Source organism: Pseudomonas sp. PDM20 (genome assembly GCF_014852575.3).
Taxonomy (GTDB): Bacteria; Pseudomonadota; Gammaproteobacteria; order Pseudomonadales; family Pseudomonadaceae; genus Pseudomonas.
In genome coordinates this window covers 559,197-615,312 of record NZ_CM181224.1, presented here as the reverse complement: position 1 = coordinate 615,312, position 56,116 = coordinate 559,197, and the positions used below count along the sequence as shown (strand labels likewise).

Sequence of the window (56,116 nt, the reverse complement as noted above, 5' to 3'; positions counted from 1 at the left end):
TGCAGGGCCGGCCAGGCGAAGCGCAGGCGCACGGCGGACAGCTGGGTGTTGGTCACCGAGCGCACCCACGGGGTGTCGCTGCGCAGCTCCACGTTCACCGTGGTCTCGTTCTCCACCGAGGGGATGCCGGGGATGTAGTCCTGATCGACGCTGCCGTTGCGCCATTCCCATTTCACGTTGGGGAAGTTGACGTTGCCGCTGGCGTCCACAAGCGGGGTGTTGTCCAGGTAAATGTCCTGATCGCTCGGCCCCTCGGCGAACTCGCCCTCGCCCACTGCCAGCAGCAGCTTGGCGGTGGCCAACGACTGCAGGCTGTCGCGCGCGATCGACGGCTGCTTAGGCTTGCTGCTGCCGCCCTTCCGGCCGGCGAGGTAATGCTGAATCTCGGCGCCCATGCATTTCTCCAGGCATAAAAAAACCACCTCACGGCGGCTGTTCTCGAATGGTCGGATCAGGTCTTGTCTTCGGCGTAAATCGAGGCGCTTATGATCGCCCCGCCCCACCGACGTTTCCCACAGCAGTAAGGCACGGGGTTGCCGCTGGCGGTGGTGTTCTTGGCGCTGCCGAAGGCGTAGCTGGGCAAGTTCTCAGGGGCTGCTGACTGGCTCAGGCCCTTAGCCTGCGGGCTGATCATTTGAACGACCCCGCCAAGTGTCAGTGCCAGACCCGCCTGAAAAGTAGCCGGTCCAGTCCGGATGCTCGCAACCATCAGCGCCACTCCAACTACGGTCTGTAGAAGCCCAGCCCGCTTGCTCCCTGCGATTAAAGGAACAACTCTTACCTCACGCACTCCGCCCGAACTGAAGTCGCGCTCTCCAACATTCCTTCGGTTTCGGAAAATGGCAAAGCGCATCCCAAGACGCTCAAGACGGGCAATCGCTTCTCGAAATCCTGGCAGGGTGTTGCGCAGAGCACTGAAAGCCTCCTGAACAGTCCCAGTGTCGAGATAACGCCGGTGCTCGCGGCCGAATTCACGAATCAGAGGGCCTGACAACTTGATGACTGTTGCCACTGAACTGGTCAATTTCGTGTGCTCCAGAAAAGAAAAGGCCACCCGGAGGTGGCCTTGGTTAATCAGAATGACGTTGGAGCCAGCTGGAAGCCACCCCCATCGCCAGAGATTCTGAATCGCTTATTTTCGCCCGGTTTCAGGTTGGCAGGCACCTCTCGCATCGCCACCCCATCGATCGCGCACAGTCCCTTGCCGTCAGGATCGCTGCCCATGCCGATTAGGTTCTCGCCTGATGAAACCGAGAGTTTGGCTGTTTCGCCGCTACCAATTCGAGCAGCCAGCTTCCCATTCCAGAAAACTCCCATATAGCACCCTTCCCCCAAGAAACCGCTATCGCGAGTAATCTGCACGCTGGCATCACCCGCTCCACGATATAAGACGCGCGCACCCGGAACCGGGTCTGCGGAGTCGGCCGACGTCTGACTAGTGGAGCAGCCCGCTAGTACAACCAAGGCAGCCGCGATGATGATCAGTTTCTTCATGGTTCCCTCCCTTCGGGTGGCCGGAGGGTAGCACAGCCTATTCCCTGGCTTGCCGGTGCCGAAGCACCAGCCGCGCACGCTCGCTCCAGTTGCCGCCGAAGACGATGACCTCGCTGGGTTTCCCGTAGAGGTGGTGAAGCAGAAATGGGCCCGCACCGAATACCCGGCTGTTCTCTGCAGGCAGCGTCGCATCGGTGCCGAGGTAGATGCCGGCATGGTTCGGATGGAGCGTCCGGCCGATCTCGAAGACGATCATATCGCCGCGCCGGGGCGTGCCGACCGGCTGGAAGCCAGCCGCCTCGAAGTACTGCTCATAGAGGCTCGGGCCGCCTGCGTGCTCCCACCAACCGTCCTGGCGCTCGAAGCGCTCGAACTCCAGCCCCCACTCGCGCTGGTACCAGTCGGCGCAGACCTGCCAGCAATCCCAGGCGCCGTGGACAAATGGCCGGCCCAGCAGCGGGATGTGCCCCGCCGGCGTGATCGTCCGCAGGTCGCCCTCCGGCCAACTGAGGATGTGCCACGGCAGGCCAGACGCTTCGCACATGGCCAGGTCGTACGATGACGGCCGGCTGGTCGCGTCGGGATGGCTGTGGACGATGGCAACCACCTCGCCCAGGTCTTCCGCCGCGGCGTAGTCCTCCGGGTGCAGGCGGAACTCCTCCTGCGGCTGGCTGGCCGTGTTCCGGCAACGGATGTATCGCTGCGCCTTGCCGGCGCCGACGATCAGGCCGCAGGCCTCCCGCGGGTACTCCTCAGCGGCGTGCGCCTGAATGGCGCTCAGGGTCTGCTTATGCATGGTCAACTCCGGGCGATCAGGGACACGGCCGGGAAGCCGCCGAAGGGCAACTGATTACCCTGCCCCCAACGCTTATTGCAGGACCTATAGAGGCCGGCACATTGGTCCTTTGCCGGGTCATCGGTCGGGTTGTCGTCGATGTCGAAATACGGGCCGGTATAGCCGCAGTCGGGGCTGCGATAGCCGCCTGTCATGCACCAGTGGCACAGCGTGGTCATCTGCCGGCCGATAGCCTCGTTGCCAACGTCACCGGGGCTGGCCAGCTCCCACTCGATCACCTGGTTGTCCTCGCCGATCTTCTGGTCGAAGTACCAGATGGTGACCGACTCCTGGGTCGGGTCTGCTTCCGGGTTGCCGGCCGGGAAGTTCTCCGCATCCAGGAATTCGGCCAGGGTCTCGCGGATGGTCAGCTGGAAGTTGGCCAAGTCATTGAAGGCGAGGCAGAGCGCCGTCAGGCGCCCGCTGACGTTGCCGCCAGAGAACTTCGGGCGCACCGCCGTGCCGTCGCCGTTCGCCTCGATGCCGCTGATCTGCACGGGCCAAGCGGCGTACTCCTCGCCCTTCCACCAGATCGACTTCGCCGACAGTTGATCCGCGTCGGCGCCGGCGGCAGCCAGCTCCTGCGGAGTGTGCGGGATGGCGTGGCCGTGGAAACGCAGCACGTCGGCACCGAACTCGCTGCCGTCCAGTTCGAACAGCATGATTTCGGCGCCGGGCTCCAGCTTCTGGAGTTGCAGGATGAGGCTCATGGGTGGAACGCCTGATCAAAGGTTATCGACAGGAACTCGATCGCGCCGGGGCGCCTCTGCTTGCGGTAGGCCTTGCACTTGTACATACCCAGCTCACTCCCGTCGCGACCCATTCCAGATAGCGATCACTGAAAACTTGAATCTTGTCCCCTGCACACAGAGCCACCGTACTGGTCAGGCGCTTGGCGCTGGGGCCACTGATGGTTTCGCGGGTGACGATCGACGCCGTCGCCCCCGACTGCTTGCGCAAGCGGATCGAAAGCTGTGCCTCACCCAATCCGCTGACCGATGCGAGCAGAGTGCGCACCTCTGCCGGCCCACTGATCAGGTCCGACCAGTTGGAGTCCCTGGAAACTCCCGCTGCAGACGTGTAGGCCAGATCCGGCGTGTAACTGGCAATCCATTCCACCGGCGCCGAACTCATGCACTGCAGCTTGTCGCCAGCACTCAGCGAGAGGCCACCTGGTGCAGGCCGATGCGGCTGGTTGGCACCCAATAGGTTGCCGGGCAGGATGTACGACGTAGCGCCGCCCTTGAGCACCAGCCGCAGCACTACTCGCGCGTCGGTACCCAGGGCATTGATCAGGATGCTGCTGATGGTGGCCGTACCCACGGCGAGATCAGTCCAGGTATCGCCGGTAGTGTTGGTGACCCAGGTTTTCAAAGCGATAGACATATCGACCTCGTCAAGGATGGAAGACCTGCTCGAATGTCGCAGCGATGCGATAGACCGTGCCGCCGATGTTCGTGGGTTTATAGGCGTTGCAGCTGTACAGGCCGGGGCTGCCCAGAGGCGGAGTCCAGAGAAAGGCTCGGCTACCGGCGTGGCGGTCGAAGAAGGCCAGCACCTGTTGCGCGGCGTCCTTGTTCACGACCAGGATGACCGGCCACTGCTGCGAACGGTTGTTCAACCCGTCCCCCAGCGTCTGTCGGTAGCCGTCGCCGAACTGTGCCGAGCGCAACCTGAACGTCACCTCGCCCTCGCCGCCGGCTTCGATAGGCCACTTGAAGGTTTCCACAGCCATCAGCCCCTCCCCCGCGCGTTGCGGTAGCTCATTCCACCAGGACGCCAGGACTCCGCCACGGCGCGCTCGGCAGCCAGTTGCAGTTGCCGCTGCAAGTTGCTCGACAGGGCTTGCTGATCGATTTGCGAACCATCACTGCCATTGCCGCCAATCGCTATGCTGACCGGCGCGTGAAGCTGGACAGTCGTGCCACCACCACCCAAGGTGCGCACGCCAAGCGAGCCATCGGATGCTCGTGCCAGCGGCATGATCGCCTCCGGCCCTGCCTCGCCCATCACGCCCAGTCGGCCACCCGTGGCGCCAAAAAAGGTGGGCGCACTGACCACTCCATGGCGGAACGCTCCGCCTTTTGCGTACATCTGCACGCCCTGGTTCCACGCGCCCCCGTCGGCCTGGAAGAACGACAGGATGGCCTGGCCCCAGCCACTGGAGGCGAACATCTGCGAGCCCATGGAGAACAGCTGGCCGATGCCGGATGTGGCCAGTTGCATACCGATGCGACCGAGGTTGCCAATCACCGAGTCCGCCAGGGAGCGGAACGAGAAGTCACCTTCGGCCAGCGCCTTGATCAGGAAGTTCTGGGTATTGCCCAGAGCGTCGCTGAACAGCGTCTCGACCTTTTCGGCCATGCTGCTCGACTCCGTGAAGTACTCGTCCCAGGCGGCCTTGGCCCCGGCAATCCAGATCGACGGCTCGGCCGGTTGGCTGACGGCTTTCTCGGTGATTCCAGCCACGCTTTCGGATGTCGGCAAGCCTATTCCCAACGCCGCATCGGCCGTGATGCTGGCAGGTACCCAGGTAGCCGCCGCCGTGTCGGGCGAGAACCGGCTCATCAGCGACTTCCAGCCATCGGAACTGGCAATGAGTCCCGAGACCCCGATGATCGCCTCGCGAACCATCACCCCCCGCAGCTCATCCAGCACCGGATCGGCGAACTCGCGAAAGTTCGTCTGCGACTTGCCGTTGCTCCAGACTGAGCTCAGGTACTTTTGCGAATTTTCCAGGGCATGGCCGACCACACCCTGGACGCCCTTGGTGCGACTGTCAGGGTCGGTATAGGCCTTCCAGGCTGCCTGCTGGCCGGCCTTCCAGTCGTCGATGAAGGTCGACAACGTCTGGCCTAACACCGCTTTCAGACGCTCCAGCGTCGATAGCAGTGCCACGGGGCTCTGCTCGATCGCCTTGACGTTGGCCAGGCTCGCCTGGGCAAGCTGCCAATTGCTTTTGCTGACTTTTTCCAGCGCGGGGATCAGCGCCCTGGTCGCACTCGTCTGCTGGTTGAGTGCGGCGATGCTGAACGGTGAAGCGGTCGAACTCATGTTCTTCTCCCGTCATCATTGATCACTTTCAGCGCCTCCTGCTCCATGTGGCGCAGGTCCTCGAAGAGGACTGCGCGCGAACGCCTGCCGATGCCCAGCCACTGCATGACCTGTGGCAGGACCGCGTAATCCAGTCCGATCGCGCCGCCCCCACCCACCCGCCACTGCGTGCCCATGGCATCCAGCACGCGCAATGCGGGCGCGACGCAGGGCCACAGGGCATAGCCGGTTTCGAAATCGCCAGGAGCAAGGCCGAAGGCCTCCAGTTGTTCCGCAGAGGCCTTCGACTGGAACAGGGAGCGGGCGGCGCCGATCAGTTTCCCTGGCGCGCCTGGGCGTACGCCTGGGTGTAGGCCGAGAGAATCCGCTCCGGTGCGGAGACCGAAGACTCCACCAGCCGGCGGATGTTTTCCGCGGTGCAGGGCTCGGCGAATTCCCAGTCGGCGATGATCGCCTCCAGCTGCTCGACCTGCAGGGCGAGCATCGACTCGGTCACCGCGACCAGGTCATCGGTGTCCAGGTGCTCCGCCAACGCCTGCTGCCGCTTCGCCCACCCCGAATAGAGCTGGGCCAGGCTGGCGCGGTCGCGGTACTTGAAGGTGAACGCCACCGTAATGCCTTGCGCCCCCACGCGGGGAATCTCCACGCTTCCGACGAAGGTGGGGTTCTGCTCGATAGTGAACCGGGTCATCCCTCACCTCAGGCGTTGTAGCGGGTGGCACGGCCCAGCAGGGCAATGGTCACCGTGCGGGTCATGATCTCGTTGACGCTCAGCTTGGGCGTATCGGAGACCGTAACGTAGCCGTTGTAATAGATCTCCGAGCCGTTACGCAGGCTCAGCCGGATGGCTCGTGGCTTGCGGTCGAGGTCTGCCGCTTCGATCACCGCCCACTGCGCCAGGGAAGGATCGTCGGCCACCTCGATGCTCAGGGTCTGGGCATTGCGGAAGGTTGGAATCTGGCGTTGATCGTCATCCTCGAGGAACTGGTAAGTCGCAAATTGCTGTTCGCCACCGGAAGCCGTCGGGGTGACAACCTGCTGGATCGGCATCCAGGTGGTCACGGAGCGAACCGAGCCTGCCGAACTGCCTGGGACAAATCGGCTGGTATCGACCGTGTTGACGTTACCTAGGGTCAAGGTGGCGGTATCGGCATCGGTCACACGAGCGACCCGGCCGCTTACTCCCGCCCACCCCGAGGTGATCTCGACCACGGCACCGGCTGAGAGTCCGTGCCCTGCGACACTGGCGACTGCGTTGGCAGCATTGGAAAGTGCTGTGACCGGCTTTGCTACCGCATAGATCGAAGCAATGCTCAGAGTACTGCCATTGGGAAGTTGAACGCTCATGGGTCTTTTTCCTCTCGTTAAAAAATTAGAACGCGCTGTTGGCGGGTTTTGAACTGGCGCTTGCGGCCGACTAGTTGTCTGCTGATAAACCGTGTGCTGTCCCTGCGGTAACGATCCTTTCTCAGGGTTCGCCTCCGCCCACTGGTGGCCCCTCGATCCCCAGGCGTTTCGCCGCCCAGCGTTCATAAAGACCGACGGCTATCTCCGCGCCGGCCGCCGCGGTCAGGCTGCCGATCGCGGCAGCCAGCGTCAGCGAGGCGCCGCAGGCCATGGCCAGAAACATCACCGCCATGCCGCAGACAATGGAGGCGCCTGAGCGCAGCGCCAGCCGCCGCAGCAACCGCCAGCCGCCCAGGCCCGCCTTGTCGGCGCGCCACATTTCACCGCTGATGCCGCCCGCGACGGCGAGCAGGATCAGCCCCCACAAAGGCACGTCGGCCAGGGTCTGAGGTTCGTTGCCCATTGGCTCACCTTGGATAAAGACGCCCGTGAACGGGCGAAACCGGCGGCTATCAGCCAGCCGGGGATGACTGCCAGCGTCCTCGCCGGCCACCCGCCGCAACGACGGATCAGAAAAACGCGGGCATGAAAAAGCCCGGCTCACTGGCCGGGCTTTTCGGGGTTTCGCGTTGTGCTCCCTGGGGACGCACCTTTACAAGAATGACTACTTTTTACCCCCCGATTCCCGCCGGAACAAGGCTTCTTGGGGAATACGCTGCAATACGCAGATGACACACCGCAATGTGCTGTCGAAACGCCGAAATCCGGCGTCGGAAATTTCAGAGAGCCTTGCTCATCAGCACAGTGGTGAAGCCGCTGTGCCACTCCTCGTCCGGGTAGTAGTCGATCTCCGCATAGCCGTGCTTGCCGTAGAAAGCGCGCGCCTGCTGGTTGAAGGTGTCGGTCTCCAGGCGAACACATGCACTGCCGTTACGGCTGATGGCAGCCTCTGCGTGATTCAGCAGCGCCGCACCGATTCCCAGACGCTGATGACGGGGAGAGACATGCAGGGCATCGATGAAGTCATCGCGCCAATCGAGCAGGCCGACTACCTCGCCAGCCATGCAAGCGACCGCGAAATGCGCCAGGCGCTCGCGAACATAAGTAGAGGTGTGCGCGGAGGACTCGAAGCGCGCGATGGCTTCCGCGCTCAGCGCCGGCTTCCAGGTGGCTTGGTAGGTTTCACCGAGAATGCGCAGGATGGCCTCGGTGTCGGCGGCCTCGGCACAGCGAATCAGGAGTGGTGTCGTCATGGGCCGCGAGCATAGCTCCGGGCACACGCGAAAAGCACGAAGCCCGGCGCAGGGCCGGGCTTGGGATGAAGAAGGGAAAGGATCAGGCGACGCGGCGCATCAACCGCGACTGGATGCTCTGGTGCGCCACGTGCAGGCGCAGGTAGAAGGTGTTGCGGCTGCAGCGGCAGTGCCGGTACTTCTGCGAAGCCTCGCTGTCGCGATTGAGGTAGTGCTCGGTGACCACGTCCTTCTGCTCGTCGGGCAGGTGGTTGATGATCAGGTCCAGTTCGGCAACGCGGTCGAGGATCACCTTGCTGCCCCGCGTGCCGCGAATCATCTCGCCCTTGTTGGCCATCATCATCGCCAGCAGGTTGCCGCCGGCATAACCGCCACCGGCGCTGCCCGGGTTGTGCATCTCTTCGGCCCAGAGCTTGAGCATTTCATCGATGGGTTTGATCACGGCGTTTCTCCCGCGCGGCTCAGTGCCGCCGCTCCAGTTCATCCAGGGCCTGGCAGTCGATGCAGCGGGTGCAGCCCGGCGCCGCCAGGCGGCGCGCCGGCGGGATGTCGTCGCCGCAATCCTCGCAATACTCGGCGGAGCTGATCGCCGCCGAGGAGCGACGGCTGTGCAGCATGTCCTCGATGCGCTCCAGCATCAGGTCGTTGGCGTAGTCGGCGAGATCAGCCACGGCGCACCTCCGCATCGGCGGGGGATTCGGGCTGCATCGTGCAGTTCGGGTGTTGGTTCATGAAGGTCCTCCTGGCGACATGCCCTCCGTGGTCGCCGTGCTTCGGCCGCCTGGGGTGGTCAGTCGCGATCTGTTCGTCACGGACGCCGACTCGTCGGGCGGCATCCCTTGCAGGTACGCGGGCGGCGCCTCCCAGGCCCACCCGCGTCCTCCAGCCTGCCCCGCTAGTGACGGTCTGCAGGCAACCCACGGCCTCCTTGCCGCAGTGAGGGGGAAGCCGTTCGCCTCCCTTCAGCCAAACCGTGTTTTGTCTCCCCGGTGGGCTGCTGACCTTTATGATTACAACTATGGCTATATTTAGTCAACACCAAGGCTATTTACACGCTACAACCCAGGAGGTAGAGTGCCGCCATGGACAAGACTCCCTCATCAACGCTGGCCGACCGCCTGAAACAGGCGATGGCCTCGCGCAACCTCAAGCAGGAAACCCTGGCCGAAGCTGCAGGGGTTTCGCAGAACACCATCCACAAGCTGACCTCGGGCAAGGCGCAGAGCACGCGCAAGCTGATCGAGATCGCCAGCGCGCTGGGGGTCTCGCCGACCTGGCTGGCCACCGGCGAAGGCACGCCGGCGCCGGGCACCAGCGCACCCGCGCCACGCCCGGCCGATGGCAGCCCGCTGCGACTGGAACCGCTGCACCCATGGGATAGCGACACTCCGCTGGACGAGGACGAAGTGGAACTACGCCTGTACAAGGAAGTGGAACTGGCGGCCGGCGCTGGCCGCACCGCAGTGCGCGAGATAGAGGGGCGCAAGCTGCGTTTCTCATACGCAACGTTGCGCGCCGCAGGGGTCGACCCGGCGGCGGCGATCTGCGCCCAGCTCACCGGCAACAGCATGGAGCCGCTGATCATGGATGGCTCCACCATCGGCATCGACACGGCCACGACGCACATCACCGACGGCGAGATCTACGCCCTGGAACACGAGGGCATGCTGCGGGTGAAGTTCGTCTACCGCCTGCCCGGCGGCGGCATCCGCCTGCGCAGCTTCAACCGCGACGAATACCCCGACGAGGAGTACCCGGCGGAGCAGTTCGACAGCGGGCAGATCCGTCTGATCGGCTGGGTCTTCTGGTGGTCCACGGTGCGCCATCGCCGCGCCCCGACCCTGGTTCGCTGAGCCCGTTTCACGATGAAAAAGCCCCGCTTCGGCGGGGTTTTTCCTGGGTGTCGATTGAAGAGAAATACAACCTTTGCTATATTTACTCCTATCACCACCACCATCGGAACAGGAGAGTCCCATGCAGTCGACCGCAGATGTCCGCCCCGCCCCGCGCCCGGAGACGGTGAGCCTGGTCTATCAGATCTTCGGGGATGTCCTGGTGCCGCTGGAGCAGGTGCGCGAGCGCTGGTTCCGCAACCTGAACCGGGAGAATTTCAGCAAGGCGCTGTCCTGCGGGCGCATCGCCCTGCCGGTGACCACGCTGGACGACAGCCACAAGGCGATGCAGTACGTCGCGGTGGATCACCTGGCGGCCTATGTGGAGGAGCGCTCGCAGCAGGCCGATGCCGCGCTGGCCCGGCGCAAGGCGAGCCTGCAGGTGGTATCCCTGTAGGAGCGAGCTTGCTCGCGAACCCGCTCGGCGACGGAGAAACCGGCTAAATCTTCGCGAGCAAGCTCGCTCCTACGAAGGGCCGACGCTGCTGATATCCCTGCGCAGGGCTTCTCCACTCACCCCAGCCGACAACTTTGAGCCCAATAAAAAAGCCCCGCCGAAGCGGGGCTTTTCATCGAACCGACAACTCAGTCGCGGCCATGCACCTTGGCGGTGTGCTCGGCCAGCGCCACGGCGCGGAACATTGCACGGCGCTTGTTGATGGTTTCTTCCCACTCCGCCGCCGGTACCGAGTCGGCGACGATGCCGCCGCCAGCTTGCACATGCAGTTCGCCGTTCTTGATCACCGCGGTGCGGATGGCGATGGCGGTGTCCATGTTGCCGTTCCACGCGAGGTAACCCACGGCGCCACCGTAGACACCGCGCTTGACCGGCTCCAGTTCATCGATGATTTCCATCGCGCGAATCTTCGGCGCGCCGGACAGGGTGCCGGCCGGCAGGATGGCGCGCAGGGCGTCCATCGCGCTGAGCTTCTCGTTCAGCTGGCCGTTCACGTTGGAGACGATGTGCATCACGTTGGAGTAGCGCTCGATGACCATCTGCTCGGTGACCTTCACGCTGCCGGTCTGCGACACGCGGCCGACGTCGTTGCGGCCCAGGTCGATGAGCATCAGGTGCTCGGCGATTTCCTTGGCGTCGGAAAGCAGGTCCTCTTCCAGCGCCCGGTCGGCCTCTTCGGTCGCGCCACGCGGGCGGGTGCCGGCGATGGGGCGCACGGTGACTTCGCCATCCTCGACGCGCACCAGCACTTCCGGCGAGCTGCCGACGACGTGGAAGTCGCCGAAGTTGAAGAAGTACATGTAGGGCGTCGGGTTGAAGCAGCGCAGTGCACGGTACAGGTCGATCGGCGCTGCGCTGAAGTCGATGGACATGCGCTGCGACGGCACGACCTGCATGCAGTCGCCAGCCAGGATGTATTCCTTGATGGTGCCGACGGCGCGCTCGTAGTCCTCGCGGGTGAAGCTGGCGCGGAACTGCGGTTCCGGGGCGTTCACGGCACCGAAATCCAGGCCGCGGCGCGGGGTGATCGGCTGGCGCAGGCGCTCCAGCAGTTCTTCCAGCCGGGCCAGGCCCTGGTCGTAGGAGTCGGCCTGCGCCGGGTCGGCGAGGACGATCGCGTGCATCTTGCCGGCGAGGTTGTCGAACACGACGACCGCGTCGGAAACCATCAGCAGGATGTCGGGATTGTTCAGCGGATCCGGATTCGGGCACTGCGCCAGACGCTGCTCGACGTAGCGCACGCAGTCATAGCCGAAGTAACCGACCAGGCCGCCGTTGAAGCGCGGCAGACCGGCGATGGTCGGCACGCGGTAGCGGTCCTTGAACTCCTCGACGAAGGCCAGCGGGTCGGCGCATTCGAAGCTCTCGGTCTCGATGCCGTCGACCTTGATGCTCGCCTGGTGGCCGTAGACACGCAGCACGGTGCGACTGGGCAGGCCGATGATCGAGTAGCGGCCCCACTTTTCGCCGCCCTGCACGGATTCGAGCAGGTAGGTGTTGGGGCCGTCGGCCAGCTTCAGGTAGATCGACAGCGGGGTGTCGAAGTCGGCAAGGGTTTCGCAGGTCAGCGGAATGCGGTTGTAGCCTTCGGCGGCCAGGCGCTGGAATTCTTCGCGGGTCATGATCAGCCTCGTGGAATGAGGAAGTAACGGACTTGGGTGCACACACACGCCGGGCGTACCGGCCAAAGGATGTCAGGCGCGCCAGCGCCAGCGGGCCAGGGCCTTGATGACCTTCATCCAGAGTGTGTGGGAAGCCGTTTCCACGGTGCTGTCTCGCTGAGCGGGAGTTGAGGCGGAGTCGGGCAACACTATCGCTTTGCCCGAGTCGAAGCAAGGCAGCAGATGGCGCAGGTCGTCGAGCACCAGTGTCGGGGTTTCCTCGGCGATGGGACGCCCGTGGTTGTAGCCGTAGCTCAGGCCTACGCTGCGCACGCCGGCGGCCTTGGCGGCGAGGATGTCGTTGCGCGAATCGCCGACGAACAGGGCCTGTTCCGCCGACACGCCGGCCATCTTCATCACGAACAGCAGCGCAGCCGGATCGGGTTTCTGCTGCGGCAGGGTGTCGCCGCCGATGATCCAGCGGAAGAACTTGCCCAGCTTCATCTCATCCAGCAGCGGGCCGACGAAGCGCTCGGGCTTGTTGGTGATCAGCGCCAGCTCGACGTCGCGCTTCTTCAGCCACTTCAGGGTCTCGATCACGCCGGGGTAGACCACGGTCAGCGCATGGCTGTCGGCGTAGGCATCCATGAACAGTTCGAGGGCGCGCTCGGTGTCTTCCTCGCTGACGCCATCGTGTTCGATGTCATTGGCCAGGGCGCGGCGCACCAGCACCCGCGCGCCGTTGCCGACCCAGTGACGCACCGCCTCCAGGCCAGCCGGCTGGCGCCCGAGCGCCAGCAGCATCTTGTCCACCGCCGCGGCGAGGTCGGGGACGGAATCCACCAGGGTGCCGTCCAGGTCGAACATCACCAGACGCGGCAGCCCGGCGAACGGCAGTTGTGCAGCACTCATCACTTGCGCGCCTGCGCCAGCTCAGCGTGCATGGCGCGGATGACCTCGGCGTAATCCGGTGCGTTGAAGATGGCAGAGCCGGCGACGAAGGTGTCGGCGCCCGCGGCGGCGATCTCGCGGATGTTCTTCACGTTCACCCCGCCGTCGATCTCCAGGCGGATGTCGCGGCCGGAAGCGTCGATCAGCGCGCGGGCTTCGCGCAGCTTGTCGAGGGTGCCGGGAATGAACTTCTGCCCGCCGAAGCCGGGGTTCACGCTCATCAGCAGGACCATGTCGATCTTGTCCATCACGTACTTGAGCGCGTCCAGCGAGGTGGCCGGGTTGAACACCAGGCCGGCCTTGCAGCCGCCGTCCTTGATCAGTTGCAGGGAACGGTCGATGTGCTGCGAGGCTTCCGGGTGGAAGGTGATGTAGGTGGCGCCGGCTTCGATGAAGTCGCCAATGATGCGGTCCACCGGGGAAACCATCAGGTGCACGTCGATGGGCGCGGTGACGCCGTACTTGCGCAGGGCCGTGCAGACCATCGGGCCGATGGTCAGGTTCGGCACGTAGTGGTTGTCCATCACATCGAAGTGAACGATGTCGGCGCCGGCAGCGAGCACCTTGTCCACATCCTCGCCCAGGCGGGCGAAGTCGGCGGAAAGGATCGACGGAGCGATGGCGTAGGGTTGCATGGCGCACCTCTGTGGGCGGAAATCACGGATGGCGCGCATTGTAGCCGCTCGGACGGCTCGAAGGGGATCGGGCCGATAGTCGAAGCGAAAAGGACGGTTTCAGGCGGGAAAGCGGGCAAAAAAAATCGCGGATCGATCCCGCCCCTGTGGGTGAGCACAGGGACGCAACCGTCCGCGAAACACTGTGAATCAGGAAGTCGGCGCGGTACGCAGTTTCTCGCTGCGGCCGCGCAGCCACTCGAGGGTGAGCAGGAGCACGACGGAGAAGCCGATCAGCAGGGTCGCCGCAGCGGCGATGGTCGGGCTGAGGTTCTCGCGGATGCCACTGAACATCTGGCGCGGCAGGGTGGCCTGCTCGGGGCCGGCGAGGAACAGGGTCACCACCACTTCATCGAAGGAGGTAGCGAAGGCGAACAGCGCGCCGGAAATCACCCCCGGAGCGATCAGCGGCAGGGTGACCTTGAAGAAGGTCAGCACTGGCGGCGCGCCCAGGCTGGCGGCGGCGCGCACCAGGTTGTAGTTGAAGCCCTGCAGGGTCGCCGACACGGTGATGATGACGAACGGCACACCCAGTACCGCGTGGACGATGATCAGCGAGATGTAGCTGTTGCCCAGGCCCAGCGGCGCGAAGAACAGGTAGCTCGCCACGCCGATGATCACCACCGGCACCACCATCGGCGAAATCACCAGACTCATGACCAGCGCCTTGCCGCGGAACTCGCCGCGGGTCAGGCCGATCGACGCCAGGGTGCCGAAGACCATCGCCAGCACGGTGGCCGCCGGGGCGACGATGATGCTGTTGGTCAGCGCACGCATCCACTCGGCGGAGTTGAAGAAGTCGGCGTACCAGCGCAGGGAGAAGCCCTGCAGCGGGTAGACCAGGAAGGTGCCGGAGTTGAACGACAGCGGCACGATGACCAGTACCGGCAGCACCAGGAACAGCAGGATCAGGCCGCAGAGGATGCGCAGGGTGTAGAACCACACGCGCTCGACCGGGGACATGTAGGGGCTCAGCATCTTCTTGTTCTCCTCATCAGCCCAGGCGCAGGCGGCTCGCGCCCACCAGCCAGCCATAGATCACGTAGAGCACCAGGGTGGCGAACAGCAGCAGGCCGCCCAGGGCCGTGGCCATGCCCCAGTTGATGGTGGTGTTGGTGTAGAAGGCGACGAAGTAGCTGACCATCTGGTCGTTCGGGCTGCCCAGCAGGGCCGGGGTGATGTAGTAGCCGATCGACAGGATGAACACCAGCAGGCAACCGGCGCCGACACCGGCCACGGTCTGCGGGAAGTAGACCTTCCAGAAGCTGGAGAACGGATGGCAGCCCAGCGAAATTGCGGCGCGCATGTAGCTGGGGGAAATGCCCTTCATCACGCTGTAGATCGGCAGGATCATGAACGGCAGCATGATGTGGACCATGGAGATGTACACGCCGGTGCGGTTGAACACCAGCTGCAATGGCTCGTCGATCAGGCCCATCTTCAATAGCGCGCCGTTGATCAGGCCGCCCGACTGCAACAGCACGATCCACGCGGCGACGCGCACCAGGATCGAGGTCCAGAACGGCAGCAGCACCATGATCATCAGCAGGTTGGACTTGCGGGTCGGCAGGATCGCCAGCAGGTAGGCCAGCGGGTAGGCCAGCGCCAGGCAGATCAGGGTGATCACCGCGCCCATCCAGAAGGTGCGGGCGAAGATGTCCAGGTAGATCGACTGGTCCGGCGTTGCGCGGGCGATTTCGCCCAGGTCATCGATACGGTGATCGAGCGCCGCCAGCAGGTAATAGGGCGTGACGGAGCTGGCGTTGCGACGGATCGCCTGCCAGTAGGCCGGGTCGCCCCAGCGCTCGTCGAGTGCTTCCATTGCGTCCTTGTACGACGCCGGCTGCTCCTTGAACGGCAGCGCGCGAGCGGTCTTGGACAGCAGGCTGCGGTAGCCGGCCAGTTCCATGTTCAGGCGCTTGGACAGGTCACCGATGGTCTGGTTCTTGCGCGCGGCGACCAGGTCGTCGCTCAGCGCCTTGTACACCGCATCCGAAGGCAGCGACTTGCCGTCCCACTCGGAAATGGCGTTGACGGTCAGCGGCAGCGCACCGACGACCTCGGGGTTGTTCACGCTCTTGTAGAGCAGTGCCGCGATGGGCACGAGGAAGGTCAGCAGGAGGAAGACCAGCAGGGGCAGGACCAGCGCCTGCGACTTCAAGCGGTTCATCCGCTCCGCGCGCGCCAGGCGCTGCTTGAGGGTGGGGCCGGCGACCTCGTTCATCGACACAGCGGTGGCCATAGCGAACTCCGGTAAAACGGGCCGCCCGGGAGCGGCCAAGGTGTGGTGTCAGGAGGAGCCGCCGCGAGAGGGGGTGCGACGGTTCCGGTCCGCCACGGTCCGGGCCGACCGTGGCGGTAAGGGCTTGCTTACTTGGCGGCCCAGGCGTTGAAGCGCTGCTCCAACTGCTCGCCATAGTCAGCCCAGAAGGTCACGTCCATGCCCACCTGGCCCTGCATGTTTTCCGGGGTGGTCGGCATGTCCTTCAGCAGCTCCTTGCTCAGCAGCGGTACGGCGTTCTTGTTGACCGGGCCGTAGGCGATGTTCTCGGAGTAGGTCTTCTGCTGCTCGGGTTGAACCGAGAAGGCGATGAACTTCAGGCTCTCGTCGACCTTCTTGGCGCCCTTCGGGATTGCCCAGGCGTCGAAGTCGTAAATGCCGCCGTTCCAGACGATCTTCAGGTTGCTCTCTTTCTGCACGGCGGCGATGCGGCCGTTGTAGGCGGAGCTCATGACCACGTCACCCGAAGCGAGGTACTGCGGCGGCTGGGCGCCGGCTTCCCACCACTGGATGTTCGGCTTGATCTGGTCGAGTTTCTTGAAGGCGCGGTCCTGGCCTTCCTTGGTGGCCAGCACCTTGTAGACGTCCTTGGGCGCGACACCGTCGGCCATCAGGGCGAATTCCAGGGTGTACTTGGCGCCCTTGCGCAGGCCGCGCTTGCCCGGGAATTTGCTGGTGTCCCAGAAGTCGGCCCAGCTGGTCGGTGCGGTCTTCAGCTTGTCGGCGTTGTAGGCCAGCACGGTGGACCAGACGAAGAAGCCCACGCCGCAGTTGCTGACGGCGCCCGGTACGTAGTCTTCGGCCTTGCCGAGGATGGCCGGGTCGATGGTTTCGAACAGGCCTTCGTCACAGCCGCGGGCCAGTTCCGGCGACTCGACTTCCACCAGGTCCCAGGAGACGCTGTTGGTGTCGACCATGGCCTTCACCTTGGCCATCTCGCCGTTGTACTCGCCGGCGACGATCTTGTTGCCGGTGCTCTTCTCGTAGGGACCGTAGAACGCCTTCACCTGGGCGTTCTTGTTGGCGCCGCCGAAGGACACCACGGTCAGGTCGGTAGCGGCCATGGACTGGGCCGCGAAGGCCACGCCCAGGGTCAGCGCTGCGAGTTTGAGCCCCGATGCTTTCAAGGACTTCGACATTATTGTTGTCTCCACAGTGTGCAGGTTTGTTTTTCTTGGATGCGTCCGGGAGTGGCCGGGCCGCGCTGTTACGCCGCGGACAGTGGGTCGAGCGCGCGGACGTGCTCGACTTCCCAGCCCAGCGGAACCACGTCGCCAACACTGAGCGCGGGATCGAGCTCGGCGATCGGCTGTTTGACGAAGAAATCGGTACGGCCGCAGACCTCCAGGCGAATGCGCACGTGGTCACCCAGGTAGATGAACTCGGCGACGCGGCCGGAGAAGCGGTTCGCGCAGTTTTCGCTGTGGCCGTTCAGGCGCACGCGCTCGGGGCGGATCGACAGGCTGACGGTGTCGCCGACGTTGCCGACGTTGACCGCCAGTGCCTCGACCTTCTCGCCACGGGCCAGGCCCACGGTGCAGCGCTCGCCATCGCGGGCCTGGAGCTGGCCGGCGATGCGGTTGTTCTCGCCGATGAAGTTGGCGACGAAGGAGTTGCGCGGGTGTTCGTAGAGTTCGGCCGGCGGGGCGATCTGCTGGATCTCGCCCTGGTGGAACACGGCCACGCGGTCGGACATGGTCAGGGCTTCGCCCTGGTCGTGGGTCACGTAGACCACGGTCACGCCCAGGCGCTGGTGGATGTGCTTGATCTCCATCTGCATGTGCTCGCGCAGCTGCTTGTCGAGCGCACCCAGGGGTTCGTCCATCAGCACCAGTTGCGGCTCGAAGACCAGCGCACGGGCCAGGGCCACGCGCTGCTGCTGACCACCGGAGAGCTGGCCGGGATAGCGGCCGGCGAAGGTGTCGAGCTGGACCATGGACAGCGCACGCTTCACGCGCTCGCTCACATCGGTCTTGCTCATGCCGCGAACGGAGAGCGGGAATGCCAGGTTCTCGGCCACCGTCATGTGCGGGAACAGGGCATAGTTCTGGAACACCATGCCGATGTCGCGCTTGTGCGGAGGGACGTTGTTGATGGCGCGGCCGGCGAGCTGGATTTCACCGGCGGTAGGAGTTTCGAAACCGGCCAGCATCATCAGGCTGGTGGTCTTGCCGGAACCGGAAGGCCCCAGCAGTGTCAGGAATTCGCCTTTGCGAATGTCCAGATTGAGGTCCTTCACGATGAGGGATTCGCCGTCGTAGCTCTTCTGCACGCCACGGAAACTCACCAGCACATCGTTTGCCTGATTCTCGGCCATCACCGCACCTTTGTATTTTTGTAAATGCCGTTGATCTCAAGACTAGAGAAGCAGAACCGGCGCGCAAATCGGGCGGTATGAGAGATTGCTATAAGGCTTAGAGAGGATGCTTTGTAGGGCTCGCCCTACAAAAAATGGCGAAACAGACTGCCGACCAGCTTGTGGTCGGCAGCCCGGCGATCAGCGCTTGGCCCAGGCCTGGAAACGCTGCTCCAGCGCGTCGCCGTGCTCGGCCCAGAACGCCACGTTCATGCCCACGGCATTGGCGATGTTCTGCGGCGCGGTGGGCAGGTTGGCGGCCACGTCCGGCGCCAGCAGTTCCACGGCCTTGCGGTTGGTCGGGCCGTAGGAGATGTTCTCGGCGAAAGCCTTCTGCTGCTGCGGCTGGCCGGCGAAGTTGACGAACTGTTCGGCCAGCTCCTTCTTGAACACGCCCGAGGGCAGCGCCCAGAAGTCGAAGTCGTAGATGCCGCCGGCCCAGACCATGCGGAAGCCCTTCTGCTCGGCCTGCGCGGCGGCGATCCGGCCGTTGTAGGCGGAGCTCATCACCACGGTGCCATCGGCGAGGTCGCGCACCGGGTCCTGGCCGGACTTCCACCAGTTGATGCTCGGCTTGAGTTCGTCGAGCTTGCGGAAGGCCCGGTCGACGCCATCGTTGGTGGCGAGCACCTTGTAGACGTCCTTCGGCGCCACGCCATCGGCCATCAGGGCGAATTCCAGGCTGTACTTGGCGCCCCAGCGCAGGCCGCGCTTGCCGGGGAATTTCTTCGTGTCCCAGAAATCCGCCCAACTGCTGGGCGTGCCCTGCAGCTTGCTCTGGTTGTAAGCCAGCAGCGTGGTCCAGACGAAGATGCCGACGCCGCACGGCTGCACTGCGCCGGGAACGAAGTCGGCGGTGTTGCCCAGGGACTTGGGATCGAGCTTCATGAACAGCCCTTCCTCGCAACCGCGTGCGAGCTCGGGGGCCTCGACTTCCACCACGTCCCAGGACACATGGCTGATCTCCACCATGCGCTTGAGCTTGGCCAGATCGCCGTTGTAGGAACCGTGTACGACGGCGTTGCCGGTCACTTCCTTGAACGGCTTGTAGAAGGCCGCTTCCTGCGCCTGCTTGTTGGCGCCACCAAAGGAAATCACGGTGACGTAGTCCGCCAGCGCCGGCATCGCAGCGCTCCCCAGCAGGCCGAACAGCAGCCTTCCCCTTACCGCTCGCAACATCTTCTTCTCCTTGTTATCACGACGTACTGCATGAAGCCGGCAATCATTCCCTGCCTCACGCCCGCTAGATAGACGGTGTGTTACAGAAATCGGACACGTCGCACAGAGTGGAGGGAAAATTCAGCGAGCGATCTGCCGCAGGTCAAGCCAGCGTCGCAGATGGTTCAGACGAGCTTGTGCTCCATGGCGTAACGCACCAGGTCAGCCACCGAGTTGGCATTGAGTTTCTGCATCAGCCGCGCCTTGTGGGTGCTGATGGTCTTGCTGCTGACCGCCAGCTGCTGGGCGATTTCGTTGACGCCCTCGCCCTGTACCAGGCGCTCGAATACCGAGAACTCGCGCTCCGACAGCAGCGCATGGGGCGGGCGCGAATCAGTCAGGCCGACCTCGAAGACCATGCGGTCGGCGAGATCGGGATCGATGTAGCGGCCGCCGCTGGCGACCTTGCGGATCGCCGTGAGCAGCAGCGCCGGGTCGCTGTCCTTGGTGGCGTAGCCGGCGGCGCCGACCTTCAGCGCGCGGGCGACCATCTGCACTTCGTCGTGCATCGACAGCATCAGGATCGCCGGCGGGTTGTTCAGCGCGCGGATGCGCGGGATGGCCTCCAGGCCGTTGACGCCCGGCATGGAGATGTCCAGCAGGACCACTTCGCAGGGCGTCTGGCGCAGGGTGTCGAGCAACTGCTCGCCGTTGGTGGCCTCGCCGACCACTTGCAGGTCCTTGGCCATGCCGATCAGCTGCTTGATGCCCTCGCGCACGATCGTATGGTCTTCCGCCACCAGCACTCGAATCACCGCCTTTCCTCCCGTTCCACGCTTGTCATTGTCGTTATGGTTTTCGCCCGTTCACGCACTTCTGGAGCGCAACGGCACGCGGATCCACAGCGTGGTGCCCTCCCCGGGCTGGCTGTCGATCTGCAGGGTGCCGCCGAACATCAGCACCCGCTCGCGCATGCCCACCAGGCCGAAGGAAACGCCCTGGCGCGTGGCGTTCGGATCGAAGCCCACGCCGTCGTCGGCGATGCGCAGGCACAACTCGCGCCCTTCGACGCTCAGCTGCAATTCCACAGTATGCGCCTGGGCATGGCGCATGACATTGGTCAGCGCCTCCTGGAGGATGCGGAACAGCCCGATGGCCTTGGCGTCGGACAGCTCCGGCGGATTCTCCGGCACCTGCACCAGGCAGGGAATCTGCGTGCGCGATTCGAAGCGGCGCGCCTGCCATTCCACCGCCGAGCCGATGCCGGCATCGAGGATCGGCGGGCGTAGCGCGGTGGCCACGTCGCGGACCAGTTGGAACAGCTGGGCGATCAGCCGCTTCATGTTGTCCAGGCGCTCGCGCAGGCCGCTGTCCAGCTCGGCGTAGGCCAGTTCGCACATGGAGGTTTCCAGCTTGAGCACGGTGAGCACCTGGCCCAGTTCATCGTGCACTTCGCGGGCGATGCGCGCCTTCTCCTCCTCCCGCACGCTCTCCAGGTGCGCCGACAGCTCGCGCAGTTGCGCGCGGGAATCCTGCAGTTCCAGCTCGATCTGCTTGTGTTCGGTGATGTCCCAGACCACGCCGTCCCAGGCCGGGCGACCGTCATCCAGGGTCCGCACCGTAGCCTTGATGTCGACCCAGCGCGGCTCGTGGCTGCGGGTGAGGATACGGCCCTGCCACAGCCAGTTGCGATGGCCTTCCACCGCGTCCAGCTGGCTGGCCAGGTAGCTCTCGCGCTCGGACGGATGCACCAGGCCCATGATGCCCAGGCCGCTCTCGCGCAGGTAGCCGGGCGAGTAGCCCAGCGAGGTTTCGCTGCCGCCGGTGATGAAGCTGATATAGGCGAAATCGGAGTCATCGTCCGGCGCGTTGGGCTCCAGGCGGAACACCAACCCCGGCACGTTGGCGGCGATGCCCTGCAGGCGCGCCTCACTCTCTTCCAGCGCGGCGCGGGCGCGGCGGCGTTCGGTAACGTCAGTGAGGAACACCAGCAGGTACTCCGAATCGCCGAAACGCAGGAAGCTCAGCGAAACGTCCGCCGGCAGCCACTGGCCGTCGGCGCGCAGGCAGCGGGTCTCGAAGCTCAGCGGCGCCTCGTCGGCATTGCGCGCGCGGCGCCAGAGGTTGAGCCAGCGGTCCATGTTCAGCGTCGGCTCGAAGTCCGACAGCGGCCGATCCACCACCGCTCCCGGCAAGTAGCCGAGCATCTCTTCGGCCGCGCGGTTGGCGTAGCGCACGTGGCTGTCCCAGTTGACCCAGAGGATGCCGACGGTGCTGCTGTCGATGGCGAACTGGGTCAGGCGCAGGGCCTGTTCCGCCGCCTGGCGCAACTCGATATCGCGGCGCGCGGCGAGCAGGCGCGACTCCAGCGCGCGGTGCTGGCGCCGCAACCAGAGCAGCGCGGCAACCGCCAATAGAAGCAGCAGGCCGAGCAGGATGCAGAGGTTCTGCCAGAAGCCGGGGGAGGAGCCCAGGCGCGGGTAGGTCGGTTGCAGCCAGCGTTCGTGGAGCTGGTCGAGGTCCTTGGCGGGTACCGCGCGCAGAGCCGCGTCGATGATCCCCGCCAGCTCCGGCAGGCCGCGCCGGGTCGCCACGCGCAGCAGCTGCGGATAGCCGATGTCGGCCACCACCAGCAGGCCGGTGAATTCGGTTTCGCGGGTCAGGCGCGCCAGCTGCGCCTCGTCGATCACCGCGTAATTGGCCTCGCGACCGAGCACCTTGCGCAGCACTTCGCGGTCGCTGTCGACGACCTGCAGGGTCAGACCCGAGTAGGTGCCACGCAGGTAGTCCACCACCGGGCCGGGACCGCGCACGGAAACGGACTCGCCCTCGCCGAGGGTATCCAGCTCCACCGAGGTGCCGCTGCGTCGGTCTCCCACAACGAGACGCGGAACGCGCAGGTAGGGATCGGAGAACAGCCAGTCGCGCAAGGTCGAAGGTGTCTGGCTGACGCCGGGCGCAAGATCGATTTCGCCAGCGCGCACCGCTTTCTCCAGCGCGGCCTGGTCGGGAAAGGTGCGCCACTCCAGGCTGACGTGCAGGGACTTGGCCAGCCACTCCAGCAGTTCGACGTTGGCCCCGGAGAGCTGCTGCAAGCGGCGATCCTGCTGCACATAAGGTGCCTCGAGCACCGCGCCGACACGCAGCTGCGGATGCTCGGCAAGCCACGCGAGTTGCGCCTGATCCAGGGTCAACGGTGGCGCGGCAGTTTCCGCCACGGCCAGCAACGGCAGGCAGCAGAGCCAGGCCAGGCAGGCTTTCCAGAACAGACGTCTCATGCCGACAGCACCATGGATTTCACTCGGGTCAAAGCAAATGGCCGGCATACCTTACAGCAACCCCGGTTGAACCCGGCACGCCTGCGCCTGACAAAGCTAATACAAGCCGCTAGGCTGGCCGCTCTCGCGCCCGCCGCTTGCTGCCGCCAGACAGGGATATCTTTGATGCCGCATTTGCCTCGCCCGACGTTTCTCGCCCTCAGCCTGTGCCTCGGCCTCGCGCCGCTGGGGGCCAGTTGGGCCGAAGACGCCAAGCCCGCCGCTGAAAAACCGGCTGCCACACCAGTCGTGCGTCCGGCAGTGAGCGAGCGCAGCCAGGACGAAGCCAGCGGCCTGGGACGCCAGTTGCCCGAAAGCGAGCGCCAGGAACTCAAGGCCGGCGACGAAACCTTCCTGGCTCTCTGGCTGCCGGCCAATGCTGCCGACGCATCGGGGGCGGTGATCCTGATACCCGGCGATGGCGAGAGCGCCGACTGGCCGGTAGCGATCGGCCCGCTGCGACGCAAACTGCCCGATGCCGGCTGGCAGACCCTCGCCGTGACCCTGCCCGACCCGCAAAGCACCGCGCCGGTCCCGCGGCCGAAGGAATCGCCGGACAAGGCCAGCGCCGATACCGACGCCACGGTCGCCGACAGCGCCAGCAAACCCGAAGTGAAGGGCAGCGAAGGCAGCGCGATCCCGACACCGGAAAGCACCGGCGAAGCCGGCAGCGCGGAGCCGGCCCAGGCCAGCGCCGAAGCTCCGCCGCCGCCCACCGACCCGGTGGAGCTGCGCAAGGCCCACGCCGAGCGTGTGCTGGCACGCATCCAGGCGGCCGTCGAACTGGCCCAGCAGCACAACCCGAAAACCATCGTCCTGCTCGGCCATGGCACCGGCGCCTACTGGGCGACCCGCTACCTGGGCGAACGCACGCCAGCCGAAATCAGGAACCTGCTGCTGGTGGCGCCCCAGATGCCGCGCGACTTCAAGCCGTCGCTGGACGAAACCGTGCCACTGCTGAACCTCGCCACCGGCGACTTCTATTACAAGGACAAGGCGCCTGACGTGGCCGCCGCGAAACTGCGCCTGCAGGCGAGCAAGCGGCAGAAGGCACCGAACTACGTGCAGATCGGCATGAATGCCCTGCCTGCCGACCTGGGCACCGAGCAGGACCAGCTCTACCGGCGCATCCGCGGCTGGCTGTCGATGCACCTGGAGCCGATCGAGCAGCCCTGAGGGCCGCCCGACTCAGCGAAAGCCGCGACGCTGGCGCACCAGCAGGTAGGCATCCTGGATCTCGCGGGTCCGGCTGGTCGCCGCGGCAATCCGCTCCGGGCTCGCACCCAAGCCTTCGAGCTTGTCCGGGTGGTTCTGGCTGATCAGCTTGCGGTAGGCGCGCTTGATCTCTTCCGGTTCGCTCTCCAGCGTCACGCCCAATAGTCGCAGCGCCGCGGTGTAGGACTCGCGCGGCCTGGCGGGCGGCTTGGGCGGTTCGGCGCCCGCCGACAGCGCGAGAACCCTGGACCGGGAAAGCCCCAGCGAATCGCCCCACTGCAGCAGCAGGTTCTTCTGCGCAGCGTTCGGTGCGCCGCCGGCCCAGGCCATACGCCAACAGGCCTGGATCAGGCCTTCGGCCGTAGCCTCCTGGCCGTGGCGCTGGTGCAAGCCGGCGTCCAGCAACTCACCACCGAGCTTGCCGCGACCGAAGGCATCGATGGCCTGGCGACGAGCCTTGTCATCCAGTTGCAGACGCTGCATTTCCGCCCGCGCCTGCTGGATGTGAGCATCGATCACACGCCCACGGCTCTTGGCCAGCCGGCCAAGCAGCAGGAAGAGCAACTCCTGGTCGCCAACCCTCGGCCCGCCGCGCAACTGATCGAACAGCCCCGCCCAGGTGCGCTGCTTCAGGCGCCGGTCGAGCACCTGTCCCAGCAGAGCACCGAGCATGGCGCCCGGAATGCTTGCCAATGCCCAGCCGGCGATGACGCCTACCAAGGTGCCCGGCCAGAACACCTCAGCCCTCCGCCAGCTGGCGTTCGACTTCCGCCAGGCGCTCGTGGGTGCCCACATCGATCCAGCGACCCCGATGATGGACGCCGCTCACCCGGCCGGCTTCCATGGCCTGGCGCAGCAGCGGTGCCAGCTTGAAGGCACCAGGCTCGCAGCCCTCGAACAGCTCGGGGCGGAGGATGGCGATTCCACTGTAGGTCAGGCTCGGCTGGCCTTCGCAGTAATCGCTGACGCGGCCTTCGCTCAGGCAGAAATCACCGCGGGTGTGGTGACCGGGGTTGTCCACCAGCACCAGGTGCACCAGATCGTCCTCGGCCAGCGCGCCGAGCAGGCTCGCGTAATCGAAGTCGGTCCAGATGTCGCCGTTGGCAATGACGAAGGCCTCGTCACCCAGCAGCGGCAGCGCCTTGAAGATGCCGCCACCGGTTTCCAGCGGTTCGCCCTCGGGCGAGTAGCAGATGCTCACGCCGAAAGCCGAACCGTCGCCCAGGTGATCCACGATCTGCTGGCCGAGCCAGGCGTGATTGATCACCAATTGATCGAATCCGGCCCGGCGCAGTGCCTGCAGCTGGTACTCGATCAGCGGCACGCCACCGGCGCGTACCAATGGCTTGGGCGTATGCAGGGTCAGCGGACGCAAGCGTTCGCCCTTGCCCGCAGCGAGAATCATGGCCTTCATGCGGGATGCGTCTCGTCTTTGGGCAGATCGGCCAGCAGCGCCGCGAGGTCAGCGAGTTCCGGCCGGCGCACGATGACACTCTCCAGGTAGCGGAAGAACCGCGGCACGTCGCCCAGGTAGCGCGGCTTGCCGTCGCGGTGGCAAATGCGGGCAAAGATACCGATGACCTTGAGGTGACGCTGGGCGCCCATCAGGTCGCTGGCACGGAAGAAGGTCTCGAAGCTGTCCGGCAGCGGGATACCGGCGGCCTGGGCCTTGCGCCAGTAGCGCGACAGGCCGTCGTGCACGCGCGGCTCCGGCCAGCTGAGGAAGGCGTCCTTATAGAGGCAGGTCACGTCGTAGGTCACCGGGCCATGGACCGCGTCCTGGAAATCCAGGATGCCGGGGTTCGGCTCGCTGAGCATCAGGTTGCGCGGCATGTAGTCGCGGTGCACGAAGACGCGCGGCTGCTCCAGGGCGCTTTGTACCAGCAGGTCACAGGTACGCTCCCAGCGGGCGAGCTGCTCGCCTTCCAGCGTCACGCCCAGGTGGCGTTGCAAGTACCAGTCGGGGAACAGCTGCAGCTCGCGGCGCAGCAAGGCCTCGTCGTAGGCCGGCAGACGCACGGCGACGTCCACCTGCTGGAAGGCCACCAGGGCGTCGAGGGCATCCTCGAACAGTTCCTCGGCGTTCTGCGCGGTCAGTACATCCAGGTAGGTCTGGCGGCCCAGGTCATCGAGCAGCAGGAAACCCTGCTCGACTTCTTCGGCCAGAATCTTCGGGACGTGAACGCCGGCCTCGGCCAGCAGACCGGCGACCTTGATGAAGGGCCGGACGTTCTCCTGGGGCGGCGGCGCGTCCATCACGATCAGGCTGCGACCTTCACCCTGCCAGCGGAAATACCGGCGGAAACTGGCGTCGCTGCTGGCTGCGGTGAGGCTGGCCTCGGGCACCGGGCCCCAGCCCTGCGCGTTGAACACTGCGGGCAAACTCAAGTCCAACCAGCCGATCATCTGCTGGTAGCGGGCATCCTGTGACATCTTTATGGGTTCTCCACGGCCCTAGCCGTTGCGCGGGTCATGCTTTATTATCCAGCATCTTTTTGAGCCCATCGAGAGGCGTGCGGTCCGCTTTGGGCCGATGGCTCGCAGGAAGCCCGGATTAACAAGATGGCAGTGAATTTCCCCGTGTTCCGTAGAAAATTCCCCTTACTGGTGACCGGTGGCCTGCTGGCTATCCAGCCGCTCGCCTCTGTGACCGCGGCACCCGGTGAGCAGTTCGCCTGCCAGCCCTCCGCGTCCGGCGCCTGGGACTGTTCCTCGCAGAACAGCGCCAGCAGCGTACCGCGCCCACAGCACGGCGCCAGCTCGGTCAGCGCCGGCGGCACCGCCGCCGCCAGCAGCTCGAAGTCCTCGGGCAGCTCGAGCAGCAGTGCCGGCGAAGAGCCGAAACAGCTGGTCACCGAGTCCGGCGGCCGCGGCCTGAAGTCGCGCAGCAACGACTACAGCCACCTCGACTGGATCCCGCGCGACAAGCTCACCGCCGCCCAACAGGCGGAAATGGGCCCGTACTGCAGCGGCGCCTATGTCGAGCCGACCCGCCCGGGCATGAACGACAAGACGCCGAACGACGAGGCCCCGACCTACGTTTCGGCGAAAGTGTCCCGCTACGAGCAGGAAAAGCAGGTCGCCACCCTCGCGGGTAACGTGGTCCTGCGCCAGGGCAGCATGCAGGTGGAGGCCGACGAGGCCAACCTGCACCAGGCCGAGAACCGCGGCGAACTGGTCGGCAACGTCAAGCTGCGCGACAACGGCGCGCTGATCGTCGGCGACCACGCCGAACTGCAACTGGACAACGGCGCGGCGAAGATCGACAACGCCGAATACGTCATGCACCAGGCGCAGATCCGCGGCAGCGCGCTGTACGCCAAGCGCCAGGAAGACGCGATCATCCAGCTCAAGGACGGCACCTATACCCGTTGCGAACCCAGCAGCAACGCCTGGGTCCTCAAGGGCAACAACATCAAGCTGAACCCGGCCACCGGTTTCGGCACCGCGACCAACGCGACCCTGCGGGTGAAGGACATTCCGGTCTTCTACACCCCGTACATCTATTTCCCGATCGACAACCGTCGTCAGTCCGGCTTCCTGGCGCCTTCCTTTGCCAGCTCGACCGACACCGGTTTCACGCTGACCACCCCGTACTACTTCAACCTGGCGCCCAACTACGACGCCACGTTGTACCCGCACTACATGGTCAAGCGCGGCCTGCTGATGGAAGGCGAGTTCCGCTACCTGACCCACAGCAGCGAAGGCCAGGTCACCGCGGCCTACCTGAACGACAAGAACGACGATCGCGAGGACTTCCCGCAGTACACCGACACCCGTTGGCTGTATGGCTGGAAAAACGTCAGCGGCCTGGATTCGCGCCTGATGGCGCAGGTCGACTACACCCGGATCAGCGACCCGTACTACTTCCAGGACCTGGATACCTCGCTGGGCATCGGCTCGCCGACCTACGTCAACCAGCAGGGCGTCCTGACCTATCGTGGCGACAGCTATACCGCCAGACTGAACGCGCAGTCCTACCAGCTGGCGACCGTCACTGACGTCACCCCGTACGATCGCCTGCCGCAGCTCACCCTGGACGGCAAGCTGCCGTTCAACCCGGGCGGTCTGAACTTCACCTACAGCACCGAGGCCGTGCGTTTTGACCGCGATCTGGATGAGGGCTATTACCGCATCGATGTCGATAACCCGACACTCTATCCGCGCCCGGATACATCCCTGACCGGTCTCGCCCGTGCGAATGGCGATCGCTTCCACGCCGAGCCGGGCATCAGCCTGCCGATGAACCGCAGTTGGGGCTTCATGACCCCGACCGTCAAGGCGTTGTACACCAAGTACGACCTGGACCTGGACGGCAAGGGCAAGGCCACACTGCCGTCGTACATCGACTACGAAAACAGCCCGGATCGCTCGCTCGGCCTGGCCAAGCTGGATTCCGGACTGTACTTCGACCGCGATACCACCTTCGGTGGCACCAAGTTCCGTCAGACCCTGGAACCGCGCGCGATGTACCTGTACGTCCCGTACAAGAACCAGGACAACCTGCCGACCTTCGACACCGGCGAGTTCACTTTCAGCTACGACTCGCTGTGGCGTGAAAACCGCTTCACCGGCCGTGACCGCATCGGCGACGCCAACCAGCTGTCCCTGGGCCTGGGTTCGCGCTTCATCGAAGACGATGGCTTCGAGCGCGCCTACATTGCCGCCGGCCAGATCTACTACTTCAGCGACCGTCGCGTGCAACTGCCCGGCCTGACCGAGAACGATCTGGCCGCCAGCGGCGCGAAGAATCCGGACGCCGACACCTGGCGCTCGCCCTACGCGCTCACCGGCATCTACCGCTTCGACCATGACTGGTACGCCAGCTCCGACTTCAACTGGAACCCGAACACGCACCACACCGACAACGGCAACCTGATGTTCCACTATCAGCCCGAAGCCGATCCTCGCAAGGTGCTGAACGCTGGCTACCGCTACCGCGCGGACAGCAAGCGATTCAACCCGAACACCGGGCAGTTCGAATACGGCAGCGACGAGTACAAGATCGAACAGCACGATTTCTCGTTCATTTGGCCAGTCCTGCCGCAGTGGGCCGCCATCGGCCGCTGGCAGTTCGACTACAACCAGAGCCGCACGCTGGAAGCCTTCGGTGGCTTCGAGTACGACAGCTGCTGCTGGAAGCTGCGCCTGATCAATCGCTACTGGGTCGACTACGACGACGAGGAGTTCGTGACCTCCACGTCGAAGGCCGATCGCGGTGTATTCCTTCAAATCATCTTGAAAGGCCTTGGCGGCGTGGTTGGCAACCAGGTGGAAGGCTTCCTCGACCAAGGTATCCAGGGTTATCGTCAACGTGAAGACAATGCTATGTAAGGCCCTGCGCCCGCTGATGCTGGGCGCGCTGTTGGCAAGTTCCGTCGTGCACGCCGAAGTGGTTCCGCTGGACCGTGTGGTCGCCATCGTCGACAACGACGTGGTGATGCAGAGTCAGCTGGACCAGCGCCTGCGCGAAGTCCGTGCAACCATCCAGAAGCGCGGCGCGCCGCTGCCGCCCGAGCACGTGCTGACCCAGCAGGTGCTCGAGCGTCTGATCATCGAGAACATCCAGCTGCAGATCGGTGACCGCTCCGGCGTTCGCATCACCGACGAAGAGCTGAACCAGGCCATGGGCACCATTGCCCAGCGCAACAACATGAGCCTGGACCAGTTCCGCGCCGCCCTGTCCCACGATGGCCTGTCCTATGACGAGGCCCGCGAGCAGGTCCGCCGCGAGATGATCATCAGCCGTGTGCGCCAGCGTCGCGTAGCGGAGCGCATCCAGGTCAGCGAGCAGGAAGTGCAGAACTTCCTGGCTTCCGACCTCGGCAAGATCCAGCTCTCCGAAGAGTACCGCCTGGCCAACATCCTGATCCCGGTCCCCGACAGCGCCTCGCCGGAAACCGTGCAGGCTGCGGCCCGTCAGGCCCAGGAAATGTACGAGCAGCTCAAGCAGGGCGCCGACTTCGGCCAACTGGCGGTGTCCCGCTCGGCCGGCGACAACGCCCTGGAAGGCGGCGAGATCGGCTGGCGCAAGGCTGCCCAGCTGCCCTCCCCGTTCGACAGCATGGTCGGCAGCCTGGCCGTGGGCGACGTGACCGAGCCGGTCCGCACCCCGGGCGGCTTCATCATCATAAAGCTGGAAGAGAAGCGCGGCGGCAGCAAGATGCTGCGTGACGAAGTCCACGTCCGCCACATCCTGCTCAAGCCCAGCGAGATCCGCAGCGAAGAAGAGACCCAGCGTCTGGCCGAGAAGCTCTACGAGCGCATCCAGGCCGGCGAAAGCTTCAGCGATCTGGCGAAGAAGTTCTCCGAAGACCCGGGCTCCAAGCTCAACGGTGGCGACCTCAACTGGGTCGACCCGGAGTCCCTGGTACCGGAGTTCCGCGAGGTGATGAACAACGCACCGCAAGGCCAGGTCACCAAGCCGTTCCGCTCGCCGTTCGGCTGGCACGTGCTGGAAGTCCTCGGTCGTCGCGCCACCGACAGCAGCGACAAGTTCCGCGAGCAACAAGCCGCCCAGACCCTCCGCGCACGCAAGTACGACGAGGAACTGCAGGCCTGGCTGCGCCAGATCCGCGACGAAGCCTACGTCGAGATCAAGCAGTAAGCAGCGCGAGTCGCTCAATAAAGAAACCCGGCCATGGCCGGGTTTCTTTTTGCCTGTCGAAAGCTTCGAAGAACCAGGGCTTCGTCGTAGAGTAGGCCCATCCGCTGCAACTCCCGATTCGAGAGCCCCCTGATGAGCACTTCCCACCTTTTCGCCCTCACCCCCGGCGAGCCCGCCGGCATCGGCCCCGACCTCTGCCTGCTGCTGGCCCGCGAAGCGCAACCACACCCGCTGGTCGCCGTCGCCAGCCGTGAACTGCTGGCCCAGCGCGCCGCCCTGCTGGGGCTGAACATCGACCTGCAGAGCGTCGGTCCGGGCCAGTGGCCCAGCGCCGCCGCCCCGGCCGGCACCCTGTATGTCTGGGATACACCGCTGGCCGCGCCGGTCGAGCCGGGCAAGCTGAACCAGGCCAACGCCGCCTACGTACTGGAGACCCTGACCCGCGCCGGCCAGGGCTGCCTGGACGGGCATTTCGCGGGGATGATCACCGCGCCGGTACACAAGGGTGTGATCAACGAAGCCGGAATCGCCTTCTCCGGCCATACCGAGTTCCTCGCCGACCTCACCCGCACCGCCCAGGTGGTAATGATGCTCGCCACCCGCGGCCTGCGCGTCGCGCTGGTGACCACCCACCTGCCGCTTCGGCAGATCGCCGATGCCATCACTCCGGATCGCCTGGAGCGTGTCACCCGCATCCTGCACGCCGACCTGCGCGACAAGTTCGGCCTGGCCAATCCGCGCATCCTGGTCTGCGGCCTGAACCCCCATGCCGGCGAGGGCGGCCACCTCGGCCATGAAGAAATCGACGTGATCGAACCGACCCTGGAACGCCTGCGCACCGAGGGCATGCAACTGATCGGCCCGCTACCGGCCGACACACTGTTCACCCCCAAGCACCTGGAGCATTGCGATGCCGTGCTGGCGATGTACCACGACCAGGGCCTGCCGGTGCTCAAGTACAAGGGCTTCGGCGCGGCGGTGAACGTGACGCTGGGCCTGCCGATCATCCGCACCTCGGTGGACCACGGCACCGCGCTGGATCTGGCCGGCACCGGTCGGATCGACAGCGGCAGCCTGCAGGTCGCCCTGGAAACCGCCTACCAGATGGCCGAAGCCGGCGCTGGCGCGCGCTGATCGGGGGCATTCCGTTCGGCCAGCGTTTCGTGCTGGCCGCGCCGGACTGGTAAACTGATGGTTTTTCCGCCTCCAGCCGGCCGCCACAGGCGCCCGGCTGCTCTCCGGAGCCTTCGATGTCCGAACTCTTCCAGCACCGCGCCCGTAAACGCTTTGGGCAGAACTTCCTGCATGACGCCGGGGTGATTCACAAGATCCTGCGCGCCATCGCCGCCAAGGAAGGCCAGCACCTGCTGGAAATCGGCCCGGGCCAGGGCGCCCTGACCGAAGGCCTGGTGGACAGCGGCGCGAAGCTCGACGTGATCGAGCTCGACCTGGACCTGATCCCGCAACTGAAATGGCGCTTCGGCCTTAAGCCCAACTTCAGCCTGCACCAGGGCGACGCCATGAAGTTCGACTTCGCAACCCTCATGGCCTCTCCGGAGGACAAGCTGCGCGTGGTCGGCAACCTGCCCTACAACATCTCCACCCCGCTGATCTTCCACCTCCTGGACCATGCCTCGCTGATCCAGGACATGCACTTCATGCTGCAGAAGGAAGTGGTGGAGCGCCTGGCCGCCGAGCCGGGCAACGGCGACTGGGGCCGTCTGTCGATCATGGTGCAGTACTTCTGTCGCGTAGATTACCTGTTCACCGTCGGCCCCGGCGCGTTCAACCCGCCGCCCAAGGTGGAGTCGGCCATCGTCCGCCTGGTGCCCTACGCCGAACCGCCGCATCCGGCCAAGGATCACCGAGTGCTGGAGCGCATCGTCCGCGAAGCCTTCAACCAGCGCCGCAAGACCCTGCGAAATACCCTGCGCACGCTGATGAGCGTCGAGGACATCGAAGCCGCTGGCGTCGACCCGACTCTGCGCCCCGAGCAGCTGAGCGTTGCCGACTTCGTCAGCCTGGCCAACCGCTACAGCGAAACCAACCCGGAAGCCGAGCAAGGACCGAGCGCATGAGCGACCCCCGCTACCAGGTCAGCGTCAGCGTCACCACCCGCCACCTGCCCGAGCAATCCCAGCCGGAACAGCAGCGCTACGTGTTCGCCTACACCGTGACCATCCACAACCACGGCGAACTGGCCGCCAAGCTGCTGACCCGCCACTGGATCATCACAGACGGTGACGGCCATGTGCAGGAAGTGCGCGGCGCCGGGGTAGTTGGCGAGAAGCCGCTGATCGAGCCGGGCGCCAGCCACACCTACACCAGCGGCACCGTGATGGCGACCAAGGTCGGCAGCATGCATGGCAGCTACCAGATGGTCGCCACCGACGGGCACCACTTCGATGCCGAGATCCCGGCGTTCCGCCTCGCCGTACCGGGGGCGCTGCACTGATGGCCACTTACGCCGTCGGCGACTTGCAGGGTTGCCTGGAACCGCTCAAGTGCCTCCTGGAGCAGGTGAAGTTCGACCCGTCCCGGGACAAGCTGTGGCTGGTGGGCGACCTGGTCAACCGCGGCCCGGCGTCGCTGGAAACCCTGCGCTTCCTTTATGGCATGCGCGATTCGCTGGTCTGCGTGCTGGGCAACCATGACCTGCACCTGATCGCCGTCGCCTACAACGCCGAGCGCCTGAAGAAGAACGACACCCTGCGCGAGATCGTCGAGGCGCCGGACTGCGCGCAACTGATCGAATGGCTGCGGCAGATGCCGCTGGTGCACCACGACGCCCAGCGCGACATGACTCTGGTGCACGCGGGCATCCCGCCGCAATGGGACATCGACAAGGCCCTGCAGCGCGCCGCCGAAGTCGAAGCTGCCCTGCGCGACGACGCCCAGCTACCGATGTTCCTCGATGGCATGTACGGCAACGAGCCCGCCAAGTGGGACAAGAAACTCACCGGCATCGCGCGCCTGCGGGTGATCACCAACTACTTCACACGCATGCGTTTCTGCACGCCCGACGGCAAGCTCGACCTGAAATCCAAGGAAGGCCTGGACACCGCGCCCCCCGGCTACGCCCCCTGGTTCAGCTACGCCGAGCGCAAGGCCGCCGGGCGCAAGATCATCTTCGGCCACTGGGCCGCGCTGGAAGGCCAGTGCGACGTCCCCGGCCTGTTCGCACTCGACACCGGCTGCGTGTGGGGCGGCAGCATGACGCTGATGAACATCGATACCCTTGAGCGCATCCACTGCAGCTGCGCCGATAAACCAGAATGAATGATTGCAGCGCAGCCACAGGCTGCGCGCCTTGCGAGGTAACCCCATGAGCGACTTCAAGCGCATCGCCCCCGACCAGGCCCAGCAACTGCGCGAAAGCGGCGCCCAGGTCGTCGACATCCGCGACCCGCAAAGCTACGCGACGGGCCACATCAGCGGCTCGCGGCACATCGACAACTACTCGGTGGCCGACTTCATCCGCGAGGCCGACATGGACGCACCGCTGGTCGTGGTCTGCTACCACGGCAACTCCAGCCAGAGTGCGGCAGCCTATTTCGTCCAGCAGGGCTTCTCCGAGGTCTACAGCCTCGATGGCGGCTTCGAACTGTGGCGCAACGTCTATCCCGCGGATACCAGCGCTGGCGGCTCTGACTGAAAGCCCCTACGAAAGGGGCGGATTAGCCCCTTCAAAAAATCTGTAACTTCTCGCTCTTTCGTCCTTTACACACCGAAGAACGAACTATCCTTTCCCTCAGGCCATCCAAAAAAGGGAGAGCCGGCACACCGGCTTCCGGTTAATCGGCAGTGACCATTGGGGCGGATCAGGGCAGTGGCCAGGTTCCGTTGGAGTTCTGGGGGATTCTCGCCGGTAAGCACTGGCAGCCCGACCGCACCCGCACAGACCGATCCGGCGCCGGCTCCATGCATCGAGCGAGGAGACGTCATGAGCATTTTCAGTCACTTCCAGGAACGCTTCGAAGCGACCCGTCAAGAAGAGTACTCCCTCCAGGAGTACCTGGATCTCTGCAAGCAGGACAAGATCGCCTACGCCACCGCCGCCGAGCGGATACTGATGGCCATCGGCGAGCCTGAACTACTCGACACATCCGTCGATTCCCGCCTGTCGCGAATATTCTCCAACAAGGTGATCCGCCGTTACCCGGCCTTTGCCGACTTCCATGGCATGGAAGAGTGCATCGACCAGATCGTCTCTTTCTTCCGCCACGCCGCCCAAGGCCTGGAAGAGAAGAAACAGATCCTTTACCTCCTGGGCCCGGTCGGTGGCGGTAAATCCTCCCTCGCCGAGAAGCTCAAGCAATTGATGGAGCACGTGCCCTTCTACGCCATCAAGGGCTCACCGGTGTTCGAATCGCCCCTGGGGCTGTTCAACCCGGACGAAGACGGCGCCATCCTCGAGGAAGACTACGGCATCCCGCGCCGCTACCTGCGCTCGGTGATGTCGCCCTGGGCAACCAAGCGCCTCAACGAATTTGGCGGCGACATCAGCCAGTTCCGCGTGGTCAAGCTGCACCCCTCGATCCTCAACCAGATCGCCATCGCCAAGACCGAACCGGGCGATGAGAACAACCAGGACATCTCCGCGCTGGTCGGCAAGGTGGATATCCGCAAGCTGGAAGAATTCCCGCAGAACGACGCCGACGCCTACAGCTACTCGGGCGCGCTGTGCCGGGCCAACCAGGGCCTGATGGAATTCGTCGAGATGTTCAAGGCGCCAATCAAGGTCCTGCACCCCTTGCTCACCGCGACCCAGGAAGGCAACTACAACAGCACCGAAGGCCTCGGTTCCCTGCCCTACAGCGGCATCATCCTCGCCCACTCCAACGAATCGGAATGGCATAGCTTCCGCAACAACAAGAACAACGAGGCCTTCATCGACCGGATCTACATCGTCAAGGTGCCGTACTGCCTGCGCGTCTCCGACGAGATCAAGATCTACGACAAGCTGCTGATCAACAGCTCGCTGGCGCACGCCCACTGCGCGCCGGACACCCTGAAGATGCTCTCGCAGTTCTCCGTGCTGTCGCGTCTGAAGGAGCCGGAAAACTCCAACATCTACTCGAAGATGCGAGTCTACGACGGCGAAAACCTCAAGGACACCGATCCCAAGGCCAAGTCGATCCAGGAATACCGCGACACCGCCGGTGTGGACGAGGGCATGTCCGGGCTTTCCACCCGCTTCGCCTTCAAGATCCTTTCCAAGGTGTTCAACTTCGACCCGCATGAAGTCGCCGCCAACCCGGTGCACCTGCTCTACGTGCTGGAACAGCAGATCGAGCAGGAGCAGTTCCCGCCGGAGACCCGCGAGCGCTACCTGCGCTTCCTGAAGGAATACCTGGCACCGCGCTACGTCGAGTTCATCGGCAAGGAAATCCAGACCGCGTACCTGGAGTCCTACAGCGAGTACGGCCAGAACATCTTCGACCGCTACGTGCTGTACGCCGACTTCTGGATCCAGGACCAGGAATACCGCGACCCGGAGACCGGCGAAATCCTCAACCGCGCCGCCCTCAACGAGGAGCTGGAGAAGATCGAGAAACCGGCTGGCATCAGCAACCCGAAGGATTTCCGCAACGAAATCGTCAACTTCGTGCTGCGCGCCCGCGCCGGCAACAACGGCAAGAACCCCAGCTGGCTGTCGTACGAGAAGCTGCGCGTGGTGATCGAGAAGAAAATGTTCTCCAACACCGAGGACCTGCTGCCGGTCATCAGCTTCAACGCCAAGGCGAGCAAGGAGGATCAGCAGAAGCACAACGACTTCGTCAAACGCATGGTCGAGCGCGGCTACACCGAGAAGCAGGTGCGCCTGCTGTCGGAATGGTATCTGCGGGTTCGCAAGTCGCAGTAGTCTGCCATCGGCGCGGCGGCATTCCCGCCGCGCCGGTCGCCGTCGCATTCGGACCTGTCCGTGGCGGCTCCACGCCGCTGCGCAGCAGGCCCTGAGGAGCATTCATGAGCTACGTCATCGACCGGCGTCTGAACGGCAAGAACAAGAGCACGGTGAATCGCCAGCGCTTCCTGCGGCGTTACCGTGAGCACATCAAGAAGGCCGTCGAAGAGGCCGTCAGCCGCCGCTCCATCACCGACATGGAACACGGCGAGCAGATCAGTATTCCTGGCCGCGATATCGACGAGCCGGTCCTGCATCATGGCCGTGGCGGTCGCCAGACGGTGATCCACCCCGGCAACAAGGAATTCACCACCGGCGAACACATCCCGCGCCCCCAGGGCGGCGGCGGTGGCCGTGGCGCCGGCAAGGCCAGCAACCAGGGTGACGGTATGGACGACTTCGTCTTCCAGATCACCCAGGAAGAATTCCTCGATTTCATGTTCGAGGATCTGGAGCTGCCCAACCTGGTCAAGCGCCACCTCACCGGCAGCGACACCTTCAAGACCGTGCGCGCCGGCATCAGCAACGAGGGCAACCCCTCGCGCATCAACATCGTGCGCACCCTGCGCTCGGCCCACGCACGGCGCATCGCCCTCTCCGGCTCCACCCGCGGCAAGCTGCGCGCAGCGATAGCGGAGCTGGATCGCCTGAAGCGCGAGGAACCGGACAACCTCGGCGATATTCAGGAGCTGGAGCAGAAGATCGCCGGCATGCGCGCGCGCATCGACAAGGTGCCGTTCCTCGATACCTTCGACCTCAAGTACAACCTGCTGGTGAAGCAGCCCAACCCGACCTCCAAGGCCGTGATGTTCTGCCTGATGGACGTCTCCGGCTCCATGACCCAGGCCACCAAGGACATCGCCAAGCGCTTCTTCATCCTTCTCTACCTGTTCCTCAAGCGGAACTACGAGAAGATCGAAGTGGTGTTCATCCGCCACCACACCAGCGCCCGCGAGGTGGACGAGGAGGAGTTCTTCTATTCCCGCGAGACCGGCGGGACCATCGTCTCCAGCGCCCTGAAACTCATGCAGGAGGTGATGGCCGAGCGTTATCCCACCAACGAGTGGAACATCTACGCCGCCCAGGCCTCGGACGGCGACAACTGGAACGACGACTCGCCGGTCTGCCGCGACATCCTGATGAAGCAGATCATGCCCTTCGTCCAGTACTACACCTACGTCGAGATCACCCCGCGCGAGCACCAGGCGCTGTGGTTCGAGTACGAGAAGATCCGCGATACCTTCGAAGACAGCTTCGCCCAGCAGCAGATCGTCTCCGCCTCGGACATCTACCCGGTGTTCCGCGAGCTGTTCCAGAGGAGGCTAGTCGCATGAGCAAGCGCCAGCCGATCGCCACCGGCTCGGAGTGGACCTTCGAGCTGATCCAGCAGTACGACCGCGAAATCAGTCGCCTCGCCGAGCGCTACGCGCTGGACACCTACCCCAACCAGATCGAAGTGATCACCGCCGAGCAGATGATGGATGCCTATGCCTCCGTCGGCATGCCCATCGGTTACAACCACTGGTCCTACGGCAAGCACTTCCTCAGCACGGAAAAGAACTACAAGCGCGGTCAGATGGGCCTGGCCTACGAGATCGTGATCAACTCCGACCCGTGCATCGCCTACCTGATGGAAGAGAACACCCAGTGCATGCAGGCACTGGTGATCGCCCATGCCTGCTACGGGCACAACAGCTTCTTCAAGGGCAACTACCTGTTCCGCACCTGGACCGACGCCACCTCGATCATCGACTACCTGGTGTTCGCCAAGTCCTACATCAACAAGTGCGAGGAACGCTACGGCATCGACGCCGTGGAAGACCTGCTGGACTCCTGCCACGCCCTGATGAACTACGGCGTGGACCGCTACAAGCGGCCCTACCCGATCTCCGCCGAAGAAGAGAAGCAGCGCCAGAAGGAACGCGAGGAACAGATCCAGCGCCAGGTCAACGACCTCTGGCGGACCATTCCCAAGGCCGGCGGCAAGGACAAGGAACAGGGCCTGGCCCGCTACCCCAGCGAGCCGCAGGAAAACATCCTCTACTTCATCGAAAAGAACGCCCCGCTGCTCGAGCCCTGGCAGCGCGAAGTGGTGCGCATCGTGCGCAAGGTGGCGCAGTACTTCTACCCGCAGCGCCAGACCCAGGTCATGAACGAAGGCTGGGCGACCTTCTGGCACTACACCCTGATCAACGACCTCTACGACGAAGGCCTGGTCAGCGACGGCTTCATGATGGAATTCCTCCAGTACCACACCAGCGTCGTCTACCAGCCCGGCTTCGACAGCCCCTACTACAGCGGCATCAACCCCTACGCGCTGGGCTTCGCCATGTACCGCGACATCCGCCGCATCTGCGAGAACCCCACCGAGGAAGACAAGCGCTGGTTCCCGGACATCGCCGGCAGCGACTGGCTGGCCACCATCAAGTTCGCCATGAAGAGCTTCAAGGACGAGAGCTTCGTCCTGCAGTTCCTCTCGCCCAAGGTGATCCGCGAGTTCAAGCTGTTCAGCATCCTCGACGACGACCAGAAGGACGACATGCTGGTCGACGCCATCCACGACGACGACGGCTACCGCAAGATCCGCGAAACCCTGGCTGCGCAGTACAACCTCGGCAACCGCGAGCCGAACATCCAGATCTGGGACGTCGACCGTCGTGGCGACCGCTCGCTGACCCTGCGCCACCAGCAGCACGACCGCAAACCGCTGGGCGAATCCACCGACGACGTGCTCAAGCACCTGCACCGCCTGTGGGGCTTCGACATCCACCTGGAGACCCTGCAGGGCGAGAACATCGTCAACACCTTCCACATGCCCCCAAAGGGTGAACGCGACAGCGAGGAGGGCTACCCGCGTCTCGACCTGATCATCCCACCCATTTGATCGGTTGACCGTGGCAGCAGGCGTGACAAGCATGGCGGCAACCCCGCTGGAGACCGCCATGCGTCTGTTCGCCATTCTCCTGCTTTGCCTTGCTGTCGCGACCTGCAGCAACCCCGTCCCGCACGCCCAGGTCGCGCATCCCGCCGATGCGCGCCTGGCCGGGCTGCGCGACTTCCAGCTGATGCCCCCGGAAAACGCCGTCGACGCCCTGCCCTACCGCAGCCGTTACCCCCTGATCAACGCCCAGGTGCGCCAGGGCCTGATCGAGCGCGGCTACCGCGAAAGCGCCACTCCGCAGCTGCGCGTCTACTACTGGCTGGCGCTGCAGGACGCGCCGCTGGAATTCAAGGTTGACGTACCGCCGCCCGATCCGCTCGGCCCCTATCTCGCCATCCACCGCCTGCGCGATGAGACGGCCACCCTGCGCCTGCGCCTGACCGATGCGCAGGAGCAGACGCTGTGGGAAGGCACCGTCAGCACCGGCCTGAGCCCCGCGCACTCCAGCGCCGCCCTGCTGCAGGACGCCATCGGCGCGTTGCTCCAGCAGGTCCCCGTCGCCGCGCCGTAATTCCAGATGTCGTAGGAGCGGACTCCGTCCGCGATTGGCCCGCATCGCGCCGGAAAGCATCGCGGACGAAGTCCACTCCTGCGCAAATCCCGGCTGCACTTGCAGGAGCGGGCCATGCCCGCGATCGGCGCCGCAGGCGCCCCTTCCCTGCCGAGCTTGCCCCACCCGCCGCAAACCCCGAAGCTATCCCCCAGAACAGGAGACAGCTTCATGCAGATCTACAAGGTGGGCGGCGCCGTGCGCGACCGCCTGCTCGGCATCCCCTTCAGCGACACCGACTGGGTGGTGGTCGGCGCCAGCGCCGACGAGATGCTCACCCAGGGCTACCGCCCGGTGGGCGCCGACTTCCCGGTCTTCCTCCACCCCAAGACCGGCGAGGAATACGCCCTCGCCCGCACCGAGCGCAAAAGCGGGCGCGGCTATGGCGGCTTCACCTTCTACGCCAGCCCCGACGTAACCCTGGAAGAAGACCTGATCCGCCGCGACCTGACCATCAACGCCATGGCCGAGGACAATGACGGCCAGATCGTCGACCCCTACCACGGCCAGAAAGACCTCGAAGCCCGCCTGCTGCGCCACGTCTCCCCGGCCTTCGCCGAAGACCCGTTGCGCGTGCTGCGTGTCGCGCGCTTCGCCGCCCGCTATGCGCCGATGGGCTTCAGCGTGGCGCCGGAAACCCTGGCGCTGATGCGCGAGCTGTCGGAATCCGGCGAACTGGAAGCGCTGACCGCCGAACGCAGCTGGAAGGAAATCTCCCGCGCCCTGATGGAATCGCGCCCAGACGTGTTCATCCAGGTCCTGCGCGACTGTGGCGCCCTGGCCGTGCTGATGCCGGAAGTCGACACGCTGTTCGGCGTACCGCAACCGCCGCAGCACCATCCCGAGGTGGATACCGGCGAGCATGTACTGGCCGTGCTGCGCGAGTGTGCCAGGTACGATCAGCCGCTGAGCGTGCGCTGGGCCTGCCTGGTGCATGACGTAGGCAAGGGCGAGACGCGCGAGGAAGAATGGCCCAAACACCACGCCCACGAACATCTGGGCCTGCCGCTGATCGACGCGATCAACGCACGCTTCAAGGTCCCGCGGGAATGCCAGGAACTGGCGCGACTGGTCGGCGAGTACCACACCCACTGCCACCGCGCGCTGGAGCTGCGGCCGAACACCATCCTCGAGCTGCTGCAATCCTTCGACGTCTACCGCCGGCCGCAGCGCTTCGAAGAGTTTCTCGCCGCCAGCGAGATGGACGCCCGCGGCCGCCATGGACTGGAGGACCGCGAATACCCGCAAGCCGAGTACCTGCGCGGTGCAGCACAGGCTGCCCGCTCGGTCGCGGTGCAGCCATTGCTGGAAAAGGGATACAAGGGTGCCGAGCTGGGCGAAGCGCTCAAGCGTGAGCGGCTGACAGCACTGAAGACCTACAAGGAAAGCCGCACCGCCTGACAACTCTGCGGAGGGATCGCACCTCTAACGACAGGCTCTCACTGTAGGAGCGGGCCATGCCCGCGATCGCGCCCATCGGGCGCTCCTACAGGTGGCGATCAGGCCGCAGCGCTTCCCGAGGCCCGGAGAGAACCGAACACAAATCAGGCCGCCGGATGCGCCTCGATCAGCGCCGCCGGCGTCAGCTCCACACCGCGCCACTGGAAGGACACCGGCCAGAGCTTCTGCGCGATCTGCGCGTCCGCCCACAGTTCGGCAAACGAACGCTGCGCTCCCGGATGCTTCACCTCGGGGGCCAGCAACGCCAGCGGCCAGAGGACGAAGGCATTCTTCAGCACCTCCGCGCGCGGCAGCGTCAGGCCGTCGAACTCCCCGTGCAGGTCGCCATACAGCAGCACGTCGATATCCAGCGGCAGACCCTTGCGCTCCGGCGCATAGCGACCGTTGTCCGCCTCGATGTGCTTGAGCCGCAGGCTCAGCTCCGCCAATGGCAGATCGGTACGTGCGACGATCACGAAGTTGTAGAAGGGGCCGCTGCGGATGCCCACCGGCTCGCTCTCGAACACCGGCGAGCAGTGGATGTCCTCGAGGAAGCCGTCCAGCGCCTCCAATCCGGCGAGCAGATGGCGCTCACGGTCGAAGTTGCTGCCCAACCCGAGGTAGACCGTCGTCAGCGGCATCCGCGTTCGATCTCCACACCCACGCCGATGGCAGCCGCGACGGCGCCGGGCTTGGTGACTTTCAGGCGCAGCCACTGAATGCCGAATTCAGCCATCAGCAGCTCGGCCAGGCGCTCGGCGAAGGTTTCCACCAGCTGGAAATGCGCGTCACGGGCGAAAGCCATGACCCGCTCGGAGAGCACGGCGTAGTCCAGGGCCTTGGCAATATCGTCGTCGGCCGCCGCCGGGCGGTTGTCCCAACCCAGCGTCAGGTCCAGGCGCAGGCACTGCCGGATACCCCTTTCCCAGTCGTAGACGCCGATCACGGTGTCCACTTCCAGCCCCTCGATGAAAACTCTGTCCACTGACTGCATGCTCCAAGGCGACACGACAAGCGGCCGGCGCCCCGTTAGAATCGGAAACGACCTCGTCTCCGGTGGAAACCATGTTCTGGTTCTTGGCGATCCTCGCCTACCTGCTCGGATCACTGTCCTTCGCGGTACTCCTCAGTCGCCTGTTCGGCACCGCCGACCCGCGCGCCAGCGGCTCGGGAAATCCCGGCGCCACCAACATGCTGCGCCTGGCCGGGAAGAAGATCGCCATCCTGACCCTGCTCGGCGATCTCGCCAAGGGGCTGCTGCCGGTACTCATCGCCCGGATGATCGGCCTGTCCGACATGGAGCAGGCCTGGGTCGGGCTGGCAGCAGTGATCGGTCACCTCTACCCGCTGTACTTCAACTTCCGTGGCGGCAAGGGCGTCGCCACCGCCGCCGGCATGCTGCTGGCGCTTTACCCACCGGCCGCCCTGCTCGCGGCAGTGGCCTGGCTGGTGACCTTCAAGCTGTCGCGCACCAGTTCGCTCGCTTCCCTGGTAGCCACGCCGCTGACCCTGCCGCTGCTGGCCTGGCAGGAGCCTTCGGCGCTGCTGCCGGTGACCGTGCTCACCGGTCTGATCGTCTGGCGTCACCGCAGCAACCTGCGCGACCTGATCGCCGGACGCGAGCGCCACTTCTAGAGCCGCGAGCTTCCCGGCCCGCGTACCGCGCTGCAAGCGAAAAAACGGCCCATGCCGCTCAGAGCATGGGCCGCGTCGTTTGCAGCTTCATTATTCAGATCGCTGGCAGCGACTCCATTGGCCAACGCGCCTGGACGCCGATCGACGGGCCGTCCTGCTGCCCGGCCACCAGCCGCTGGCAGCCAGCATAGGCGATCATCGCGCCGTTATCGGTACAGAAGCGCGGGCGGGCGTAGAACACCTGGCCCTTCATCTCGCCGAGCATCTTTTCCAGATGCTGGCGCAAGGCCTGGTTGGCGCTGACGCCACCGGCGATCACCAGGCTCTTCAGGTGAGTCTGCTTGAGCGCGCGCTTGCACTTGATGGTCAGGGTCTCGACCACCGCCGTCTGGAACGCCAGGGCGATGTCGCAGCGGGTCTGCTCGCTGTCGTCACCTTCGGCCACGCAGCGCTGCCAGGTGTTCAGGGCGAAAGTCTTGAGGCCGCTGAAGCTGAAATCCAGGCCCGGACGGTCGGTCATCGGGCGCGGGAAGACGAAGCGACCAGCGGTGCCGCTCTCGGCCAGACGTGCGATCTCCGGACCACCGGGATAGGCCAGGCCAAGCAGTTTGGCAGTCTTGTCGAAGGCTTCGCCGGCCGCGTCGTCCACCGACTCGCCGAGCACCTGGTACTGGCCGATGCCATCCACCCGCACCAGTTGGGTGTGGCCGCCGGACACCAGCAAGGCGACGAACGGGAACTGCGGCGGCTGCTCTTCGAGCATCGGCGCCAGCAGGTGGCCTTCCATATGGTGCACGCCGACAGCCGGTATGCCCCAGGCGAACGCCATGGCCTGGGCGCAGGAAGCACCGACCAGCAGTGCGCCCACCAGGCCGGGGCCAGCGGTGTAGGCGATGGCGTCGATGTCTTCGGCGGTGCGGCCGGAGTCGGCCAGCACCTGGCGAATCAGCGGCAGCATGCGCTTGACGTGATCACGGGAGGCCAGCTCGGGAACCACGCCGCCGTATACGCGGTGCAGGTCGATCTGGCTGAACAGCGCGTCGGCCAGCAGGCCTTTTTCGCTGTCGTACAGGGCGACGCCGGTCTCGTCGCAGGAGGTTTCCAACCCCAGCACTAGCATGGGTTTGAGCCTTTACTCTGGGCAAAATTGAAGCCGCGCATCATAATCGCCGGCTGGGCTTCGGACCAGTGCTTTTCGATCGGAGGCTTTGCATTCCTCCTTCCGAACGTTTAATATCCGCAACCCTTGAAAACCGCCGACTCCGAACAACCGTCAGGAGCGCGATAAATCCTCCGGTAATCATTGAAGGTACGACCTGGATGCCCGCCGTCAAAGTTAAAGAGAACGAACCCTTCGACGTAGCTCTGCGTCGTTTCAAGCGCTCCTGCGAAAAAGCAGGCGTACTGGCCGAAGTCCGTAGCCGTGAGTTCTACGAAAAGCCGACCGCCGAGCGTAAGCGCAAGGCCGCTGCCGCTGTTAAGCGTCACGCCAAGAAAGTGCAGCGCGAACAGCGCCGCCGCGAGCGCCTGTACTGAGTTACAGCGCCTCGTCGCACGCTTTCTGCATCGCCCGGCCCACTCGCCGGGCGAGTGCCTGAAACCAGGCACCCCACTCCGATTCGCATTCGCGGACTTCGGAGTTTTTGCTTTTCCAGCCCCATGCTTAGCCTCAAGCCTCGCTAGCGGCCTCAACGCCCCGCGCTATGCTTGGGTCCACCCTGCGTCCCGATGAGTCTATGGCCGGCCTGATTCCACAATCCTTCATCGATGACCTGCTCAACCGCACCGACATTCTCGATGTGGTGAGTTCGCGCATCCAGCTGAAGAAGACCGGCAAGAACTACAGCGCGTGCTGCCCGTTCCACAAGGAGAAGACACCCTCCTTCACCGTCAGCCCGGACAAGCAGTTCTATTACTGCTTCGGCTGTGGCGCCGGCGGCAACGCGCTCGGCTTCATCATGGACCACGACCAGCTGGACTTCGTCCAGGCGGTCGAGGACCTGGCCAAGCGCGCCGGCATGGACATTCCCCGCGAGGAAGGCCGGCGCGGCAACAAGCCCAGACAGCCGGTCGACTCGCCGCTCTACCCACTGCTGGCTGCGTCCGCCGAGTTCTACCGCCAGGCGCTGAAAGGCCACCCGGCGCGCAAGGCCGCGGTGGAGTACCTCAAGGGCCGCGGCCTCACCGGCGAGATCGCCCGCGACTTCGGCCTGGGCTTCGCCCCGCCGGGCTGGGACAACCTGCTGAAGAACCTGGGCGGCGACAACCTGCAGCTCAAGGCCATGCTCGACGCAGGCCTTTTGGTGGAGAACCCCGACAGCGGCAAGCGCTACGACCGCTTCCGCGACCGGGTGATCTTCCCCATCCGCGACAGCCGCGGCCGGGTGATCGCCTTCGGCGGCCGGGTACTGGGCGACGACAAGCCGAAGTACCTGAACTCGCCGGAAACTCCGGTCTTCCATAAAGGGCAGGAGCTCTACGGCCTGTACGAGGCACGGAAGAACAACCGGGATCTCGACGAGATCATGGTGGTCGAAGGCTACATGGACGTCATCGCGCTGGCCCAGCAAGGCATCCGCAATGCGGTCGCCACGCTGGGCACGGCCACCAGCGAAGAACACATCAAGCGGCTGTTCCGCATCGTGCCGAACATCCTCTTCTGCTTCGACGGCGACCAGGCCGGCCGCAATGCTGCCTGGCGCGCACTGGAGTCGGCGCTGAGCAACCTGCAGGACGGGCGCAAGGTGCGCTTCCTGTTCCTGCCCGAGGGCGAGGACCCGGACAGCCTGGTACGCGCCGAAGGCCCGGACGCGTTCCGCGCACGCCTGGCCCACCAGGCCCAGCCGCTGGCGGACTACTTCTTCCAGCAACTGACCCAGGAAGCCGACCCCAGCACGCTGGAAGGCAAGGCGCACCTGGCGACCCTGGCCGGGCCATTGCTGGAAAAGATTCCCGGCAACACCCTGCGCCTGCTGATGCGCCAGCGTCTGGGCGAGATCACCGGGCTGTCCGCCGAGGCGCTCAGCCAGATCAGCGCCCCGCGCTCGGGCCTCACCGGCCAGGGCAAGCCCAGCCATGCGCCCGCTCCGACCAAGGCACAAGGCACGGATCAGCACGCCCACGAGTACGCCGACTACGACATGGGCCAGTTCGCCGGCCAGTTCGCAGAGCATGGCGACAGTCATTACCAGGATGCTTCGAGCTACTTCGAGGCTCCGCAGGAATTTTCCGCCGGCAACGGCGGCGCCAAGCAGGGCAAGAAGCCCTGGAAGGGCGATCGCAAATGGGACGGCAAGGGCAAGAAAGGCGACTTTACGCCGCGCCAGCCACGTACCGAGATCAGCGTCGAATCGCCGACACTGACCGCGCTGCGCACCCTGCTGCACCATCCTCAACTGGCGCAGAGCGTCGAGGATGCGAGCCACTTCTCCAACGAGGGACAGACCTACTCGCAACTGCTCGCAGCCCTGGTCGAAGCGTTGCAGAAGAATCCGAAACAGAGCTCGATGCACCTCATCGCGCGCTGGCACGGAACACCCCAAGGGCGCCTGCTGCAGGTGCTGGCGGGGAAAGAATGGCTGATCGATGACGGCAATCTTGAAAAGCAGTTCGTCGACACCATTACTACACTTGCACACAACCAACTGCTCAGCAGCCGCGAAGCCCGCCTGCACAGTGTGCTGCGAAAGAACCCCAGTGAACTGACCGACGAAGAGAAAGCGTTACTGCGGGAGCACTACAGCACCCCCTCTTCAACAGGCAGCCAGAGCTGAACTGGCGCCTGAAGCCTCGAATCTGGTATAATCCTCGGCTTATTTCAGCCCGCCAAGACCTTCAGTGGATAGGGTGTTATGTCCGGAAAAGCGCAACAGCAATCTCGTCTCAAAGAGTTGATCACCCGTGGTCGTGAGCAGGGTTACCTGACTTACGCGGAGGTCAACGACCACCTGCCGGAGGATATCTCTGATCCGGAACAGGTAGAAGACATCATCCGCATGATCAACGACATGGGGATCAACGTATTCGAGACAGCCCCGGATGCGGATGCCCTGCTGCTGGCGGAAACCGATACCGATGAAGCTGCCGCCGAAGAAGCTGCTGCCGCCCTCGCTGCGGTAGAGAGCGACGTTGGCCGCACGACCGACCCGGTGCGCATGTACATGCGTGAAATGGGTACCGTGGAACTGCTGACCCGCGAAGGCGAGATCGAAATCGCCAAACGCATCGAGGAAGGCATCCGCGAGGTCATGAGCGCCATCGCCCAGTTCCCGGGCGCGGTGGACGGCATTCTCGAAGAGTACAACCGCATCGTCGCCGAAGGTGGTCGCCTGTCTGACGTCCTCAGTGGCTATATCGACCCGGATGACGGCACCCTGCCGGCCGAAGAAGTCGAGCCGGTCGGCCTGAAAGACGACGCCGAAGCCAAGGACAAGGATAAGGACGAAGAGGACGAAGAGTCCGACGGCGACAGCGAGGAAGAAGAAGGCGACGGCGGTCCGGATCCGGAAGAAGCCGCTCGTCGTTTCGGCGCCGTTTCCGAGCAGCTGGAAAAAGCCAAGAAGGCCCTGAAGAAGCACGGCCGTGGCAGCAAGCAGGCGACCGAAGAACTGGTCGCCCTGGCCGAACTGTTCATGCCGATCAAGCTCGTGCCCAAGCAGTTCGACGTGCTGGTCGCCAAGGTCCGCGATGCGCTGGACAGCGTCCGCCGCCAGGAACGCGCCATCATGCAGCTGTGCGTGCGTGATGCCCGCATGCCGCGTGCCGACTTCCTGCGCCAGTTCCCCGGCCACGAAACCGACACCGCCTGGGTCGACTCCGTACTCAAGGGCAAGCCCAAGTACGCCGAGGCCATCGAGCGCCTGCGTGACGACATCCTGCGCAACCAGCAGAAGCTGGTCGACCTGGAAACCAGCTCGCAGCTGACCGTTGCCGAGATCAAGGACGTCAACCGCTCCATGTCCATCGGCGAGGCGAAAGCCCGTCGTGCGAAGAAGGAGATGGTGGAGGCGAACCTGCGTCTGGTGATCTCCATCGCCAAGAAGTACACCAACCGCGGTCTGCAGTTCCTCGACCTGATCCAGGAAGGCAACATCGGCCTGATGAAGGCGGTGGACAAGTTCGAATACCGTCGCGGCTACAAGTTCTCGACCTATGCCACCTGGTGGATTCGCCAGGCGATCACCCGTTCGATCGCCGACCAGGCCCGCACCATCCGTATTCCGGTGCACATGATCGAGACGATCAACAAGCTCAACCGTATCTCCCGCCAGATGCTGCAGGAGATGGGCCGTGAACCGACCCCGGAAGAGCTGGGCGAACGCATGGACATGCCGGAAGACAAGATCCGCAAGGTCCTGAAGATCGCCAAGGAACCGATCTCCATGGAAACGCCGATCGGTGACGACGAAGACTCGCACCTGGGCGACTTCATCGAGGACTCCACCATGCAGTCGCCGATCGAAGTGGCGACCAGCGAGAGCCTCAAGGAAGCCACCCGCGAAGTCCTCGCCGGCCTCACCGCTCGCGAAGCCAAGGTCCTGCGCATGCGCTTCGGCATCGACATGAATACCGACCACACCCTCGAGGAAGTCGGCAAGCAGTTCGATGTAACCCGTGAGCGTATCCGCCAGATCGAAGCCAAGGCGCTGCGCAAGCTGCGCCACCCGTCGCGAAGCGAGCATCTGCGCTCCTTCCTCGACGAGTGACGAAGAACCCCCGGCCAAAACCGGGGGTTTTTCTTTGGGCCTTCCATCGGGCAAAGTGCCACGTCTACACTTCGGCATAGTCCCCCCTGGAATGAGGCCCTTCATGCCGCGTCTGCAGGCAGTTCTACTGTGGTGCCTCGCATTCTGGGCGGGACAGGCATTCGCGCTGAGCCTCACGCCCGAGGAGCAGCAGTGGCTGCAGGCACATCCCAGCCTGCGCCTGGGCGTCGATACCTCCTGGCCACCCTTTGAATTCCGTGACACCGAGGGCCGCTACCAGGGGCTCGCTGCCAGCTATGTGCAGCTCATCAGCCAACAACTCAAGGTGAAGTTGCAGCCGGTCGAACCGGCCAGCTGGAGCGAAGTCCTGCAACAGGCGCGCGACAACCGCATCGACCTGCTGCCCGGCGTCATGGCTACGCCCAGGCGCCTCGACTACCTGACCTTCACCCGCCCCTACCTCGATTTTCCGATCATCATCCTTGCCCGCAAGGACGGCCCGGCCCCCGGCGGCCTCAAGGAACTCTACGGGCTCAAGGTCGGCGTCGTGGCCAACTACGCGGCTCACGAACTGTTGACCGCCAAGCACCCCGACCTGAACCTGCAACCCTTGCCGAGCGTCGCCGCCGGCCTGCAGGCCCTGGCCACCGGGCAGGTGGATGCATTCGTCGGCGATCTCGCCTCCGCCGTCTGGAACCTGCGCCAGCTCAAGCTCGACGGCCTGCAGATCAGCGGCGAAACGCCCTATCGCTACCAACTGGCAATGGGCGTGCCGAAGGACCAGGCGATCTTCGCCGGCATCATCGACAAGGTACTGGCCGACCTGACCGTCGAGCAGATCGATGCCCTCCAGGCGCCCTGGGTCGGGGGCCTGCTGGATCGCCGCTCGGTGTGGCGCGAAGTCCTGGAAATCGCCGTCCCCATTGCCCTCCTGACCGCCATCACCCTGCTGGTGCTGTTCACCATGAACCGCCGCCTGCGCGGCGAGATGCAGCGCCGCGAGAAGCTCGAACAGGCCCTGCGCGACAGCGAACAGCACTACCGCGGCCTGGTGGAAAGCCTTACCGCCATCGCCTGGGAAATGCGCCTGGCGGAAAACCGCTTCACCTACGTCTCGCCTCACGCCCAGCGGCTGCTCGGCTACCCGATCAAGGACTGGCTGGAACCCGGCTTCTGGCAGCGCACCCTGCACCCGGAAGACGCCGAGCGCGCCATCCATTTCTGCCTCAGCGAAAGCCAGGCCGGGCGCAACCACAGCTTCGACTACCGCATGCTCGCCGCCGACGGGCGGATCGTCTGGATTCGCGACATCGTCACGCTGATCCACCATGACGACGAAATGATCCTGCGCGGCCTGATGATCGACATCACCGACGCCATGCACACCGAGCAGGCCCTGCGCCTGTCCGAACAGAAATTCGCCTCGGTGTTCCACCACTGCCCGGACATCATCGTCCTCGCCCGCCGCGTCGACGGGCAGCTGCTCGCGGTGAACAGCACCTTCGAACAGCAGATCGGCATCCCCGCCAGCGAGGCGCTGGGCAAGACCTCCACCGAGCTGGGCATCTGGGGCGAACCGGGCATGGGCCCGGCGATGCTCGCGCGCCTCCAGGGCGAGCCGCTGAACAACGTCGAGATTCCGCTCAACCGCCGCGACGGCACGCGCTTCACCGCCCTGCTCTCGGCCCAGCACATCGTCCTCGACGACACCCCGGCGCTGGTGGTGGTGGTGCGCAACATCTCCCAGGTCAAGGAAACCCAGGAGCAGCTGCGCGTCTCCGAGGAAAAGTTCGCCAAGGCCTTCCACGCCTCCCCCGACGGCATGCTCATCTCGCGCATCAGCGACGGCCGGCTGGTGGAAGTGAACCAGGGCTTCACCCGCATCACCGGCTACAGCCGCGAAGAAGCTGCCGAGCGCTCCACACTGGACCTGCGCCTGTGGGCCAACCCGGCCGACCGCAGCAAGCTGCTGGGCATCCTCGACAACGCTTCCAGCGCCCCGGACTTCACCGCGCAGATTCGCACCCGCGACGGCAGCCTGCGCCTGTGCGAGCTGTCCGCCCACCGCATCACCATCGGCAACGACGACTGCATGCTGACCATCGCCCGGGACATCACCGAGCAGCAGCAGATGCAGGAAAAACTGCGCCTCGCCGCCACCGTCTTCGAAAGCACCGCCGAAGGCGTGATGATCACCGACGCGCACCAGCAGATAGTCGCAGTCAACCGCGCCTTCAGCGAAATCACCGGCTACAGCGAACAGGAAGCCCTCGGCAACTCGCCGCGCCTGCTTGCCTCCGGCCAGCATGACACCAGCTTCTACGTCGCCCTCTGGCACCAGCTCAACGCCGAAGGCCACTGGCAGGGCGAGATCTGGAACCGGCGGAAGAACCAGGAACTGTACCCGGAGTGGCTGACCGTCAGCGCCGTACGCAACGCCGACGGCGAACTGACCCACTACGTCGGCGTGTTCGCCGACATCTCCACGCTCAAGTACGCCCAGGCGCGGCTCGACTACCAGGCCCACCATGACCCGCTCACCGGCCTGCCCAACCGCCTGCTGTTCGAAAGCCGCCTGAACGCCTCGCTCAAGGAAGCCCAGGAAGACGATCACCAGGGCGCCGTACTGTTCCTCGACCTCGACCGCTTCAAGCACATCAACGACAGCCTCGGCCACCCGGTGGGCGACCTGCTGCTGAAATCCATCGCCACCCGCCTGCGCGAGCAACTGCGCGACGTCGACACCGTGGCCCGCCAGGGCGGCGACGAATTCATCATCCTGCTGCCCGGCCTGCACCACGCGCTGGACGCCGAGCACGTGGCGAACAAGCTGCTGGTCTGCTTCGACAAACCGTTCATCGCCGGCGAACAGGAGTTCTTCGTCAGCGCCAGCATCGGTATCTGCCTCTACCCCAGCGACGGTGGCGACGTCGCCACCCTGGTGAAGAACGCCGATGCCGCCATGTACCGGGCCAAGGCCCAGGGCCGCAACCGCGTCGAGTTCTACACCCGCGAACTGACCTTCCAGGCCACCGAACGCATGGCCCTGGAGCACGAACTGCGCCGCGCCCTGGAAAGCGACCAGCTCCAGCTCTACTACCAACCCAAACTGTCCCTCGCGAGCGGGCAGCTTGTAGGAGCAGAAGCGCTGATCCGCTGGAAGCATCCGCAATTCGGCGCGATTTCTCCGGATCGCTTCATCCCTCTGGCCGAGGAAAACGGCCTGATCCTGCCGCTGGGCGACTGGGTGCTGCGCGAAGCCTGCCGGCAGATGAGCCGCTGGCAGGACAGCCACGCCGCCTTCGGCCCGCTCTCGGTCAACCTCGCCGGCGCCCAGCTGCGCCAGACCAACCTTGTCGAACGCATCCGCGAACTGCTCGCCCACTACAACCTGCAGTCCTCGCGCCTGCAACTGGAGATCACCGAAAGCTTCCTCATGCACCAGACCGAGGAGGCCCTGTCGATCCTGCACAGCCTCAAGCACCTGGGCGTGCAACTGGCCATCGACGACTTCGGCACCGGCTACTCCTCGCTCAGCTACCTGAAGCAGCTGCCGCTGGACACCCTGAAGATCGACCAGTCCTTCGTCCATGGCCTGCCGGACGACCCCCACGACGCCGCCATCGCCCGCGCCATCATTGCCCTGGGGCGCAGCATGAACCTCACGGTGATCGCCGAAGGCGTGGAGCACGAAGCCCAGGAACGCTTCCTCGAAGCCGAAGGCTGCGACCAGATCCAGGGTTACGCGCTGAGCGCGCCGCTACCGGCCGACGCCTTTGCCAACCGCTTCCTGGTCCCGCTGCATCCGGTTGGCGCAAGCCAGAACGCCCCGGTATAATCCGCCCGCCTTCTGGGGGCCTATAGCTCAGTTGGTTAGAGCAGAGGACTCATAATCCTTTGGTCCACGGTTCAAGTCCGTGTGGGCCCACCACCCTTTCAGCAAAAAGCCGCGCGAATGCGCGGCTTTTTCGTTTCTGTCGTTCAGCGATCAGGATTGCGCCAGCTCGCGCAACGCGGCGGTAGCGAGGAAGCCGGAGCGGGAGCTATAGCGCTGATCCTTGCTGACGCGGTCGTCGATGCGTTGCAGCAGGTGTTCGGGAAGTGTGGCGTTGAAGCGTACGGCTTTTCCCAGGTAGGGCGTGACGTCGAATTCGATTACGGCCCAGACGCCGCCGGCGTAGTCCGAGTTGGCCAAGTGCTGGTCGATGGACTGCGCCTGGGGCAGTTCTTCGCCATCGGCCACCAGGCCTTCGAAATGCAGGGCCAGCGCTTCCTTGGCGTTATCCAAAGCCTCGTCGACGGTACAGCCGGCGGAGTAGCAGCCGGGAACGTCGGGAAGAGTGACGCCGTAGTCGCTGTCCGGGTCCTTGTGGAGCACGACGGGAAATTTCATAGGGTGGCTCCCGCTACGGCGTAGCGCAGCTCAATGGGTGGTGTCAGACCGGCAGGGTTTCAAACCGGCCTGCTTGAGGATGCTGTTCACCGTTCCCTTGGGCAGGCTCGCCTTGGGGTGCGGCACGGTGACCTTGCCGGGCTTGTCAGGATGCTTGAACTGGTGGTGGCGACCGTTGCAGCCGATCTCCAGCCAACCATCCTCGATCAGCAGTTCGATAATTTCCCTGCTGCGCATCCTCGCCCTCCCGGCGACTCTGCAGTGTGTACCATACACACCACTCTTTAAGTCAGTCAATTTGCTCTGGAGGAAAGCCGACGAGCGCTGTTCTTGTGGGCTTGAACTGGAGGTTCACCGCCGCGGTACGGTATTTACCGAATCCCCCTACACCGCAACTGCGTTGCTGTCCTACAAGGCCTCTGCGTAGCGTTCTGCCTGCCACGGCTTGCTGTGGCCAGGAGTGGAATCCTGAAGACATGTGAAAGGCATTACACGCGCCATGGCGGATGTCGCTGGCTGTAAGAGTCAGCGTCTTCTGGCAGTCCATGGCGGACCGTGTAAGGCGGGCTTCGGCCCGGCCGGGCTTATCACATGTCTCGGTATTCCACCCTTGCACGGTCCGCCTCCCTCTGTGGTTGTTCGGGCGGCGGCTTCTGGACGTACATGGAGAGACAGCATGAAGTTTTCCGATTCGATGTCGGCCGACGAAGGCCTGATTCCCACTGTGTTCCAACGCTACAACCGTCGTCTGCGCGGGCTGCTCATCGAGCGCCAGGCGTGGTTCGTTCTGCGCGATCTGGCCAAGCTGACCAACAGCCATCTGGGCGAACGAGTCACCAGTAAGCTCGATCCGGACCAGCTTCGTCATGAGCACCTCGCCGGGTGCGAAGAAAAGCTCTATCTGGTCAGTGAAAGCGGCCTCTACGCGCTGCTGCTGGTGCACTTCTATCACCCGGAGAATCGCAGCCTGCGGCAGTGGATCAGCACCGAGGTGTTGCCGGCCCTGCGCGATGCGCAGCAGCACAACCCGCACCTGCCGCGCCGGCGCATGGAGCAGATCGAGGGCCAGCCGACCAGCGTGATGGACTGGCAGGGCAAGGTCTGGGTGCGCTGGACCGATGCGGTGCGCATCATGGAAAACCAGGTGCGTTCGCTGCACTGATACTACTCCTGCGCACTTCGTAGGATGGCGTGGAGCGAAGCGATACCCATCGCTTCACGCCCTACCCAATGAGCATCGCGGACAAGTCCGCACCTACAGGATCAAAGGCCCCTCACCCTAGCCCTCTCCCGCAAGCGGGAGAGGGGACCGTTCGGAGCGAGAAGTAACCTCGGTGTCAGCCGGTACGTTTTCCCTGCTCTCCCTGTCTGTAGGGCGCATAACGCGCCAACGTTATCCGCCGCCAAGGGTATGGCGGATAACCTGTCCCAGGTTATCCGCCCCGCGTTTACCGCGCGTTCCTGGCAATTTACCGGCATCGCAATGCGAGACACTTCACACCAACCGTCGACTCCCTGGCGCAAGCCGCCTCAGCCTATGACAGGGGTCAATATCAGATAGCCATTAGCCATTAAATTGGCATCTCCCTGATATGAGTGATCCCCTCATGACTCTCCACCGGCATCCCGTCCAATTGCTTGTCGCGTCCGAGGACCCGGCGCTGGCCCGTCAGGTTCGTGCCCTGCTGGCCGCCTATGAGTTGCGCTGCGGCGTGATGGAAGGCCCTTGTGACTGCCAGCAGGCGCCGCTGTGCCGCTGGTTCCAGGACGCACCGCTGGGCGAGACCGGGAAGATCACCGCGCTGCTGGCCGATGCCATCGGTGTGCTGGAGCGCACCCGGCATGCCTTCCGCTCCCGCGAGCTGGGCGAGCTGCGGCAGCGCCTGAGCGGCGCGCTGCAAGAGTTGTCGGGGCCCCGCCCCCTGGTGTAAAAGACAAACCACCCGCGTTCCGCCATTGCGGAAGCTGGCTTTGCCGGGCAGGACTTGTGGGCCTGCAAGACAAAGCGCCGAGTTGGTCGCCGTCGATTTCGACGGGACGACGAGCCGGCGCTTTTTTCATGCCCGACAAAAACAGCAGACCCGCAAGGAGCCGAACATGGGCCTGGGACCGAAGCTCGAGAGCGTGCTCGAGCGCATCGGCCTGTCGACGATGGAAGTCGATCAGCGCCTGAGTTACCTGGAGTGGCGCGAGGAGGATGGCTGCCATCTCCATGGCCGCGCCGCCGAACTGGAAGGCTGCCACCAGCGCTTCATCGAGCAGCTCTACGACCACCTGCGCCACTACCCGCCGCTGGGAGCGATCCTCGCCGAGCCGGCGACGCTGGCGCGGCTGAAATGCAGCCAGTTCGAATACTACCGCCAGCTCTGGGATGCCCCGCAGGACGCCGATTACGTGCGCGACCGCCTGCGCATCGGGCTGGTGCACCAGCAGGTCGGCGTCGAGCTGAAGTGGTACCTGGGTGCGTATCGCCTGTACCTGGATCAGATGCTCGCAGACCTGATGGGCGATGCCCCGGAAGCCAGGACCTACGCCAGCCTGCTCAAACGAGTGTTCTTCGACATGTCGCTGGCCATCGACACCTACGGCGCGGCCCAGCGCCAGGCGCTGGAGGACAGCGAGGCGCGCTATGCCCGCGCCCTGCGTGGCGCCAACGACGGTATCTGGGACTGGGACCTGGGCAACGACCGCCTCTACGTCTCCGAGCGCTGGGCGCGCATGCTCGGCCTGACCCGCGACAACCTCGGCGAAGGCAGCACCAGTTGGTTCGCCCGCGTGCACCCGGACGACCTGCCCGGCCTGCGCAAGGCCATCGACACGCACCTGCGCGGCAGCAGCGCGCTGCTCAGCCACGAGTACCGCATCCGCCAGCGCGACGGCAATTACCTCTGGGTGCTGGCGCGCGGCGTGGTCACCGACGGGCGCATGGCCGGCTCGCAGACCGACATCAGCCAGCACAAGGCCAGCGAGCACCAGCTCAGCCACGCGGCGCGGCACGACCCGCTCACCGGCCTGGGCAACCGCCTGCGCCTGGACGAACTGCTGCAACAGG

Annotated in this window: 56 protein-coding genes and 1 tRNA gene (2 of these 57 only partly in view); 24 read left to right on the top strand and 33 right to left on the bottom strand. The window is 64.7% G+C overall.

What is annotated here, in order from left to right:
* From IB261_RS02955 to IB261_RS02885, 15 genes are all read right to left on the bottom strand, one after another.
* Positions 1-395: the beginning of a TipJ family phage tail tip protein gene (locus tag IB261_RS02955; RefSeq protein WP_192383271.1), read on the bottom strand. The gene continues 3,052 nt to the left of window position 1, outside the view; 395 of the gene's 3,447 nt are visible here — the first part of the coding sequence; the start codon lies at positions 393-395; its stop codon lies beyond the left edge, outside the window.
* Positions 396-451: 56 nt separating this feature from the next.
* On the bottom strand, positions 452-1,054 hold the full coding sequence (locus tag IB261_RS02950) for a tail assembly protein (protein WP_318653082.1): 603 nt from the start codon (positions 1,052-1,054) through the stop codon (positions 452-454).
* Between the two features lie 20 nt (positions 1,055-1,074).
* Complete coding sequence (locus IB261_RS02945) at positions 1,075-1,494, bottom strand: lipoprotein (protein ID WP_192383272.1); 420 nt, start codon at positions 1,492-1,494, stop codon at positions 1,075-1,077.
* A 37-nt stretch (positions 1,495-1,531) separates the two neighbouring features.
* A complete protein-coding gene (locus tag IB261_RS02940) occupies positions 1,532-2,290 on the bottom strand; it encodes a C40 family peptidase (RefSeq protein WP_192383273.1) in 759 nt (252 codons plus the stop codon).
* Positions 2,291-2,292: 2 nt separating this feature from the next.
* Positions 2,293-3,039, bottom strand: a complete 747-nt coding sequence (locus IB261_RS02935; protein WP_192383274.1) for a phage minor tail protein L — start codon at positions 3,037-3,039, stop codon at positions 2,293-2,295.
* A gap of 22 nt (positions 3,040-3,061) precedes the next feature.
* Positions 3,062-3,715, bottom strand: coding sequence for a hypothetical protein (locus tag IB261_RS02930; protein ID WP_192383275.1), 654 nt, complete (start codon positions 3,713-3,715; stop codon positions 3,062-3,064).
* A gap of 10 nt (positions 3,716-3,725) precedes the next feature.
* A complete protein-coding gene (locus IB261_RS02925; protein ID WP_192383276.1) occupies positions 3,726-4,064 on the bottom strand; it encodes a phage tail protein in 339 nt (112 codons plus the stop codon).
* On the bottom strand, positions 4,064-5,383 hold the full coding sequence (locus IB261_RS02920; protein ID WP_192383277.1) for a phage tail tape measure C-terminal domain-containing protein: 1,320 nt from the start codon (positions 5,381-5,383) through the stop codon (positions 4,064-4,066). Before IB261_RS02920 ends, IB261_RS02925 begins: the two co-directional genes overlap by 1 nt.
* Positions 5,380-5,601 (bottom strand): DUF1799 domain-containing protein, encoded by a 222-nt coding sequence (locus tag IB261_RS02915; protein WP_494515525.1) that lies wholly within the window; start codon positions 5,599-5,601, stop codon positions 5,380-5,382. The genes IB261_RS02920 and IB261_RS02915 overlap by 4 nt, the downstream gene beginning before the upstream one ends.
* 95 nt (positions 5,602-5,696) lie before the next feature.
* Positions 5,697-6,074, bottom strand: coding sequence for a phage tail assembly chaperone (locus tag IB261_RS02910; RefSeq protein WP_192383278.1), 378 nt, complete (start codon positions 6,072-6,074; stop codon positions 5,697-5,699).
* 8 nt (positions 6,075-6,082) lie between these two features.
* Positions 6,083-6,730, bottom strand: a complete 648-nt coding sequence (locus IB261_RS02905; RefSeq protein WP_192383279.1) for a phage tail protein — start codon at positions 6,728-6,730, stop codon at positions 6,083-6,085.
* A gap of 121 nt (positions 6,731-6,851) precedes the next feature.
* The gene (locus tag IB261_RS02900; RefSeq protein WP_192383280.1) at positions 6,852-7,193 is read right to left on the bottom strand and encodes a phage holin family protein; all 342 of its coding nucleotides are present in this window, start codon (positions 7,191-7,193) and stop codon (positions 6,852-6,854) included.
* A 316-nt stretch (positions 7,194-7,509) separates the two neighbouring features.
* The gene (locus tag IB261_RS02895; protein WP_192225421.1) at positions 7,510-7,983 is read right to left on the bottom strand and encodes a GNAT family N-acetyltransferase; all 474 of its coding nucleotides are present in this window, start codon (positions 7,981-7,983) and stop codon (positions 7,510-7,512) included.
* Between the two features lie 82 nt (positions 7,984-8,065).
* Positions 8,066-8,425, bottom strand: coding sequence for a PA0613 family protein (locus IB261_RS02890; RefSeq protein ID WP_045212666.1), 360 nt, complete (start codon positions 8,423-8,425; stop codon positions 8,066-8,068).
* Positions 8,426-8,444: 19 nt separating this feature from the next.
* A complete protein-coding gene (locus tag IB261_RS02885; protein WP_192383281.1) occupies positions 8,445-8,654 on the bottom strand; it encodes a TraR/DksA C4-type zinc finger protein in 210 nt (69 codons plus the stop codon).
* Between the two features lie 411 nt (positions 8,655-9,065).
* Here IB261_RS02885 and IB261_RS02880 point away from each other — a divergent pair, with 411 nt between their 5' ends.
* Entirely contained in the window at positions 9,066-9,836 is a 771-nt protein-coding gene (locus IB261_RS02880) for an XRE family transcriptional regulator (protein WP_151189153.1), read from the top strand.
* A 121-nt stretch (positions 9,837-9,957) separates the two neighbouring features.
* Positions 9,958-10,272 (top strand): pyocin activator PrtN family protein, encoded by a 315-nt coding sequence (locus tag IB261_RS02875; protein WP_081520779.1) that lies wholly within the window; start codon positions 9,958-9,960, stop codon positions 10,270-10,272.
* A gap of 188 nt (positions 10,273-10,460) precedes the next feature.
* Here the strand turns inward: IB261_RS02875 and trpE are convergent, their stop codons facing one another.
* The 10 genes from trpE to IB261_RS02825 form a co-directional block, all read right to left on the bottom strand.
* On the bottom strand, positions 10,461-11,954 hold the full coding sequence (gene trpE / locus IB261_RS02870; protein WP_192383282.1) for an anthranilate synthase component I: 1,494 nt from the start codon (positions 11,952-11,954) through the stop codon (positions 10,461-10,463).
* 72 nt (positions 11,955-12,026) lie between these two features.
* Entirely contained in the window at positions 12,027-12,845 is an 819-nt protein-coding gene (locus IB261_RS02865) for a phosphoglycolate phosphatase (RefSeq protein ID WP_192225423.1), read from the bottom strand.
* Positions 12,845-13,519 (bottom strand): ribulose-phosphate 3-epimerase, encoded by a 675-nt coding sequence (gene rpe / locus IB261_RS02860; protein ID WP_138212992.1) that lies wholly within the window; start codon positions 13,517-13,519, stop codon positions 12,845-12,847. The genes IB261_RS02865 and rpe overlap by 1 nt, the downstream gene beginning before the upstream one ends.
* A 189-nt stretch (positions 13,520-13,708) precedes the next feature.
* Entirely contained in the window at positions 13,709-14,536 is an 828-nt protein-coding gene (locus IB261_RS02855) for an ABC transporter permease (protein ID WP_045214142.1), read from the bottom strand.
* 16 nt (positions 14,537-14,552) lie between these two features.
* Positions 14,553-15,800 carry an ABC transporter permease gene (locus IB261_RS02850; RefSeq protein ID WP_081520782.1) on the bottom strand — a complete coding sequence of 416 codons (1,248 nt, stop codon included), beginning with the start codon at positions 15,798-15,800 and terminating at the stop codon, positions 14,553-14,555.
* Positions 15,801-15,928: 128 nt separating this feature from the next.
* Positions 15,929-16,978 carry an ABC transporter substrate-binding protein gene (locus tag IB261_RS02845; protein ID WP_081520783.1) on the bottom strand — a complete coding sequence of 350 codons (1,050 nt, stop codon included), beginning with the start codon at positions 16,976-16,978 and terminating at the stop codon, positions 15,929-15,931.
* Between the two features lie 68 nt (positions 16,979-17,046).
* Entirely contained in the window at positions 17,047-18,156 is a 1,110-nt protein-coding gene (locus IB261_RS02840; RefSeq protein WP_192383283.1) for an ABC transporter ATP-binding protein, read from the bottom strand.
* Positions 18,157-18,336: 180 nt separating this feature from the next.
* Entirely contained in the window at positions 18,337-19,374 is a 1,038-nt protein-coding gene (locus IB261_RS02835; RefSeq protein WP_192383284.1) for an ABC transporter substrate-binding protein, read from the bottom strand.
* Between the two features lie 164 nt (positions 19,375-19,538).
* Positions 19,539-20,168, bottom strand: a complete 630-nt coding sequence (locus tag IB261_RS02830; RefSeq protein WP_081520786.1) for a response regulator — start codon at positions 20,166-20,168, stop codon at positions 19,539-19,541.
* Between the two features lie 51 nt (positions 20,169-20,219).
* The gene (locus tag IB261_RS02825; RefSeq protein ID WP_192383285.1) at positions 20,220-22,631 is read right to left on the bottom strand and encodes a PAS domain-containing sensor histidine kinase; all 2,412 of its coding nucleotides are present in this window, start codon (positions 22,629-22,631) and stop codon (positions 20,220-20,222) included.
* Positions 22,632-22,796: 165 nt separating this feature from the next.
* On the opposite strand from IB261_RS02825, the gene IB261_RS02820 reads away from it, so the two are divergent.
* Positions 22,797-23,846: an alpha/beta hydrolase family protein gene (locus IB261_RS02820; protein WP_151189150.1), complete on the top strand. Its 1,050-nt coding sequence runs from the start codon at positions 22,797-22,799 to the stop codon at positions 23,844-23,846.
* Positions 23,847-23,858: 12 nt separating this feature from the next.
* Here the strand turns inward: IB261_RS02820 and IB261_RS02815 are convergent, their stop codons facing one another.
* Genes IB261_RS02815 through IB261_RS02805 form a run of 3 tightly spaced genes read right to left on the bottom strand, consistent with a single transcriptional unit; the run spans position 23,859 to position 26,318 of the window.
* Positions 23,859-24,623 (bottom strand): DnaJ domain-containing protein, encoded by a 765-nt coding sequence (locus IB261_RS02815; protein WP_081520789.1) that lies wholly within the window; start codon positions 24,621-24,623, stop codon positions 23,859-23,861.
* A 1-nt stretch (position 24,624) separates the two neighbouring features.
* Positions 24,625-25,299 carry an N-acetylmuramate alpha-1-phosphate uridylyltransferase MurU gene (gene murU, locus IB261_RS02810; protein ID WP_192225428.1) on the bottom strand — a complete coding sequence of 225 codons (675 nt, stop codon included), beginning with the start codon at positions 25,297-25,299 and terminating at the stop codon, positions 24,625-24,627.
* Positions 25,296-26,318: an aminoglycoside phosphotransferase family protein gene (locus IB261_RS02805; protein WP_192383286.1), complete on the bottom strand. Its 1,023-nt coding sequence runs from the start codon at positions 26,316-26,318 to the stop codon at positions 25,296-25,298. The genes murU and IB261_RS02805 overlap by 4 nt, the downstream gene beginning before the upstream one ends.
* Positions 26,319-26,447: 129 nt before the next feature.
* On the opposite strand from IB261_RS02805, the gene IB261_RS02800 reads away from it, so the two are divergent.
* From IB261_RS02800 to IB261_RS02745, 12 genes are all read left to right on the top strand, one after another.
* Positions 26,448-29,219 (top strand): LPS-assembly protein LptD, encoded by a 2,772-nt coding sequence (locus tag IB261_RS02800; RefSeq protein ID WP_192383287.1) that lies wholly within the window; start codon positions 26,448-26,450, stop codon positions 29,217-29,219.
* The gene (locus tag IB261_RS02795) at positions 29,200-30,492 is read left to right on the top strand and encodes a peptidylprolyl isomerase (RefSeq protein ID WP_139791707.1); all 1,293 of its coding nucleotides are present in this window, start codon (positions 29,200-29,202) and stop codon (positions 30,490-30,492) included. Before IB261_RS02800 ends, IB261_RS02795 begins: the two co-directional genes overlap by 20 nt.
* A gap of 132 nt (positions 30,493-30,624) precedes the next feature.
* Entirely contained in the window at positions 30,625-31,626 is a 1,002-nt protein-coding gene (pdxA, locus tag IB261_RS02790; protein ID WP_192383288.1) for a 4-hydroxythreonine-4-phosphate dehydrogenase PdxA, read from the top strand.
* Positions 31,627-31,742: 116 nt separating this feature from the next.
* Positions 31,743-32,570 carry a 16S rRNA (adenine(1518)-N(6)/adenine(1519)-N(6))-dimethyltransferase RsmA gene (rsmA, locus tag IB261_RS02785; protein WP_081520795.1) on the top strand — a complete coding sequence of 276 codons (828 nt, stop codon included), beginning with the start codon at positions 31,743-31,745 and terminating at the stop codon, positions 32,568-32,570.
* Positions 32,567-32,947, top strand: a complete 381-nt coding sequence (gene apaG, locus IB261_RS02780; RefSeq protein ID WP_054908027.1) for a Co2+/Mg2+ efflux facilitator ApaG/CorD — start codon at positions 32,567-32,569, stop codon at positions 32,945-32,947. The genes rsmA and apaG overlap by 4 nt, the downstream gene beginning before the upstream one ends.
* Entirely contained in the window at positions 32,947-33,771 is an 825-nt protein-coding gene (locus IB261_RS02775; protein ID WP_081520796.1) for a symmetrical bis(5'-nucleosyl)-tetraphosphatase, read from the top strand. The genes apaG and IB261_RS02775 overlap by 1 nt, the downstream gene beginning before the upstream one ends.
* Positions 33,772-33,817: 46 nt before the next feature.
* Complete coding sequence (gene glpE, locus IB261_RS02770; RefSeq protein ID WP_081520797.1) at positions 33,818-34,147, top strand: thiosulfate sulfurtransferase GlpE; 330 nt, start codon at positions 33,818-33,820, stop codon at positions 34,145-34,147.
* A gap of 288 nt (positions 34,148-34,435) precedes the next feature.
* On the top strand, positions 34,436-36,358 hold the full coding sequence (locus IB261_RS02765; protein ID WP_045212719.1) for a PrkA family serine protein kinase: 1,923 nt from the start codon (positions 34,436-34,438) through the stop codon (positions 36,356-36,358).
* Between the two features lie 104 nt (positions 36,359-36,462).
* Entirely contained in the window at positions 36,463-37,734 is a 1,272-nt protein-coding gene (locus IB261_RS02760) for a YeaH/YhbH family protein (protein WP_045212721.1), read from the top strand.
* On the top strand, positions 37,731-39,284 hold the full coding sequence (locus tag IB261_RS02755) for a SpoVR family protein (RefSeq protein ID WP_081520798.1): 1,554 nt from the start codon (positions 37,731-37,733) through the stop codon (positions 39,282-39,284). Before IB261_RS02760 ends, IB261_RS02755 begins: the two co-directional genes overlap by 4 nt.
* A 58-nt stretch (positions 39,285-39,342) precedes the next feature.
* Positions 39,343-39,852, top strand: a complete 510-nt coding sequence (locus tag IB261_RS02750; protein ID WP_192383566.1) for a DUF4136 domain-containing protein — start codon at positions 39,343-39,345, stop codon at positions 39,850-39,852.
* Between the two features lie 210 nt (positions 39,853-40,062).
* Positions 40,063-41,292 carry a multifunctional CCA addition/repair protein gene (locus IB261_RS02745; protein ID WP_192383289.1) on the top strand — a complete coding sequence of 410 codons (1,230 nt, stop codon included), beginning with the start codon at positions 40,063-40,065 and terminating at the stop codon, positions 41,290-41,292.
* Positions 41,293-41,435: 143 nt separating this feature from the next.
* Here the strand turns inward: IB261_RS02745 and folK are convergent, their stop codons facing one another.
* Together folK and folB are read right to left on the bottom strand one after the other, a co-directional pair.
* On the bottom strand, positions 41,436-41,972 hold the full coding sequence (gene folK, locus IB261_RS02740; protein WP_192383290.1) for a 2-amino-4-hydroxy-6-hydroxymethyldihydropteridine diphosphokinase: 537 nt from the start codon (positions 41,970-41,972) through the stop codon (positions 41,436-41,438).
* Positions 41,963-42,316: a dihydroneopterin aldolase gene (gene folB, locus IB261_RS02735; RefSeq protein WP_015475255.1), complete on the bottom strand. Its 354-nt coding sequence runs from the start codon at positions 42,314-42,316 to the stop codon at positions 41,963-41,965. The genes folK and folB overlap by 10 nt, the downstream gene beginning before the upstream one ends.
* 80 nt (positions 42,317-42,396) lie before the next feature.
* On the opposite strand from folB, the gene plsY reads away from it, so the two are divergent.
* A complete protein-coding gene (plsY, locus tag IB261_RS02730) occupies positions 42,397-42,966 on the top strand; it encodes a glycerol-3-phosphate 1-O-acyltransferase PlsY (protein WP_192383291.1) in 570 nt (189 codons plus the stop codon).
* A gap of 94 nt (positions 42,967-43,060) precedes the next feature.
* On the opposite strand, the gene tsaD is transcribed toward plsY, so the two are convergent.
* Positions 43,061-44,086 (bottom strand): tRNA (adenosine(37)-N6)-threonylcarbamoyltransferase complex transferase subunit TsaD, encoded by a 1,026-nt coding sequence (tsaD, locus tag IB261_RS02725; protein ID WP_151189144.1) that lies wholly within the window; start codon positions 44,084-44,086, stop codon positions 43,061-43,063.
* Positions 44,087-44,286: 200 nt separating this feature from the next.
* Here tsaD and rpsU point away from each other — a divergent pair, with 200 nt between their 5' ends.
* The 5 genes from rpsU (at position 44,287) to IB261_RS02700 (ending at position 52,602) form a co-directional block, all read left to right on the top strand.
* Positions 44,287-44,502: a 30S ribosomal protein S21 gene (gene rpsU, locus IB261_RS02720; RefSeq protein WP_003085057.1), complete on the top strand. Its 216-nt coding sequence runs from the start codon at positions 44,287-44,289 to the stop codon at positions 44,500-44,502.
* 200 nt (positions 44,503-44,702) lie between these two features.
* A complete protein-coding gene (dnaG, locus tag IB261_RS02715; RefSeq protein WP_192383292.1) occupies positions 44,703-46,739 on the top strand; it encodes a DNA primase in 2,037 nt (678 codons plus the stop codon).
* A gap of 78 nt (positions 46,740-46,817) precedes the next feature.
* Positions 46,818-48,671, top strand: a complete 1,854-nt coding sequence (gene rpoD, locus IB261_RS02710) for an RNA polymerase sigma factor RpoD (protein WP_054908018.1) — start codon at positions 46,818-46,820, stop codon at positions 48,669-48,671.
* A gap of 103 nt (positions 48,672-48,774) precedes the next feature.
* Positions 48,775-52,509 carry a bifunctional diguanylate cyclase/phosphodiesterase gene (locus IB261_RS02705; protein WP_192383293.1) on the top strand — a complete coding sequence of 1,245 codons (3,735 nt, stop codon included), beginning with the start codon at positions 48,775-48,777 and terminating at the stop codon, positions 52,507-52,509.
* A gap of 16 nt (positions 52,510-52,525) precedes the next feature.
* Positions 52,526-52,602: transfer RNA gene (locus IB261_RS02700), tRNA-Ile, on the top strand.
* 57 nt (positions 52,603-52,659) lie between these two features.
* Here the strand turns inward: IB261_RS02700 and IB261_RS02695 are convergent.
* Together IB261_RS02695 and IB261_RS02690 are read right to left on the bottom strand one after the other, a co-directional pair.
* Positions 52,660-53,064: a type II toxin-antitoxin system HicB family antitoxin gene (locus tag IB261_RS02695; RefSeq protein ID WP_192383294.1), complete on the bottom strand. Its 405-nt coding sequence runs from the start codon at positions 53,062-53,064 to the stop codon at positions 52,660-52,662.
* Between the two features lie 30 nt (positions 53,065-53,094).
* Entirely contained in the window at positions 53,095-53,301 is a 207-nt protein-coding gene (locus IB261_RS02690; protein WP_192383295.1) for a type II toxin-antitoxin system HicA family toxin, read from the bottom strand.
* Positions 53,302-53,740: 439 nt separating this feature from the next.
* On the opposite strand from IB261_RS02690, the gene IB261_RS02685 reads away from it, so the two are divergent.
* The 3 genes from IB261_RS02685 to IB261_RS02675 form a co-directional block, all read left to right on the top strand.
* A complete protein-coding gene (locus tag IB261_RS02685) occupies positions 53,741-54,226 on the top strand; it encodes a BRO-N domain-containing protein (RefSeq protein ID WP_174824615.1) in 486 nt (161 codons plus the stop codon).
* A gap of 430 nt (positions 54,227-54,656) precedes the next feature.
* Positions 54,657-54,995 (top strand): hypothetical protein, encoded by a 339-nt coding sequence (locus IB261_RS02680; RefSeq protein ID WP_225610310.1) that lies wholly within the window; start codon positions 54,657-54,659, stop codon positions 54,993-54,995.
* 166 nt (positions 54,996-55,161) lie between these two features.
* Positions 55,162-56,116, top strand: partial view of a putative bifunctional diguanylate cyclase/phosphodiesterase gene (locus IB261_RS02675; protein ID WP_151189111.1) — the 5' end (the start) only. It continues 1,226 nt past the right edge of the window; 955 of the gene's 2,181 nt are visible here — the first part of the coding sequence; its start codon is at positions 55,162-55,164; the stop codon falls past the right edge of the window.

What these genes read in the sequence shown, in the direction of transcription:
- IB261_RS02945 (WP_192383272.1), bottom strand. Translation starts at nt 1,494, where the DNA reads ATGAAGAAACTGATCATCATCGCGGCTGCCTTGGTTGTACTAGCGGGC.
- IB261_RS02940 (WP_192383273.1), bottom strand. Translation starts at nt 2,290, where the DNA reads ATGCATAAGCAGACCCTGAGCGCCATTCAGGCGCACGCCGCTGAGGAG.
- IB261_RS02935 (WP_192383274.1), bottom strand. Translation starts at nt 3,039, where the DNA reads ATGAGCCTCATCCTGCAACTCCAGAAGCTGGAGCCCGGCGCCGAAATC.
- IB261_RS02930 (WP_192383275.1), bottom strand. Translation starts at nt 3,715, where the DNA reads ATGTCTATCGCTTTGAAAACCTGGGTCACCAACACTACCGGCGATACC.
- IB261_RS02925 (WP_192383276.1), bottom strand. Translation starts at nt 4,064, where the DNA reads ATGGCTGTGGAAACCTTCAAGTGGCCTATCGAAGCCGGCGGCGAGGGC.
- IB261_RS02920 (WP_192383277.1), bottom strand. Translation starts at nt 5,383, where the DNA reads ATGAGTTCGACCGCTTCACCGTTCAGCATCGCCGCACTCAACCAGCAG.
- IB261_RS02910 (WP_192383278.1), bottom strand. Translation starts at nt 6,074, where the DNA reads ATGACCCGGTTCACTATCGAGCAGAACCCCACCTTCGTCGGAAGCGTG.
- IB261_RS02905 (WP_192383279.1), bottom strand. Translation starts at nt 6,730, where the DNA reads ATGAGCGTTCAACTTCCCAATGGCAGTACTCTGAGCATTGCTTCGATC.
- IB261_RS02900 (WP_192383280.1), bottom strand. Translation starts at nt 7,193, where the DNA reads ATGGGCAACGAACCTCAGACCCTGGCCGACGTGCCTTTGTGGGGGCTG.
- IB261_RS02895 (WP_192225421.1), bottom strand. Translation starts at nt 7,983, where the DNA reads ATGACGACACCACTCCTGATTCGCTGTGCCGAGGCCGCCGACACCGAG.
- IB261_RS02880 (WP_151189153.1), top strand. Translation starts at nt 9,066, where the DNA reads ATGGACAAGACTCCCTCATCAACGCTGGCCGACCGCCTGAAACAGGCG.
- IB261_RS02875 (WP_081520779.1), top strand. Translation starts at nt 9,958, where the DNA reads ATGCAGTCGACCGCAGATGTCCGCCCCGCCCCGCGCCCGGAGACGGTG.
- trpE (WP_192383282.1), bottom strand. Translation starts at nt 11,954, where the DNA reads ATGACCCGCGAAGAATTCCAGCGCCTGGCCGCCGAAGGCTACAACCGC.
- IB261_RS02865 (WP_192225423.1), bottom strand. Translation starts at nt 12,845, where the DNA reads ATGAGTGCTGCACAACTGCCGTTCGCCGGGCTGCCGCGTCTGGTGATG.
- rpe (WP_138212992.1), bottom strand. Translation starts at nt 13,519, where the DNA reads ATGCAACCCTACGCCATCGCTCCGTCGATCCTTTCCGCCGACTTCGCC.
- IB261_RS02855 (WP_045214142.1), bottom strand. Translation starts at nt 14,536, where the DNA reads ATGCTGAGCCCCTACATGTCCCCGGTCGAGCGCGTGTGGTTCTACACC.
- IB261_RS02850 (WP_081520782.1), bottom strand. Translation starts at nt 15,800, where the DNA reads ATGGCCACCGCTGTGTCGATGAACGAGGTCGCCGGCCCCACCCTCAAG.
- IB261_RS02845 (WP_081520783.1), bottom strand. Translation starts at nt 16,978, where the DNA reads ATGTCGAAGTCCTTGAAAGCATCGGGGCTCAAACTCGCAGCGCTGACC.
- IB261_RS02840 (WP_192383283.1), bottom strand. Translation starts at nt 18,156, where the DNA reads ATGGCCGAGAATCAGGCAAACGATGTGCTGGTGAGTTTCCGTGGCGTG.
- IB261_RS02835 (WP_192383284.1), bottom strand. Translation starts at nt 19,374, where the DNA reads ATGTTGCGAGCGGTAAGGGGAAGGCTGCTGTTCGGCCTGCTGGGGAGC.
- IB261_RS02825 (WP_192383285.1), bottom strand. Translation starts at nt 22,631, where the DNA reads ATGAGACGTCTGTTCTGGAAAGCCTGCCTGGCCTGGCTCTGCTGCCTG.
- IB261_RS02820 (WP_151189150.1), top strand. Translation starts at nt 22,797, where the DNA reads ATGCCGCATTTGCCTCGCCCGACGTTTCTCGCCCTCAGCCTGTGCCTC.
- murU (WP_192225428.1), bottom strand. Translation starts at nt 25,299, where the DNA reads ATGAAGGCCATGATTCTCGCTGCGGGCAAGGGCGAACGCTTGCGTCCG.
- IB261_RS02805 (WP_192383286.1), bottom strand. Translation starts at nt 26,318, where the DNA reads ATGTCACAGGATGCCCGCTACCAGCAGATGATCGGCTGGTTGGACTTG.
- IB261_RS02800 (WP_192383287.1), top strand. Translation starts at nt 26,448, where the DNA reads ATGGCAGTGAATTTCCCCGTGTTCCGTAGAAAATTCCCCTTACTGGTG.
- pdxA (WP_192383288.1), top strand. Translation starts at nt 30,625, where the DNA reads ATGAGCACTTCCCACCTTTTCGCCCTCACCCCCGGCGAGCCCGCCGGC.
- rsmA (WP_081520795.1), top strand. Translation starts at nt 31,743, where the DNA reads ATGTCCGAACTCTTCCAGCACCGCGCCCGTAAACGCTTTGGGCAGAAC.
- apaG (WP_054908027.1), top strand. Translation starts at nt 32,567, where the DNA reads ATGAGCGACCCCCGCTACCAGGTCAGCGTCAGCGTCACCACCCGCCAC.
- IB261_RS02775 (WP_081520796.1), top strand. Translation starts at nt 32,947, where the DNA reads ATGGCCACTTACGCCGTCGGCGACTTGCAGGGTTGCCTGGAACCGCTC.
- glpE (WP_081520797.1), top strand. Translation starts at nt 33,818, where the DNA reads ATGAGCGACTTCAAGCGCATCGCCCCCGACCAGGCCCAGCAACTGCGC.
- IB261_RS02765 (WP_045212719.1), top strand. Translation starts at nt 34,436, where the DNA reads ATGAGCATTTTCAGTCACTTCCAGGAACGCTTCGAAGCGACCCGTCAA.
- IB261_RS02760 (WP_045212721.1), top strand. Translation starts at nt 36,463, where the DNA reads ATGAGCTACGTCATCGACCGGCGTCTGAACGGCAAGAACAAGAGCACG.
- IB261_RS02755 (WP_081520798.1), top strand. Translation starts at nt 37,731, where the DNA reads ATGAGCAAGCGCCAGCCGATCGCCACCGGCTCGGAGTGGACCTTCGAG.
- IB261_RS02750 (WP_192383566.1), top strand. Translation starts at nt 39,343, where the DNA reads ATGCGTCTGTTCGCCATTCTCCTGCTTTGCCTTGCTGTCGCGACCTGC.
- IB261_RS02745 (WP_192383289.1), top strand. Translation starts at nt 40,063, where the DNA reads ATGCAGATCTACAAGGTGGGCGGCGCCGTGCGCGACCGCCTGCTCGGC.
- folK (WP_192383290.1), bottom strand. Translation starts at nt 41,972, where the DNA reads ATGCCGCTGACGACGGTCTACCTCGGGTTGGGCAGCAACTTCGACCGT.
- plsY (WP_192383291.1), top strand. Translation starts at nt 42,397, where the DNA reads ATGTTCTGGTTCTTGGCGATCCTCGCCTACCTGCTCGGATCACTGTCC.
- tsaD (WP_151189144.1), bottom strand. Translation starts at nt 44,086, where the DNA reads ATGCTAGTGCTGGGGTTGGAAACCTCCTGCGACGAGACCGGCGTCGCC.
- rpsU (WP_003085057.1), top strand. Translation starts at nt 44,287, where the DNA reads ATGCCCGCCGTCAAAGTTAAAGAGAACGAACCCTTCGACGTAGCTCTG.
- dnaG (WP_192383292.1), top strand. Translation starts at nt 44,703, where the DNA reads ATGGCCGGCCTGATTCCACAATCCTTCATCGATGACCTGCTCAACCGC.
- rpoD (WP_054908018.1), top strand. Translation starts at nt 46,818, where the DNA reads ATGTCCGGAAAAGCGCAACAGCAATCTCGTCTCAAAGAGTTGATCACC.
- IB261_RS02705 (WP_192383293.1), top strand. Translation starts at nt 48,775, where the DNA reads ATGCCGCGTCTGCAGGCAGTTCTACTGTGGTGCCTCGCATTCTGGGCG.
- IB261_RS02695 (WP_192383294.1), bottom strand. Translation starts at nt 53,064, where the DNA reads ATGAAATTTCCCGTCGTGCTCCACAAGGACCCGGACAGCGACTACGGC.
- IB261_RS02690 (WP_192383295.1), bottom strand. Translation starts at nt 53,301, where the DNA reads ATGCGCAGCAGGGAAATTATCGAACTGCTGATCGAGGATGGTTGGCTG.
- IB261_RS02685 (WP_174824615.1), top strand. Translation starts at nt 53,741, where the DNA reads ATGAAGTTTTCCGATTCGATGTCGGCCGACGAAGGCCTGATTCCCACT.
- IB261_RS02680 (WP_225610310.1), top strand. Translation starts at nt 54,657, where the DNA reads ATGAGTGATCCCCTCATGACTCTCCACCGGCATCCCGTCCAATTGCTT.